Genomic DNA, 55,476 nt, shown 5'->3' with positions numbered 1-55,476 from the left:
CTCACCACCATGTTGAAGCGGAAGTCGTCGATCCCCGGGCCGCCGTACTCCTCCGGCACGTCGAAGCAGAGCAGGCCGGCCTCGCCCGCCTTGAGCCACAGCTCCCGCGGGACGATGCCGTCCCGGTCCCACTCGTCGTGGTGCGGCGTGACCTCCTTGGCGAAGAAGGTCCGCACGGTGTCGCGGAAGTCCTCGTGCTCGGGAAGGAAGAGCTCGCGCATGGTGGGGGAGTCCTGTCGTAGAGTGCGTCGTCGATTGCGACAGTGGTTTTGTTGCTCTACTGTGACAGTATCACTGTCACAATGCAACGGTCTGTCCGGAGAGTGGTGGGAGCAGCGTGTCGATCGAGACCGAACAGGAGACCTCGGCGGAGCTGACCGTCGACGCGCTGGCGGCCGAGGCAGGGATGACGGTGCGGACCGTGCGCTACTACGCAGGGCTCGGCCTGATCCCGCCACCCGTACGACGGGGGCGGATGGCCTTCTACTCCGACCTGCACGTGGCACGGCTCAAGCTGGTCCGGGCGCTGCAGGACCACGGGCTGAGCCTCACCGCGATCGAGGACTACCTGGCCCGGATCCCCGCGGACAGCAACGCCGACGAGCTCGCCGTGCAGCGGCTCGCCCTCAGCACCTGGTCGCCCCAGCCCGCCGAGCGGACGACCCGTGCGGACCTGGACCGGCGGGCCGGCCGGCCGATCGACGAGGCCACCCTCGGGGTCCTCGTCGCGATCGGCGTCATCGAGCAGGACGGCGACGAGCTGGAGCTGCTGCCCGGCTTCGACGCCGCGGTGAAGGTGCTCGCGCTCGACATCAGGCCCGACGGGATCGCTGCCGCCGGCGCCGCGATCAAGCGCCACACCTCCGCACTGGCCGAGGAGCTGACCGAGGTCTTCGCGCGGCAGGTGATCGGGCCCTACCGCTCCCAGGAGCACCACACCGCCGAAGAGGCGGCCGCGTTCCAGGAGGCGATCGTCCAGCTGCGCGAGCTGACCCTCGAGGCCGTCGTCACCGGCTTCCAGCGGGCCGCCAACGAGGTCATCAACCGATCGCTGCGCGGCTGACGGGCGCGGGCCGACGCAGGTCCGACCCGTCGGGCAGGACGCCGTCGAGCATCACGAGCTCACCGGGATCGAGTCGTAGCGAGCCGAGACCGCCGCTCGGGCAGCCGGGTCCCGGATGGCCTCCGGACCGAGCCGGCCGAGAGCGAAGAACATCTCCTCCAGGCCGCCCGGGACCATGAGGGTGAGGAACCGGCCACCGCCCTCGGCTGCCGAGATCATGTGCGCGGTCCCGCGGGGCACGAGGATGTACATCCCTGGGGTCGCTTCGATGGGCTCCTCTCCGACGGTGAACGTGAACATCCCGTCGAGGATGAAGAAGGACTCCTCGAAGCCGCGGTGCAGGTGCGGCACGGTCCAGGGGCCTTCGGCCGTTCCGGCGAACTCGGCGACGGTGAAGGCGCCTCCCGTCTCGCCGTCGCCGCCAGCCAGGACCCGCATGGACGCCACTCCCAGCTCGACCGAGCGGCCTGCGCCCGGAACGACCGTGTGTGCCGTGCCCGGTTGGAACATCGCCACCACCCCTTTCCTCCGGTTCAGGGTGTTCCGGTTCGCCATCCACGGCAATATCAGAATCTGAAATTGCCTCATGGCACGCTCGGCAGGACAGTGGAAGCGTGCGCGACTACGGACAGTTCTGCCCGATCGCCCGCAGCTCGGAGGTGCTGGCCGAGCGGTGGACGCCCATCATCGTGCGCAACCTGCTGAACGGCTGCCGCACCTTCAACGAGATCCGGCAAGGAGCGCCCGGCATCTCGACGGCGCTACTGGCCCAACGGCTCGAGGCCCTGGAACGCGCCGGCGTCCTCGTCCGCGTCGCGAAGCCCGGCCGGCGTGGTACGACGTACGAGCTGACCGAGATGGGGCAGGCGCTCAGGGCGGTGTGCGACGCACTCGGGCAGTGGGGCGCGCGCTGGCTCGAGATCGAGCCCCGCCACCTCGACCCGGCCTACGTCCTCTGGGCCACCCTCAAGCTCGTCGACCTCGACCGGATCCCCGAGGGAACCACGACCCTGCGGTTCCGGCTCCACGACCACCCCGCGGACGGCTACTGGATGCTGCTGCGAAGGCCGCTTCCCGAGCTCTGCAACCGCAGCTCCGGCTACGTCGAGGACCTCGTCTGCGAAACCGACGGCCAGACCCTCGTCGACCTGCACCTTCGACGGACGACCTACGCCGCGGCCCTCCGGACAGGTCGCCTGACCCTCCTCGGACCGCCTGGGCTGACCAGGAAGTTCCCCACCTGGTTCAAGACCAGCCCGTTCGCCGACTACCTGCCGTAGTGAGACCTTGGCTGCTCACCGGATGGGGCCGCGCGGGCGGGGTATCGCATGAGTAGCCGACCTGGTCTTCCATGGGGACGAGGCTCGGTCAGGCCCGCCGGTTGAGCACACAGCCCGGTGAGGCTGCTCGGGATTCGACCCCCGACCCGGGACACCGGGTCGGGGGTCGCCTCCCCCGGACGGGCGAGGCCCCCCGCCGAGAGCCAAGGGGCCTCATCCTCGGGAGCCGTCTACCGACCCTCCGAAGGAGCGCGACTGGCCGGGCTCTCGAGCGAGTCCGCCAGCTCACACCTGGGCGGAGCTCGACCAGAAAGGTGGGTCAGCGGCGGCGATCCAAGCCCACCGAACGGCAGGAGAGCCTTTCCGCCTCAGCGAGCAGGGAGCGCCCGAGCCGGGCCGTGGGACCGGTCCGCCTCCCGGCGCCAGGCCTGCCGGGCCTGGGGGAGCAGCCGCGCCGGGAGCGGCAACCGGCCGAACGTGTGCTGGATGCCGGCGCCGATCATGCGCAGCCGCCGCTCCTCGGCGGCGGTCCAGTCGAGGCCCATCCGGTCGCGCAGCTCCGGGGGGAGCGTGCCGCGGAGCACCCAGGCCATGGCGTCGAACTGCGTGTCGGACAGTGGGCGCCAGAGCACGTCGGGCAGGTACTTCGACGGTGACGGCCCGAAGATGCCCTTCTTGGTCCGGTTGAACGTCGACCGGGCGATCGCGTTGGGCACGAGCACCTTCGACACCATGTGGTCCCAGTAGTCGCGGAACTCGGCGTACGTCGTCGGCGTGCCGGTCGCGGAGACGCCGTAGAGGGAGTACCACTGGCGCGACTCCTGGAACAGCAGCTCCTTGGCGTCCTCGGACAGCGGCCTCCCGAAGAACTCCCGGAGCGCGATCTGCATCTCGAAGAACGTGGCGTGCGGCCAGTAGAAGACCTCCGGCGTGAGTGCGCTGTAGCGGCCCCCGTCGGGGAGGGTCCCGGTGAGGTGGCGGTGGTAGTCGCGGACCCGGGCCGCGGTCCCCGCGGCATCGGCGTCGTAGACGACCCCGAGGATCTGGGGGAGCGACCGGAGGATCCGCTTCATCGGACCCTGGAAGTACGTCGAGTCGTGGTCGCGGAGCGCCTGGTCGATCGCCGGGTGCATCGTCTGCAGCAGGCCGGCGCGCATGCCGACCAGCATCATCCGCTGGTCGCCGAACAGCCGCCACGTCAGGGACTCCGGGCCGAGCGGCTCGCCGGGCCGCACGACGTACACCGCGGAGACGGCGCTCACGACAGCGGCCGGAGGGTCACGGGGAAGTCGTCGGTCGGCACCACCAGGGACGTGTGGTCCCACTCGATCTCGTAGTCGGCGGGGACCTCGAGCTCGTAGCTGGTCAACATCGTGTGGAGGAGCGCCTTGACCTCGTTGGTGCCGAACGCCATGCCGATGCACTTGTGCGCGCCACCGCCGAACGGGACGTAACCGTAGCGGTGCGCCTTGTGCTCGTTGCGCGGCTCGGCGTGGCGGAGCGGGTCGAACGCGTTGACGTTGACCCAGTGGTCCCCGATCGTGTGGACCGCGCCCGGCGCGACCACCACGATCGTGCCCGCCGGCACGAAGCGGCCGCGGAGCTCGGTGTCCTCGGTGGCCCGCCGCACGAGCGCGGGGACGGGAGCGACCAGGCGCATGGCCTCCTTGAAGACCAGGTCCAGGGTGGTCAGGCTCTCGAGCTCGTCGATCGCCGGTGTCGCGGTCCCCAGCGCGAGCGACTCGGCGCGGGCCTTGTCCTGCCACTCCGGGAACTTCGCGAAGTAGTAGGCCATCGCGGTGGCGGTGATGGTGGAGGTGTCGTGCGCCGCCATCATCAGGAAGATCATGTGGCTGACGACGTCGTCGTCGGTGAACCTCATCCCGTCGTCGGTCTCGACGTGGCAGAGCGCGGCGAAGAGGTCGTCGTCGTCCGACGCCCGCTTGGCCGGGATCTGGGAGCGGAAGTAGGCGTCGAGCACCTTGCGGCCCTCCAGCCCCTTGTTCCACCGCGTCCTGAGCACGGGCACGGGAGTCCGGATCAGGCCGGTGCCGGCGCGGACCGCGTCGATGAACGCCTGGGTGAGCCCGTGGGCCTCGTCGTTCGGCTCGGTGCCCATGAAGATCTCGGTGGCCACGTCCAGCGACAGCGACTTCACCGCCGGGTACATCGGCATCGGCTCGTCGGTCGGCCAGGTCGGCACGACGCGGTTGATGATCCCCTGGATCCGGCCCTGGTAGGCCTCGAGCCGGGGGCGCGCGAAGGCCTCCTGCATGATCCGCCGGTGGAGCAGGTGCTCCTGGCCGTCGAGGAGCATGAGGCCGCGGGTGAAGAACGGCCCGATGAAGTACTCCCAGCCGGACTGGGAGTACACCTTCCCCTTGTTCTGCAGGACCTCCTGTACGGCGTCTGGCCCGATCGCCAGCGCGACCTTGGTGCCGAAGGCGCGGACCCAGAAGACGTCGCCGTACTTCTCGTGCATCTCGGGGGTGGAGTCCCAGCCCTCGCGGATCATCTCCAGGGTCTTGCCGAGGACGGGAAGACCGAGCTCGCCCATGATCGGCTGGAGGCCGCTGCCCGCGGGCGGCTCCGCCAGCGGCACCGGCGTCGTGCCCACCCGGTCCTGCACCGCGTCGAGGAGACGGTCGCCCGGGAAGTGGAGCAGGGAGGCCTTCATCGCTCGTCCTCCCGGCCGGTCGCCCGCGCCTCGTACGACGACCGCTCCGGCCGGTCGAGGGCGTCCATGAACACGTGGTCGGCCCCCATCCGCTTGCCGATCCACTGGCCGACGCCGAACGGGAGCATCCGGGTGACGTTGAGCAGCGGCCGGGCGGACCGGGGGACGTAGACCTCGAACCGGGGCTTCACCACGGCCGCGACGATCGCGTCGGCCACCGACTCGGGCGTGATCGCGCGGAAGGCCGGCATGTCCTCGACGCCGGCCGTCAGCTCGGTGCGCGTGATGCCGGGCATCACCACCGAGAAGTCGAGGCCCTTCGGGTGGAGCTCGGCGTACGCGCCCTCGGTGTACTGGACGACGGCCGCCTTCGAGGCGCAGTACGTCGCGCTGCCCGCGATGCCGGCCTTGCCCGCCGTCGACGCGACGTTGACGATGTGGCCGCGACCGCGCGGCAGCATCCGGCGCGCCGCCTCGCGGGTGCCGTGGATGACGGCGCGGGTGTTGATCGCGAAGATCCGGTCGATGGTCGCGTCGTCCTCGTCGAGCAGCGCCGACAGCGGCATCACGCCGGCATTGTTGATGTAGACGTCGATGGGGCCGAGGTTCGACTCGACGGTGTCGATGAAGTCGGTCACGCTGTCGGCCGACGTGACGTCGAGCGGGAGGGCGAGGGTGTCGCCCCCGATCCGCTCCGCGGTCGCCTTCGCGACGTCGAGGTCGATGTCGCCGATCGCGACGCGGGCGCCCTCCCGGGTGAGGGCCTCGGTCGTCGCGGCGCCGATGCCTCGGCCGGCGCCGGTGATCGCGACGACGCGGCCGGTGAGTCGCTTGGTCATGGGGGTGTCCTCCTGGGTGGCGGTCAGTAGACGAGGCGCGCGATGCGCTCTTTGACGGCGGTGTAGGGCGCCTTCGCGAGTGCCGGCTCGACGAAGAACGAGGGCCGGCGGAACACCGCCCGGCGGTGGCTGAACGTCTCGAACCCCCACTTGCCGTGGTAGGCCCCGTAGCCGCTCGCGCCGACGCCCCCGAAGGGGAGGCTGGGCGGGAAGACCTGCATCATCGTGTCGTTCACGCAGGCGCCGCCGGACGTGGTCTGCTCGAGGACCCGGTCGACGTTGTGCCGCGAGAAGACGTAGAGCGCCAGCGGATGCTCGCCCGCGTTGACGTGGGCGATCGGCTCGCTGATGTCGCCGAACCCGAGGACGGGGAGGACCGGCCCGAAGATCTCCTCGCCCATCAGGGCCGCGTCCGGCTTGACGCCGGTGAGGATCGTCGGTGCGACGTACCTGTCCGCGACGTCGACCGTGCCACCCGCGACGACCTCGTCGTAGCCACCGGCGTCGAGCAGCCCGCCGATCCGTGCGGCGTGCCGCTCGTTGACGATCCGGCCGAAGTCGGGGCTCTGGCGCGGGTCGTCGCCGTAGCGCGCGCGGACCTCGGTGGCGAGCCGGTCGACGAGCTCGTCGTGCACGTCGTGGTGGACCCACACGTGGTCGACGGCGATGCAGGTCTGCCCGGCGTTGGACCACTTCGCGAACGCGACCCGGCTGGCGGCCTGCTTGAGGTTGGCGTCGCGGTCGACGATCGCCGGGCTCTTGCCGCCGAGCTCCAGCGTGGTCGGGGTGAGGTGGCGCGCCGCCGCCTCGGCGACGATCCGGCCGACCGTCCCGTTGCCGGTGTAGAGGATGTGGTCGAAACGCTGCTCGAGCAGCGCGGTCGTGTCCTCGACGCCGCCCTCGACGAAGACGACGGCGGACGGGTCGAGGTACTCGCCGGCGAGCCGGGTGACCAGCGCCGAGGTGGCCGGCGCGAGCTCCGAGGGCTTGCAGACGACGGCGTTGCCGGCGGCGAGGGCGGCGGCGAGCGGCGTGGCCAGGAGGTAGACGGGGTAGTTCCACGGCGCGATGACGAGCACGACGCCCCGCGGCTCGTGGCGGATGCTCGCCCGGGCGGGCAGGAACGCCATCGGCATCCGCGCGGAGGAGTCCTTGGCCCAGCCGCCCAGGCGCTTGCGCAGGTGGTCGGCCTCGGCGGCGGAGGCGGCGATGTCGCCGGCCCACGCCTCGAACCGCGGCTTCCCGAGGTCCTCGGCCAGGGCGGCGAGGAGCGCCCCCTCGTTGTCTCTCAGCATCCGCGACAGCGAGCGGAGCTGGTCGCGACGCCAGTCCAGGTCGCGGGTCCGGCCGGACTCGAAGGTCGTGCGGAGCCTGCGGACGAGCTGCTCGGCGGACGTGAGCGCCATGGGGCCTCCACACTGCGGTGATAGAAAGTGCTTGGGAATCTATCACCGGAAGGCCGGCGCGGCTAGGGTCTGCGGCATGGACATCGACCCGGCGACCGTGCGGATCCTCGACGCCGCCTACGGGGTCCTCGCCGAGGGGGGCGTGCGTCGTACGACGATGAACCAGATCGCCGAGGCGGCCGGCCTCGGCGTCGCCACCGTCTACCGCCGGTTCCCGCGCAAGATGGAGCTCGTCCGGGCCCTGCTGCTGCGCGAGGCCGCCAAGGTGGTCGGCGTCGTGGACGCGGCGCTGGCGGAGGAGGCGACGGTCGAGGGCCAGGCGGCGGCGGGGTTCACGGCCTTCGCGCACGCCGTCGCCGACCGGCAGCTCCTGGTCCGGCTGCTCCGCGGCGACGGCGACGACGGCGAGGCCGTGCCGCCGGGCCAGCTGGCCGACCAGATCATGGTGATGGTCCGTGACTACATCGCCGGCTGGATCCGTGACCTGCAGGACGAGGGGCGCTACCTCGACGTGGATGCCGACCTCGTGGCCGAGATCCAGGCCCGGCTCGCGCTCAGCCTCGTGCTCGCGCCGGACGGCCGGATCCCGATGCACGACGACGAGGCCACCCGGGCCTTCGCGACGAAGTACCTCGTGCCGTTGCTCGGTGAGGAGCATCGGTAGAGTCCGCGCGTGACCCAACGCACCCTGGTCCTGATCAAGCCCGACGCCGTACGCCGCGGCCTGGTGGGCAACGTGCTCTCGCGGTTCGAGGCGAAGGGCCTCACCGTCGTCGCGATGGAGCAGCGCCACATCGATGCCGCCCAGGCCGACGCGCACTACCACGAGCACGTCCAGAAGGACTTCTACCCGCCGCTGCGCGACTTCGTGACCAGCGGCCCGCTCGTCGCACTCGTGCTCGAGGGCGACGAGGCGATCGAGGTCGTCCGGGCCATCAACGGCGCGACCGACGGTCGCAAGGCCGCTCCCGGCACCATCCGCGGCGACCTCTCGCTCTCCAATCGCGAGAACCTGGTCCACGGCTCCGACTCCCCCGAGTCCGCCGCGCGCGAGATCGCGCTCTGGTTCCCCCAGCTCTGACCTACCACAGACGTCACATCCGTCACACACGTATCGGCGTGCCTCCGTGGTGACAGGCTGAGCCTTACCTACCCTCGCAAGCGGAGGGTCCCGGATCGTGCGCCCGAGACCCACCCCGGCGCACCGCCTCCTCGGGGCGCACCGGCTTCCCCGTCGCGTACGGCCTGGGCCTGACCGACGGCGGTCGGACCCTCGGTGAGTCTGCGAGGCATGCGTTGAGGGCGAACAGCATCATCGGTCGCGACCTGGCCGTCGACCTCGGCACCGCCAACACCTTGGTCTACGTCCGGCGCCGCGGCGTCCTGCTCGACGAGCCGAGCGTGGTCGCGCTCAACGACTCGACCGGCGACGTCATCGCGGTCGGGCACGAGGCGAAGGCGATGATGGGCCGCACCCCCGACAACATCACCGCGCTGCGCCCGCTGCGCGACGGCGTGATCGCCGACTTCGAGGCGACCGAGCAGATGCTCCGCCACTTCATCGCGCGGGTCCACAAGCGCCGCTACTTCGCGAAGCCGCGAATGGTCATCTGCGTGCCGAGCGCCATCACCCCGGTCGAGCAGCGCGCGGTGAAGGAGGCCGGCTACCAGGCCGGCGCCCGGCGCGTGTACGTCGTCGAGGAGCCCGTGGCCGCCGCGATCGGCGCCGGCCTCCCCGTGCACGAGCCGACCGGCAACATGGTCGTCGACGTCGGCGGCGGTACGACGGAGGTCGCGGTGATCTCCCTCGGCGGGATCGTCACCAGCCTCAGCATCCGCACCGCCGGCGACGAGCTCGACGCCGCGATCGTCGCCTACATGAAGAAGGAGCACGGCCTCATGCTCGGCGAGCGCACCGCCGAGGAGGTCAAGCTGACCCTCGGGTCCGCGTTCCCCGCCCCGCGCGAGCCCGAGGGTGAGGTCCGCGGCCGCGACCTGGTCACCGGCCTGCCGCGGACGGTCACCGTCACGGCCGCCGACATCCGGCACGCCCTCGACGAGCCGCTGCACGCGATCGTGGACGCCGTACGCGTCACGCTCGACCAGACCCCGCCGGAGCTCGCCGGCGACATCATGGACCGCGGCATCGTGCTCACCGGTGGCGGTGCCCTGCTCCACGGCCTCGACGAGCGGATCCGCCACGAGACCGGGATGCCCGTCCACGTCGCCGAGGACCCGCTGGTCTCCGTCGCCCTGGGCGCCGGCCGGTGCGTGGAGGAGTTCGAGGCGCTCCAGCAGGTCCTGGTCACCAACCCGAGGCGATTCTGATGTCCCTCGACACCCGGCCACCGCGGCAGAGCCCGGTCCGGCAGGTCGCCACGGCCCGGGAGCGCCAGGAGCAGCGCGGCATGCCCTCGCGCTCGCTGCTGGTCGCGCTGGTCCTGGCGTGCGTCGCGCTGATGGTGGTCGACAGCACCAGCGGTGAGGAGTCGCCGGTCGCGCCGGTCCGCCGGGTCGCCGGCGAGGTGCTCGGCCCGGCCCAGGCGGGTGTCGCGACCGTCCTCGCACCGATCGTCGGGATCCCCGATGCCCTCCGCACCAACGCCGACCTCCGCGAGGCCCTGGCCGCGGCCGAGGCCGACAACAAGGACAAGGAGCTGGAGCTGCTCCGGGGTCCGTACGACGAGAACCGGCGCGACGAGCTCCTCGGTCTGTGCCGGATGACCGACCTCGGCTACGCGCTCGCGCCCGCTCGGGTCATCGGCTACGGCTCCGCGCAGTCGTTCTCGAGCACGGTCACGATTGACGCCGGCTCGGACGCCGGGCTGCGCCCCGACCTGACCGTCCTCAACGCCGACGGGCTGGTCGGCCGGATCCTCGAGGTCACCAGCCACACCGCCACCGTGCTGCTCATCGTCGATGCCGCGTCCAGCGTGGGCGGCCGGGTCGGCGACAACATGGAGAACGGCATGGTCGACGGCCGGGGCGGCCTCGCGGACGATGCTCCGCTCGACCTGCGGCTCCTCGACAACACCGTCGTGCCGGAGCGGGGACAGGCGGTCGTGACCTGGGGTAGCGAGGGGGGCGCGCCGTACGTCTCCGGCGTCCCGATCGGCGAGGTCTCGCGGGTCTACGAGGAGCTGCGCCTCGGCACCTACCGCGCCGTCCTCGAGCCGTACGTCGACTTCACCGCGCTCGACCTGGTCGGCGTCGTCGTCCCCTCGGGCGGCGAGCGCGTGATCGAGGCAGGCTGCACCGTCCAGGGCGGAGGGGTGTCATGAGAGGCACCCGGCGTCCGTTCACCGCGCTGCTCGCCGTCGTCATGGCGCTGCTGCTGCAGGTCACCGTCTTCCCGCACCTCGCCTGGGACGGCGTCGTGCCCGACCTGGTGCTGCTCTCCGTCGTCGGCGCGGCGCTGGTCACCGACCCCCGGTTCGCCACCCTGCTCGGGTTCGGCGCCGGCCTGCTGCTCGACGTGGCGCCCCCGGCCGACCACGCGGCGGGGCGGTGGGCGCTGGCGCTGATGGTCGTCGGGTACGTCGTCGGGCGGTTCGCGCACGACCACGACTCCGGGCAGTCCGGCGGGCGGCCGTCGTACCCGCTCATGCTGGCGGCCGGCGCGGGCGGCGCGTTCGTCGGCATCTCGGTGTTCGCCCTCTCCGGCCTGCTGCTGCGCGACCCCGCCGTCGACCTCGGCCAGCTGCTCGAGGTCGTCCTCGCCGCGGCCGTGTACGACGTCCTCGCCGCAGCCGTCGTCGTCCCGGCGACGGTGTGGCTCTTCACGCGCGAGCCGGGCGCCCGCCCGGCCCAGGTGACCCCGCGCACCCCACGGCGGACGCCTGTCTGATGGCCGCGACCTCCAGCAGCTCCTCGCACCGCAGCCGGCTACGGCTGATCGTGATCCAGGCCCTGGCGTTCTCGCTGCTCGCGACCCTCGCCGCCCGCCTCTACTACCTGCAGGTGGTGACGGGGGAGGAGTACCAGGGCAAGGCTGCCTCGCAGTCGGTGCGCGACGTGGTGGTCCAGCCCGAGCGCGGCCTGATCGTCGACGCGATGGGACGGCCACTGGTCACCAACCGGCTCACCTGGGTCGCGTCCGTCGACCGCACCCTGATCGGGCGGATGGAGCCGCGGACACGGCGTGCGCTCCTCGAGCGCGTCGGCCGGGTGCTCGACCTGGAGCCGCGCCAGATCGCCCGCAAGCTCGTGCTGTGCGGCACCGTGGGCGCGAAGGAGGGCGTGTGCTGGAACGGCTCGCCGTACCAGCCGGTCCCGGTCGCGCAGGACCTCGACGACGCCACCGCGCTGCGCATCAACGAGCAGCCGGAGGACTTCCCCGGCGTCGTGGTCGTGCAGCAGAGCGTGCGCGACTACCCGGAGCCCTACGGCATCAATGCCGCGCACCTGCTCGGCTACCTCAGCCCGATCACCAAGGAGGAGCTCGAGGCCGCCGAGCTGGGCGGCGACTCCTCGGTCAACGGCGCGTCCGTGGTCGGCCGGGCCGGCGTCGAGAAGGAGTACGACGCCTGGTTGCGCGGCCAGCCCGGCTTCCAGCAGGTGTTGGTCAACGCCAACGGCGAGGTCATCGGCGAGGAGGGCGACATCCAGGCCCAGCCCGGTGACACCCTCGTCACCTCGATCGACGCCAAGGTGCAGTCGGTCGTCGAGCGGCAGCTGCACGAGATGATCAGGATCGCGCGGTCCACCGTGGACACCGTGACCGGAAGGCCGTACGTCGCCGACGCCGGCGCCGCGGTCGTGATGGAGGTCGACACCGGCCGCATCGTGGCGATGGCCAGCCAGCCGACGTACGACCCCTCGGTGTGGGTCGGCGGCATCACCCAGAAGCAGCTGAAGCGGCTCTACTCCGAGGCCGCCGGCACGCCGCTGCTGGGGAGGGCGATGCAGGGCCAGTTCGCGCCGGGGTCGACCTGGAAGCCGTTCATGACGGCCGCTGCGCTGACCCACGGCTACAGCGCGGACACCCGGCTCAACTGCTCGTCGTCCTTCACCGTGGGCAACCGGGCCTGGAAGAACTACGAGTCCGGCGCCTACGGCTACATCTCGTTCGCCGACGCCCTCAAGGTCTCCTGCAACACCTTCTTCTACCGGGTCGGCTACGACTACTGGCAGCGGTTCGGCTCCGACGTCGCTGACGTCGACGCCAAGGACCCGCTGGTCGAGGAGGCGAAGACCTTCGGCTTCGGCAGGCCCACCGGCATCGACATCCCCGGCGAGGCGTCCGGCCGGATCGCCGACCGCAAGTGGAAGCTCGCCTACTACCGCTCCATGAAGGACTACTACTGCGGCATCGCCGACAAGCCGCAGGACGACAAGACCAGCGACTTCGTCTACAAGTTCGCCTACGAGTTCTGTGTCGAGGGCTACGCCTACCGCGCCGGTGACGCGGTGAACTTCGCGATCGGCCAGGGCGACACCATCGTCACCCCGCTCCAGCTCGCGCGGGGCTACGCGGCCATCGCCAACGGCGGCACGCTGTGGGAGCCGCGGGTCGGCAAGGCGATCGTCTCCCCGGACGGCGAGGTGATCCGCGAGATCGAGCCGTCGAAGGGCGGCGACGTCGACCTGCCGGACTCGGTCCTGACCTACATCGACGAGGCGCTCAAGACCGTCAGCCGCGAGGGCACCATGGCGTGGCGGCTCGGCGGCTTCCCGCTCGACCAGGTGCAGATCCGCTCGAAGACGGGGTCGGCCGAGGTCTACGGGAAGCAGTCGACGTCGTGGGTGGCGTCCTACACCGACGACTACGTGGTCGTGATGATGGTCAGCCAGGGCGGCACCGGCTCCGGCACCTCCGGACCCGGCATCCGCAAGATCTGGGAGGCGTTGTACGGCGTCCAGGGGGAGCGCGTGGTGCCGTCGAAGGCGGCGATCCCCGGCACCGTCCCGCCCGAGAAGCTGCCCGTGTTCGGCCGCGACGGATCGATCCTGCCGCCCGTCCGCGAGGAGGACTGATGGCCGCGACCCCCACCATCCGGACGTCCACCCGGTCCCGCCGCGTCGGCGGCTCCGGCTGGCTGGCCTGGCGCGACCTCGACCTGGCCCTCCTCGGCGCGGTCGTGCTGCTCGGCGCCCTGGGCTGCGTGCTGGTGTGGTCGGCGACGGTCAACCGTGACGACCTCACCGGCGGCGACCCGAAGGCGTTCCTCGCCAAGCAGATCGTCAACCTCGGGATCGGTCTCGGGCTGATGGTCGTCGTGGCCGCCACCGACCACCGCTGGGTCCGGATCCTCGCTCCGGTCGCCTACGGGCTGGCCGTCGTCGGGCTGGTCCTCGTCCTCGTCATGGGCACCACCATCAACGGCTCGCGCTCCTGGCTGATGCTCGGCGGGCTGTCGCTCCAGCCCTCGGAGCTGGCCAAGCTCGCTGTCGTGGTGGGGATGGCCCTGGTCGTGGCCGAGCGCAGTGAGGGCCGCTGGCGCGACCGGGTCGGCACTGTCGACGTACTCCTCATGCTGGCGGTCGCTGCGCTGCCCGCGGCGCTGATCCTCGCCCAGCCCGACCTCGGCACCATGCTCGTGCTCAGCGCCACCGTCTTCGGCGTGGTCGCCGCGTCCGGCGCCCACCGGCGCTGGCTGGCGGTGCTCGTCGGCTCCGGCGTGCTGGTGGCCGCGTTCGCCGTGGTCACCGGCTTCCTCGAGCAGTACCAGGTCGACCGGTTCCTCGCGTTCACCGACCCCGGTCGCGACCCGCGCGGTGCGGGCTACAACGTGGAGCAGGCGCGGATCGCGGTCGGCAACGGAGGTTTGTTCGGCCAGGGCCTCTTCGACGGATCGCAGACCGGCTCCGGCTTCGTGCCCGAGCAGCACACCGACTTCGTCTTCACCGTGGCCGGCGAGGAGCTCGGCCTGGTCGGCGCCGGCCTGTTGATCTGCCTGCTCGGTGTCGTCATCTGGCGCGCGCTGGTCATCGCCTCCCGCACCGACGACGTCTTCGGCCGGATCGCCGCCGCCGGCATCGCCTGCTGGTTCGGCTTCCAGGCGTTCCAGAACATCGGGATGTGCGTCGGCATCATGCCGGTCACCGGGGTTCCGCTGCCCTTCGTGTCGTACGGCGGCTCCTCGATGTTCGCCGGCATGCTCGCCATCGGCCTGCTGCAGAACATCCACCTGCGGACGCTCGCTGCGCCCGCGTCCCGGATGCAGCCGGCCAAGCGGGTCCTCGTCCGCGGCTGACCCGGCCGCGGTCGGGGTCAGCCCTGCTGACTGCGCGTCGCGGCCCAGCTGGCGAGGAGGGCGAGCTTCTCGGCGGTCTCCGAGCCTTCCTCGGCGGTATAGGTGGTGACCGAGAGGCCGGGCTCGCCGGGCAGCGCGAAGACGTCGTAGGTGACCTCGACCTCGCCGACCTCGGGGTGCCGGTAGCGCTTGGTTCCGGTGCGGTGCTCGTGGACGTCCTGGTCGGCCCAGTCCTTGCGGAACCGAGAGGCAACTGGGAGGTCCTGCCAGACCTCCCCAGCGCCGCGGGCACGGCGCTGTCTCACATGACGCGGGCGTTCGTCTCCCGGATGACCGTGCGGACCTCTTCGGCCACGGCGTTGGGGCTGCCCTCCTCCGGTGTGTACCGCGCCAGCACCTCGAGGAGCTCGTCGAACCGCTCGTCACCGGGATAGTCCTCCCGCGCAACGCCCGCCAGGTCTTTCGCCGCCTGGACCGACTCATCCCCGTCGAGGACTCGTTGTGCGGCCGCGAGGAATCGCTCGTAGCTCATGGCCATACCGTAGGGATTGCCCAGCCAGGTCGCACGTGCATCGGCACGGGTCGGCGGTCCGGGTCTGACCCTGCGCATGCCGGTGGCCCCGCCCTGTGGCGGGGTCGGGGCGTGGTGGCTACTGGTCGGGTGGGTCGGTGGCGTGGAGGTCGTGGGTGCCGGTGGGGTCGACCAGCCATTGTCCGGAGGGCCCGGTCCAGTGGTAGGTGCCGGGGGTGAGGCTCCGGTAGGTCATCCGGCCGGCGGTCTTCAACCGGTGGTGGCCGCGGCACAGGGGCGCCAGATTGCAGGGACAGGTAGACGCGCCCTCGCGGTGCGGCACAACATGGTCGAGATCGCAGGACTCCGCTGGCTTCGTGCAGTGGGGGAAGGCGCAGTGGTGGTCGCGGAGGGTGACCTGGCGGCGGATGCGGTCGGGGATCTCGTAGGAGTCGACGGGTTGGTGGCCGGCCAGGTCGAGGACCGGGCGGATGATCACGGTGGTGCCGGGGGTGCGGATCCAGGTCTTGATCTGCTCGGGGGCGATCGGGGTGCGGGTGTTGCCGATGCGGCCGACCGTCTGGTCGGCCGCTGAGACGTGGAGGACGAGCTCGACCTTGCGGCCCGGCACGGTGCGGGTGGTCTCCCCGGTGGCGGGGTCGGCGATGTCGAGGTCCAACGAGAGGTCGTGGCGGGCGAGCTCACCGGCCGCGATCGAGCGGCGGACGTCGAGGGTCTCCTCGCAGCCGAGCTGGCCGAGGACCTTGGCGCGGCGGCTAATGGCGTGTTCGAGGTCGAGGGCGTCGGCGGCATCGAGGACACCGCTCACGTGGGCGGTGCCGTGGTAGCCGGTCTGCTGAAGGTCGATGTCGAAGTGCCGGTGGTCCTGCGCCACGCGGCGCTTCTCCTCAGCAGCCGCGGGGTCGAACCGGACCAGGGCTTCCTCGACGAGCCGGTCGACCTGGGCCCACGTGATGCCGTGGGCGAAAGGGGCGAGGTGGCGGTCCACGAATCCGGCGGCGTCGAACGGCAGCGTGCGGGTGGCGTCGGCGACCCGCAGTGCCTTCCAGACCGGCGCCCGGCCCTCCAGGACCCGTGCCCAGGTCTTGGGGAGCCGGTAGGCCAGCTCGACCACCTGCCCGATGTAGGAGCGGCCGGAGTCCAAGGATCGGCCGAGGAGTGCGGTGAGCTCCATGACGGCGAAGTCCGAGACCAGCGGCGCACCGGGTCCGGCGACCGGCAGGCCGGTGTCCAGGCCGCGCTCGGTCAGGGTGGCGGCGTCACCGGACTCCTCGCTAACGACGTGCTCAGCAGCCCATTCCGCGATCTGCCGGACCTCGTTGATCTGGCAGTCCAACAGCATGGTCCGGTTAGCGCGGATCTCGGCGAGCAGCTCCTGCGACCGCGAGACCGGCGCGCCCTCAGCGGCCTCGTCCGCCGGCGCGGCGGTGAGGTCGAAGATCGGTGCGGTCCCGAGATCCATGCCACCTATTCAACCGTCGAGCACCGACATCACCATGCGCCCGGAACCCGCCTGTGGACAGGCCATTCGACGATCATGGCCGGTGGACGGCAGGTGGTCTTCAGGTGGTGGTTTCGAGGCTCGGCGCTGGCGCGCCTCGCACCTCAACCACCGGTTCGGACAAGTGGCAGTCGCCGTGGTTTCGAGGCTCGGCGCTGGCGCCTCGCACCTCAACCACCGGTTCGACTCCGTTTCCGTGACCACGCGAGCACCTCAGGCCTCCGCAGCCCGGGCAGGTGCGCGACCGAGTGCCGCAACCACCGACGCCGCGCAACCACCGTTCTTCAAAAATCCAGAACCGTCACCCGACCGCGGCGGTCGCGCCTGCCGGACACCGACCCCGTCGTCGACGCCCGGTGGTTTCGAGGCTCGGCGCTGGCGCGCCTCGCGGCTCAACCACCGGGGTGGGTCAGCTGGCCTTCTTGGCGGCAGGCTTCTTCTTGGCGGCGGTCTTCTTCGCCGGCGCCTTCTTCGCAGCCTTCTTGGCGGGCGCCTTCTTCTTCGGCGGCTCCTCCCCGGCGGCGGGCTCCTCGCCCCGGGACGTCTTGGCGGCCTCGACCGAGCGCTGCAGCGCGGCGAGCAGGTCGACGACCTCGCCCCCGGTCTTCGTCGAGGTGGGGGTACGACGGATCTCGCCGCCCTCGATCTTCGCCTTGACCACGGCCTCCACCGCGGCGGCGTAGTCGTCCTCGAACTCCTCCGGCTCGAAGTCGCCGGCGAGGGTGTCGACGAGCATCCGGGCCATCTTGACCTCGGCGTCCTTGACCTCGCCGGTCTCGATCTTGAAGTCGGGCGTCCGGATCTCGTCGGGCCACATCATCGTCTGCATCACGATCACGTCGCCGCGCACGCGCAGCACGGCGGTGGTCGTGCGCTGCCGGAGCGCGACGGTCACGACCGCCATCCGGTCGGCCTCGAGCAGCGCCTGGCGCAGCAGGGCGTAGGGCTTGGCGCCGGTCGACTCGGGCTCGAGGTAGTAGGACTTCTCGAAGAGCATCGGGTCGATCTGCTCGGTCGGGACGAACTTCTCGACCGCGATCTCGCGCGACGACGTCGACGGCAGCTCGGCCAGGTCGTCGTCGGTGAGCACGACCATCTCGCCGTCCTCGGTCTCGTAGCCCTTCGCGATGTCGGCGTACGGCACCTCTTCGCCGTCGATCGAGCAGATGCGTTGGTACTTGATCCGCCCGCCGTCCTTCGCGTGGACCTGCCGGAAGGACACGTCGTGGCTCTCGGTGGCGGAGTAGAGCTTCACGGGGACGCTCACGAGGCCGAACGAGACGGCGCCCTTCCAGATCGCACGCATGGACCCAGGGTACGGCCCGGCACCGACCTGGGACCATGGTCGCGTGCCGGAGCAGACCGTGGGCGTCGTCGGGGGCGGGATCATCGGGCTCGCCGTCGCTCGTGAGATCACCCGCCAGCGGCCGGGCACCCGGGTGGTCGTCTTCGAGAAGGAGGACCATCTCGCGGCGCACCAGACCGGCCACAACTCCGGGGTCGTGCACGCGGGCATCTACTACCGGCCGGGCAGCCTCAAGGCCGAGCTCTGCGCGCGCGGACGCACGCTGATCCGCGACTACTGCCTCGAGCACGACCTGCCCTACGACGAGTGCGGGAAGCTCGTCGTCGCCGTCGACCCCTCGGAGATGGGTCGGTTCGACGCGCTGGAGCAGACCGCGCGCACGAACGGTGTGCCCGGCCTGCGCCGGATCGGGCCGGACGAGATCGGGGAGATCGAGCCGCACGCGACCGGCTTGGCCGCGCTGCACTCGCCCCACACCGCGATCACCGACTACCGGGTGATCGCGCGGCACCTCGCGGGCGAGGTCGCGAAGGCCGGCGGCGTCGTACACCTCTCCACGGCGGTCACCGGCGCCTCCCGTGATCGCGGACGGATCGTCGTCGCCACCGCGGAGCGGCCGCACCCGGTCGACCACCTGGTGCTGTGCGCAGGCCTCCAGGCCGACCGGCTCGGCCGGGTGGTGGACGGGCAGCGGGAGCCACGGATCGTGCCGTTCCGCGGGGAGTACCTCACGGTCCCCGGGCCGAAGCGCGACCTCGTGCGCGGCATGGTCTACCCGGTCCCGGACCCGCGCTACCCGTTCCTCGGCGTCCACTTCACCCGGCGCGTGGACACTTCGACAGGCTCAGTACAACGCGGCAGCCTCGAGATCGGGCCGAACGCGGTGCTCGCCCTCCACCGGGAGGGGTACGCCGTCCGCCCCGGCCTCCGCATCGCCGACGCCGCGGGGACGCTGGGGCATCCCGGCTTCTGGCGGATGGCGCGCACGCACTGGCGCACCGGGGCGCGGGAGGTGCGCGGCTCGGTGTCGAAGCGCGCCTACCTGCGGGCGGCGCAGCGCTACGTGCCCGGCATCGGTCCCGAGGACGTGGTGCGCGCCGGCGCGGGCGTGCGGGCGCAGGCGATCGCACGGGACGGCTCGCTCCTCGACGACTTCGCGATCGTCAGCGGCAACGGCGTGACGAGCGTGCGCAACGCGCCGTCACCGGCCGCGACGTCGAGCCTCGCCATCGCGGCGTACGTCGTGGACCGCATGGGTTTCGAGGCTCGCTAGCGCTCGCACCTCAACCACCGCCCACGTCATGATTGGCCGGTGCCGATACTTCTGCCGATGCTCGCCACCGCCGGCGCGCACGTGCCGAGCGGCGACGACTGGTGCCACGAGGTGAAGTGGGACGGCGTCCGCGCCCTCGCGACCGTCGGTTCCTCCACGGTGCGGCTGACCAGTCGCAACGGCAACGACATCACGGGCGCCTGGCCTGAGCTGGCCACGCCGCCCGACCACCCCGACCTGGTCGTCGACGGCGAGATCATCGCCCTCAACGAGCGCGGCCTGCCGGACTTCCGGGTGCTCGCCGAGCGGATCCACGTCCGCAAGACCGCGACCGTCGCCCGGCTCGCCGAGCGGACCCCTGCCACGTTCATGGTCTTCGACCTGCTCCGCCACGACGGCGACGACCTCACCCGGCTCCCGCTCGACGAGCGCCGCGCCCGGCTGGAGGCGCTCGACCTGGGCGGCTCCGGCTGGCAGGTGCCGAGCACGTACGACGACGGCAGCATGCTGTTCGACGCCACCCGGGGGCAGGGGCTCGAGGGCATCGTCAGCAAGCGGCGCGACTCGCGCTACCGGCCGGGGGAGCGCACCCAGCACTGGCTGAAGTTCGCGCACCGCCACCGGGCGTCGTACGTCGTGGGCGGGTGGCGGCCGCAGACCGGCGGCACCCACCTGGCCTCCCTGCTGGTCGGCGAGCCCACCCCGCAGGGCCTGCTCTACCGTGGGCGGGTGGGCAGCGGGATCGGGCCCAAGCAGTCCCGGGTCCTGGCCGAGGTGGTGGCACCGCTGGGCCGCGCCACCAGCCCGTTCGCCGACGAGGTGCCGCGCGTCGACGCGCAGGGGACGGTCTGGCTGGAGCCGGTGCTGGTCGTGGACGTCGACACCCATGGCGCCGGCTACGACCGGCTCCGGCAGCCGTCGTACCAAGGGCTGCGGAGCGATCTGACACCCGAAGACCTGGGGGCACCGTGAGCGAGGTCCACGTCGACGTCGAGGGACGCACCCTCAAGCTGAGCAACCTGGAGAAGGTGCTCTACCCGGCGACCGGCACCACGAAGGGCGAGGTGCTCGACTACTACGCCCGGATCGCGCCGGTGCTGCTGCCGCACCTCGCCGGCCGGCCGGTCACCCGGATCCGGTGGCCGCACGGCGTGCAGACGATGAGCTTCTTCGAGAAGAACGCACCTGCCGGCACGCCCTCCTGGGTGCGCACGGCCGAGGTGCCGACCACCGGCTCGCGCGGCCCGAGCCGCCACGGCGACACCCTGGTGTTCCCGATCGTCGAGGACCTCGCCACGCTGATGTGGATGGTCAACCTGGCGGCACTCGAGCTGCACGTGCACCAGTGGACCGTCGACGACTCCGGCGAGCCGCTCGGTGCCGACCGGCTCGTCGTCGACCTCGACCCGGGGGAGCCGGCCGGGCTCCACGAGTGCTGCCAGGTGGCGCTCCACGCGCGGAAGGCGCTCTCGGCCCGCGGGCTCGACGCCCGGCCGGTGACGAGCGGGAGCAAGGGGCTCCACCTCTACGCCGACCTGTCGTCGTACCTCCCGTCCGACGAGGTGAGCGGCGTGGCGAAGGAGGTCGCCGAGGAGCTCGCCTCGACCCACCCGGCGCTGATCACCGCGACCATGACGAAGGCACGCCGGCGCGGCAAGGTCTTCATCGACTGGTCCCAGAACGCCGGCTCGAAGACCACCATCTCGCCGTACTCCCTCCGCGGCCGCGACCGTCCCACCGTGGCGACGCCGCTGACCTGGGAGGAGGTCGAGGCCGGCGCCGAGGACGAGCTCGGGCTCGAGCAGTTCTCGATGGGCGAGGTGCTCCAGCGCGTGGAGGACCACGGCGACCTGTTCGCCGCCGAGTGACCGGTCAGGTCAGCTGCCGGCGCATCCCGTAGACGTCGAACTCGTTGACGGCGCCGGAGTCGGCCTCGCTGAGGGAGCCGCCGTCGACCTCGTCGAGGGTGGCGTCGATGAGCAGCTGGAACTCGGGGGAGGGGGCGGTCACCCGGATCGGCGTGGTGTCGATCCGCCACCCCTCGCGGCCGAACTCGTTGAGCACGCCGATGAGCGTGGTGTTCTTCTCGGCGACGATGCCCTCGAACCCGTCGGCGGCCTCGAGCAGGAAGACCGGGCGTGCGACGGAGAGCGTGGTGTTGTCGTAGAGCGGCACCCAGAGGCGTGCGTACTCGTACGACGATGTGGTCATGCCTCCAGTCTAGGACCGGCAGGGGACAGTCGCGACATACTTTCAGGCCGACCGCAGCCGGCGGACGGCTGTCGGGTCGACCACGTTGGCCAGGTCGGCCCCGGCGCCGAGCACTGAGCCGGTGCCGACGACCGCGGGCTCGTCGACGACGTCGGCGACGATCGCGGTGACGTTGTCGTGGGAGCCGCCGTCGAGCGCAGCCTGGACGAGGTTGCGCGTCGCGAGCCGGAGCGAGGGCACGGAGAGCACCGCTGCGATGGCGGCCTCGGACAGGACGTCGCTGAGGCCGTCGCTGCACAGCAGCAGCCGGTCGCCGGGGCGCAGGTCGAGCCACAGCAGGTCGGGGGTCGGTGTGCTGGTCGCGTCGATGGCCTGGAGCACGACGTTGCGGAGCTGAGAGGCAGCGGCCTCGGCCGGCGTCAGCCGGCCGGCGTCGACCATCGCCTGCACCAGCGTGTGGTCGTGGGTGAGCTGGGTGAACCCGCCGTCCCGCAGGAGGTACGCGCGCGAGTCGCCGACGTGGGCGAGCGCGGTCTGCACGCCGTTGGTGAGGATGGCGGTCAGCGTGGTCGCCATCCCGATCCGCCGGGTGTCGGCGTCGACCCCGAGGGCGAGCTGCTGGTGCGCCTCCTCGGCTGCGGCCGCGAGCAGCCGCAGCGGGTCGTGGCCGGGACTCGCGAGCGCGCGGGCGCTGACGACGTACGACGTCGTGGCGGACGCCACCTCACCGGCAGCAGCACCACCCACGCCGTCGGCGACGCACAGCAGGTAGGGACCGGCGAAGCCGGCGTCCTCGTTGTTGTCGCGGTGGCGACCCGTGTCGCTCTCGGCGTCGAAGCGGAACTGCAGCATGTCCCTCACCTTCCCCGGGCAACACTGCCCGCGCTTCCTGAGGAACGGCTGGGAGCGGCCGATGAGTTCCCTACGAGCCGATCAGCTGCGGAAGCCCACCTGGCCGGCGACGCTGCGCCCGATGTGGACGTAGGCGAGCTTGTCGGCGGGCACGACGGTGCGCTGGCCCTTGTGGTCGGTGAGGACGAGCACACCGCCGGAGCCGATCGCCTCGGTCACGAGCTTCTCGATCGCGTCGGTGGACTCGTCGGTCTCGACGGTCAGCTCCCGGGAGGCGTTCTGCACGCCGATCTTGACCTCCACGGCCCTCTCCTTCTGTCGTCCGGGCGTCCAGGACGCCATCGCTCTCGAGACTAGTCGGTCAGCGGATAGCCCCGGATGCCGCGCCATGCCAGGCCCGACACGAGGGCGACCGCCTGCTCCCGCTCGAGCCCGCCGGAGTCGGTCAGCCAGAAGCGGGCGCTCACCTGGGCCATGCCGACCAGGGAGACGGCCAGCAGCCGCGACGCGGACGTCGGCAGGTTGGTGTCCTCGCGGATCACCTCGGTGATCATGTCGGCGCACTCGGTGGTGACCCGGTCCACGTGGTCGCGGACGGCAGGCTCGCTGGTGAGGTCGGACTCGAAGACCAGTCGGAACGCCCCGGCGTCGTGTGCGACGTAGCCGAAGAACGCCTCCATCGTCGCGGCGACGCGCTGCTTGTTGTCGGTGGTGGACTCCAGCGCCGCCCGGCAGTTGGCGATGATCGTGTCGCACGCCTCGTCGAGCAGCGCGAGGTAGAGCTCGAGCTTGCCGGGGAAGTGCTGGTAGAGCACCGGTTTCGAGACGCCCGCGCGCTCGGCGATGTCGTCCATCGCGGCGGCGTGGTAGCCCTGGGCGACGAAGACCTCGAGCGCGGAGGAGAGGAGCTGGGCGCGGCGCTCACGGCGCGGCAACCGGACCCCGCGGGGGCGGCGGGGGTCCTCGACGTCGTACGACCTGCTGACCACGCGCCGAGCCTACTCCCGAGTAGGACGGCGTCGGGGAGGGGCCGGGTCCGGATGACGGGACGTGTCGGGGTCGGTCGGGGCGGGGGAGGGACCATGGAAGGCCGGGAACACGAGCACCGACATCGATGTTGTTCCCTGACGGCCGCCGACCGCGGCCACCCCGAGAATCCCACGAGGAGCACCACCGTGAGCTATCCGCCGCTGGTCGAGCCGGCCGCCGAGCTGACCATCGACGAGGTCCGTCGCTACAGCCGCCACCTGATCATCCCCGACGTGGGCATGGCCGGGCAGAAGCGGCTCAAGAACGCCAAGGTGCTGGTGATCGGGGCCGGGGGCCTTGGCAGCCCGGCGCTGATGTACCTCGCCGCGGCGGGCGTCGGCACGCTCGGCATCGTCGAGTTCGACGAGGTCGACGAGTCCAACCTGCAGCGCCAGATCATCCACGGCCAGTCCGACATCGGCCGCCCGAAGGCGGACTCGGCCAAGGACTCCGTCGCGGAGATCAACCCCTACGTCAACGTGATCGTCCACCCCGAGCGGCTCGACAACGACAACGTGTTCGAGATCTTCAAGGGCTACGACCTCATCGTCGACGGCACCGACAACTTCGCGACGCGCTACCTGGTCAACGACGCGGCGTACTTCCTCGGGATCCCCTACGTCTGGGGCTCGATCTACCGCTTCGACGGCCAAGCATCGGTCTTCGCCCCGCGGCTCCGCCGCAAGGAGGACGCCGGTTTTGATTCGGTCGCTGACGCTCCCTGCTACCGCTGCCTCTACCCCGAGCCCCCGCCGCCCGGCATGGTGCCGAGCTGCGCCGAGGGCGGCGTGCTCGGCGTGCTGTGCGCCAGCATCGGCTCGATCCAGGTCAACGAGGCGATCAAGATGCTGACCGGCGTCGGCGATCCGCTCGTCGGCAAGCTGATGATCTACGACGCCCTCGAGATGGAGTACCGCAAGCTGAAGGTCCGCAAGGACCCCAGCTGCGCGCTCTGCGGCGAGAACCCGACCGTCACCGAGCTCATCGACTACGACTACTTCTGCGGCGCGATCTCGGAGGAGGCCGCGGACGCGGCCGCCGACTCGACGATCACCGTCGGTCAGCTCGAGCACATGCTCAAGGAGCGCGAGGAGGGCACCCGCGACTTCGTGCTCGTCGACGTGCGCGAGCCGGTCGAGTACGAGATCAACAAGATCCCCGGCTCGGTGCTGATCCCCAAGGCCGAGTTCCTGAACGGGTCCGCCCTGGAGAAGCTCCCGCTGGTCGACTCGGGCAAGCAGATCGTGATGCACTGCAAGACCGGCGTGCGCTCGGCGGAGACGCTCGCGATCGTCAAGGGCGCCGGGTACTCCGACGCCGTCCACGTGGGTGGCGGGGTCGTGGCCTGGGTCAACCAGATCGACCCCAGCCAGCCGGCGTACTGATCCTCCGCGGTCGTAACCCGCGTCCCGTCTCGGTCGTTGATCCGGGCAGCAAGGGCCCGGGTCACCTCCGGGCCGAGCCATGGTTCTTTGGAGCGTTTCACCGCACCGAGGGAGCACCTGAGGGCCCCGTCGCCAGCGACGGGGTCCTCGGCGTTTCCTGGTGCAGGATGACCGGGTGGATCCCGCCAAGGAGGAGTACGTCGAGCGGGTGCTGTCGTGCGTCGAGCAGATCCCGCCCGGCCGCGTCACGACGTACGGCGCCATCGCCGCCGTCGTCGGCGGTGGCCCGCGCCAGGTCGGGTCGGTGATGGCGCACCACGGCGGCCCGGTGCCGTGGTGGCGCGTGGTGCGGGCCGACGGCTCGCTGCCGCCGAGCCACGACGGCGAGGCCCGGGAGCGCTACGCGGCGGAGGGCACCCCGTGCAGCAGCACGGGCCGGGTCCAGATGCGCGAAGCGTTCTGGGACCCGGCCCGGCCGGAGGATGAGGTGGAGCGGATCAGCTGAGGGCTGCGACGGCCGCGTCGTAGTCGGCCTCGGTGGCGATCTCGGGGACCAGCTGGGTGTGGACGACATTGCCGTCCTCGTCGATGACGACGATCGAGCGGGCCAGCAGGCCGGCCCACTTGCCGTCGACCAGCGTCACGCCGTAGTCGTCGCCGAAGCTCGACCGGAAGCCCGACGCGGTCGTCACGTTGTCGATCCCCTCGGCGCCGCAGAACGCGTCGAGCGCGAACGGCAGGTCGTTCGAGACGCAGATGACGGTGGTGTTGTCCAGGCCGGCCGCGAGCTCGTTGAACTTCCGGACACTGCCCGAGCAGATGCCGGTCGCGATGCTCGGGAAGATGTTGAGGACGGTCCGGGTGCCGCCGGGCAGCTTCACGGCGCTGAAGTCGTTGCCGACCAGCTCGAACGAAGGGGCGGGGGAGCCGACCGCCGGCAGCTCGCCGACGGTGGTGATGGGGTTGCCCCCGAGTGCAGTGGTAGCCATGCGCCCATTCCTAGCAGGTCGCCCGATCGTCACCGGAGGCGCCCGATCGCACCGACCGCGTTGCGGACGTCGAGCAGTCGGCGCTCCCAGGTGATGCCGACCGTCGTCAGCAGCGCACCGGCCAGACCGATCCAGACCCACTGCGGGACATCGGCGGCGTAGGGGCCCATCTCGCGGAGCACGACGACCGAGCCGACGATCGAGCCGACCAGCAGCGGCGCGCTCCACCGCAGCGCGGCGCCCGCGATGGTCAGGACGAGGCACGCCGCCCCCAGGGCCAGGGCCCGCAGCGACACCGGGTCGCCGAGCACCCAGACGAGCGACGGCAGGGTGCCGAGCAGGAGGCCGGGGAGCAGCGCGACCTCGGTGCCCGCGTCGGGGTGGCGCCGCAGGTGCAGCAGGCCGAGGAGGACCAGGGCCGCGGCGATCGGCAGCGTGTAGGGCTCCGGCGCGGTGACGCCCTTGTCGCCGAACCACACCCACGACGCCAGAGCGAACACCGGCACGGCGACCCACACCAGCATGCGGCGGGACTCGTGGACCAGGGCGGTCGCCGACAGCACGGCGCCCAGGACGACCAGGTGCAGGGCGAGCGAGCCCCCGGCGTCGTCGCCGGCGAAGATCGCCGGCGGCACCGCGGCCACGGCGACCAGGACCGCCGGCACCTCGACCTCGAGCCGCGGCCGGGCGATCGCCAGCAGGCCGAGCAGCGCGAGCAGCGGCATGCCGAGCCACGCGGCGTCGACATCGTTGGCGAGACCGGCGGTCCAGACGAGGACCGCGAGCGCGGGGGACAGCGTGACGGCCGCGACGCCACGCAGCTCGGTCGTGCGGCCGAGGAAGTGCCCGATCAGGGCGATGCCCAGCAGCATGCCGGACGCCACCGCGACGACCGGGGTGCTCGGCAGTGCAAGCAGGATGCCCACCGCGCCGATGCCGAGCCCGACCAGCCCGAGGGCGGTCTGCCGGCCGTCGTGGCGTTGTCCTGAGCCTGTCGAAGGGGCCACGAGGCCGAGCACCATGCTGCCGACGGCCACCAGGCCGACGCAGCCGACGACGACCGCGAGCGGCACGTCGTACGACGCCAGCGTGATCACCGTCGCGAGACCACCGATGACGGCGCCGGCCTGCCACCACGGAGCGCCGGTGCGCCCGTCGCGCCTCGGCTGCAGGAAGGCGAGGAAGGCGAGCGGCACCAGGACCGACGGGACCGTCAGCAGGGGCTCGGTGACGGGGTCGGGCCCCCGCAGCACGACCTCGAACGAGCTGCCGGCGCCGATGCCGGCGATGCGGACCAGCGCCACCACGGAGGTGACCGCGACGAAGGCGAGGAGGGCGAGGGAGCCGATCGCGGCCGGAGCCAGCGCGACCATCCGGAGCGTCGCCGGGAGGAGCCGGTACGCCGCGACCCAGGCCGCGGTGACCGCGAGGGTCACGGCACCGGCGATCCGGGCCGACTCGTCGACCGCCGGGGCGACCAGCGCGATCGTGACCAGCACGGCCCCGACCGAGGCGCCACCGATGAGCAGGTCGCGCTTCCTGAGGACCAGGCCGGGGGCCAGCGTCGTCGCCGCCGACGCGAGGAGCGACCAGCCGGAGCCGCCGATCCACAGCCCGCCGAGGTCCGGCTCGGCGAAGGCCAGCACCACGCCGTACGCCGCGGTGGCGCTCCACACCACGGCGGTGGCGATCCCGACGCTCCAGGCGCGGACCGGCAGTGCGGTGCGCGACAGCCACGTGATGCCGGCCCCGAGGGCGACCAGCGCGTGGCCGGCGATCAGCTCGTGGTCCAGGGCGGCGACGAGGCCGGCCCAGCCCACGACGTACCCGATGCCGACGAAGACCTGCGGCGCGACCAGCCGTGGCCCGTCACCGAACCGCGGAAGGGCCATGCCGGTGCCGCCGAGCGCCATCACCGCGCCGCCCGCGGCCACGGCCCAGCCGGCCGACGAGTCGCCGAACCAGCCGGCGGAGTGCCCGCCGATCACGTCGAGCAGCATCATGCCGAGCGCGACGACGCTCATGGACTCGCCGGCGATCCGCAGGCCGGCCTTGTTGAGCAGCAGCGAACCGCCGGTGGCGGCGGCGGTCAGGGTCAGCAGGACCGCCGTACGGCCGCCGACGCCGATGACGGACCACGCGACCGCGAGGAACCCGATCGCCGCCGCGAGGAGGCAGAACGCGCCGAGGCCGAGCAGGATCTTCGGGATGACCGCCGTGCCGACGCCGGCGCGGGGCGGCGCGGGTGGTGGCGGGTACGACGCCGCCGGGCCGGCCCCGGGCGGCGGAGGAGGCACCGGGCCGGCCACGCGGGGGGCGGCGGGGGGAGCAGTGGCCTGGGTCGCCACCGACCGGAGCTGTGCGACCAGCGAGTCGGCGCGGGTCAGCGTCGCGAAGAGCTCGACGGCGAGCGGGTGCCGGACCGGCAGGGCGCAGGTCGCACAGGCGGCGGAGCCGCGGGGGAGGTCCGAGCGGCAGTCGGGACACAGGTCCGGGTCGGCATAGCGCATGTCATCCATCTCCCCACGAATCGCCCGAGCCGCACATCGCGGCGCTACTCGACCGGGCTGAGTACGGGTACTCAACGTGGTCGGACCGCCCGAGCGGGTCCGCTCATCATCCACAGACGTACTCACAGTCTGGGGATGAAGCGCCGGTGGCCTGTGGACACGATTCGGGGTACCTGTGGACGACACGCCGGAAACTCGAAACTGCCGGAGATTCCTGCTCGGAACCCCTTGCGCCGGCCCTCCATGGAGGCATAGAACTTCTCCCACGTCCTCCTCCGGGAGGACGGGATCAGCCGGAAGGCGAGGATCCAATCGGCAGACGATCCCTCACGGGAACGCGCGCCGCACGAGTCGGGTGACGAGGCTCGTGGGAACCTTCGCGGTCCGGCCGGATCGATCGGGAGCGTCACCAGTACCGGTCAACCGAAGGGCCCTTTGCGACTCATACTCGCGAAGGGCCCTTCACCCATTTCAACGGCGCGAGCGTGTCGCAGACGGTGCTCGCCGCCAGCGCGTGGACCCCGATTCGGCCGACCCGCCGGTAACCCCTAGCGTCACAGCGTGCTCTACCAGGCGCTGCACACCGTCGTCCCGCCGGCCGCGAAGGCCGTGTGGCGGCCGACCGTGCGCGGCCTCCACCACGTGCCCCCGCAGGGCCCGGTGATCCTCGCGAGCAACCACCTCAGCTTCGCCGACTCGATGGTGATCCCGATCGTGGTGCCGCGGAAGGTGGTCTTCCTCGCGAAGTCGGACTACTTCAACGGCACCGGTCTCAAGGGCGCGCTGTCGAAGGCGTGGTTCGAGGGGCTCGGCATGCTGCCCGTCGACCGCGAGGACTCCGCCGCGGCGATGGGCTCGCTCCAGACCGCGCTCGACGTGCTCGGCCGGGGCGAGGCGTTCGGGATCTACCCGGAGGGCACGCGGTCCCGCGACGGCCGGCTCTACCGCGGCCGCACGGGCGTCGCGCACCTGGCGCTCACCTCCGGCGCACCGGTCGTGCCGGTGGGCCTCACCGGCACCGACCGGCTCCAGCCGATCGGCTCGCGCCTGCCCCGACTTGCGCGGGTGACGGTGGCCTTCGGCCAACCGATCGAGGTCGGCGACGAGTACGCCGGGATCGCTCCCGGCAAGGCGCGGCGCGACCTCACCGACCGGATCATGACGGCGATCGGCAGCCTCACCGGGCAGGTCGCGGCAGGCATCTACAACGACCGGCCGGTCCTCGACGCCTGATCGCTCGTCGTACCCCTTGTGGACGGTGGGGCACCGGCGCACGATGGAAGGTGCAACCAGCGCACATCGAGCCGATGAGGTGAGGTCGATGGGGAGCACCGAGGTTTTGAACCGGTCCGTCCAGCGCTCGCACGACGCGCTGGCCGAGGAGCTGGAGGTGCTGCGCACGCAGTTCGGCTCGCCCGGCGAGCACGCGGAGCTGGACGGCCCGCACCGCGGCTACCAGCCGATCGACACGTTCGTGACGACAGCCAGCCGTCACCTCCACGCCGTCAACGAGGTCCTGGTGCCGTCCGCGCGCAAGGAGCTCCCGGACGGGAGGCAGCTCGCCCACGGGTACGTCGACTCGATGCAGGTGCTCGAGGTGGTGCTGTCCCACGTGAAGGCCCACGAGTACGGCTCGGTCTACGAGAAGCGGATCGCCTGGCCGGCGGTCTGGTCGGAGGTGGGTACGGCGCTCGAGGCGCTGCGGGCGCGCGAGGAGGAGCTCGCCGACCAGCTCACCGACACCCTCGACGACAGCGAGGTCGACGAGCTGGCCGAGCGGCTCGACGAGGTCGAGCCCGGTGAGCCGTCGCGACCGCACCCCTACCTCCCGCACAAGGGGCTGATGGGGTCGGTGGCGCGCGGGATCGTGAAGCGCACCGACCGGGCCTGGGACCACGCGGAGGGTCGGCCGCTGTCGTGGCCCAGCCGGGGCGACAAGAAGCGGCCGGGGCTGCTGGGGCAGTACCTCATGGCCGATCCGCGCTTCGACCCGGACGAGCCGCCCCCGAGCAAGCAGTCCTGAGGGCTGCGGCAGGATCGGGCACATGCGCCCGCCCCTCGCCGACGCCCTCGACCTCGCGCCGCACCGCGAAGGGGGCTGGTACCGCCAGACCTGGGTCTCACCGGAGACGGTCGAGCTGCCCGACGGGCGGGTGCGGCCGACCGCGACGCTGATCTACTTCCTGCTGGCCGCCGGGGAGTCGTCGGCGTGGCACCGGGTCGCGTCCGACGAGGTCTGGCTCGCCCACCTCGGCGCGGTGACGGTCGAGCTCGGCGGGTCGGGCCGGGCGCCCGCCGACGACGTCACCCGGATCGTGGTCGACGCCGCCACGCCCCAGGGGCTGGTCCCGGCGGGCGTGTGGCAGCGCACCGTGCCGTCCGACGCGGACGCCCTGGTGAGCTGCCTGGTCTCGCCCGGGTTCGACTTCGCCGACTTCGAGCTCGCCGCTGACTGACGTGTGCCCCGAGAGCCGGGGCGTCCTTCGATATCTGTCGGGCGTCGGTGGTTGGCTTGGGGGGACATGACCACCACGCCGACGTACCGTCTCGCTCCGCCTCCGCCGCCCGCGCCGGCTCCGGTGCTCGACGAGCACCAGCAACGGGTGGTCGACCACGACGGCGGGCCGCTGCTCGTGCTGGCCGGGCCCGGGACGGGCAAGACGACGACGATGGTCGAGGCGATCGTCGACCGGATCGAGCGGCGAGGAGCCGACCCCGACTCGGTGCTGGCGCTGACGTTCTCGCGCAAGGCGGCCGAGCAGCTGCGCGACCGGGTCACCGCGCGGCTGGGCCGCACGATGTCGAGCGGCCTGTCCTCGACGTTCCACTCCTTCGCCTACGGCCTGGTCCGGCGCTACGCGCCGGCGGAGCTCTACGCCGCTCCGCTGCGGCTGCTCTCGGCCGCCGAGCAGGACGTGGTGCTCCAAGAGCTGCTGACCGACACCCCCGAGTCGATCCGCTGGCCCGACCAGCTGCGCGCGGCGGTCGGCACACGTGGGTTCGCGCGCGAGGTGCACGCCGTGATCGCGCGGGCCCGCGAGCGTGGGCTCGACCCCGGCGAGCTGGTCGACCTCGGCCGGCGCGAGCGGGTCCCGGAGTTCGAGGCGGCTGGGCTGTTCCTGGAGCAGTACCTCGACGTCCTCGGCGACCAGTCCGCGATCGACTACCCCGACCTGATCACCCGGGGCGTGATCGAGGCGCGGGTCCACCAGGCCGAGCTGCGAGCGGCCTACTCCTGCGTGTTCGTGGACGAGTACCAGGACACCGACCCCAGCCAGGTCGCGCTGCTGCGGGCGCTGGCGGGCGACGGCCGGGACCTGGTGGCGGTGGGCGACCCCGACCAGTCGATCTACGGCTTCCGCGGTGCCGACGTGCGCGGGATCCTCGAGTTCCCCCGCCAGTTCCCGACCGCGTCCGGAGGTCCGGCGCCGGTCGTCGCGCTCGGCACGACGCGGCGGTTCGGGTCCCGGCTGCTGCGCGCCTCGCGCTCGATCGCGGCGGGGATCGCGATGCGCGGGGCGATCCCCTCGGACGTGCACGACGCCTTCCGCAACCCGGAGCCGGCAGTGTCCGAGCTCGGGCCGGGCTCGGTCGAGGTGCTGACCTTCGACACCGCCCGGGCCGAGGTCGAGCACGTCGCCGACCTGCTCCGGCGCGCCCACCTCGAGGACGGCATCGGCTGGAGCGACATGGCGGTGCTCGTCCGCTCGGGGCGCACCTCGATCCCGGGGCTGCGACGCGCCCTGACCGCCGCCGGCGTGCCGGTCGAGGTGGCCGGTGACGAGACGCCGCTGGTGCGGGAGCCGGCGGTCGCCGTGCTCCTGTCGGCCCTCGAGCTGCTCGTCACCGACGATCTGACCGACGTCCCGCGGGACCGGATCGAGGAGCTGCTCATCTCCCCGCTCGGCGGACTGGACGCGACCGAGGTGCGGGCCCTGACGCGCGCGCTGCGTGCGGTGCACCCCGACGTCGGTCCGCGCGAGCTGGTCCGCCGGGCGGTGCTCGAGCCCGACCTGCTCGCCGGCGTGGAGGGCCAGCCGGCCGCGCGGGCGCGTGCCCTCGCCCGGCTGCTCGAGCGGGCCCGCACCGAGCTCGCCGACGGCGCGTCGGCCGAGCAGGTGCTGTGGACCCTGTGGAGCGGGACGCCGTGGGGCGACCGGCTGCGTGCCGCCAGCCTGGGCGGCGGACAGGGGGCGCGGCTCGCACACCGTGACCTCGACGCGCTGTGCGCGCTGTTCGAGACCGCCGCGCGGGCGGAGGAGCAGCGCGACCACACCAGCGTGGCGACGTTCCTCGCCACCTTGAGCGCGCAGGAGATCCCCGCCGACACGCTCGCCGAGCGCGGTGTCCGCGGCGACTCGGTGCGCCTGCTCACCGCTCACCGGGCCAAGGGCCTGGAGTGGCGGCTCGTGGTCGTGGCGCGCGTGCAGGAGGGCAGCTGGCCCGACCTGCGCCGCCGTGACTCGCTGCTCGGCGCCGACCGGATCGGTCCGGCCGGATACGACGGGCTGCTGCCGCCCCTGACCCGGGCCGCGATGCTCGCCGAGGAGCGGCGGCTGTTCTACGTCGCGGTCACCCGGCCCCGCCAGCGGCTGGTGGTGACGGCGGTGCAGTCACCCGACGACGACGGGGAGCAGCCGTCGCGGTTCATCGCCGAGCTCGGCCACGAGGTGCAGCACCGGATCGGCCGGCCCCGCCGGCCGCTGTCGATGCCCGGGCTGGTGGCCGAGCTGCGGCGTACGGTCGCCGACCCGGAGCGGCCGCAGCCGCTGCGCGAGGCCGCTGCTGCCCGGCTCCGGCTGCTCGCCACGACCGAGGTGCACGGACGCCGGGTCGCGCCGTACGCCGACCCGGCGACCTGGTGGGGTCTCCGCAGCCCGTCGCGGTCGTTGAGCCCGGTCCGTCCCGAGGACCGCCCGGTGACGCTCTCGGCGAGCGCGCTGGAAGGGCTGCTCACCTGCCCGGCCCAGTGGTTCCTGACCCGGGAGGCCGGCGGCAACGTCATCTCCACCGCCAGCCAGGGCTTCGGCAAGGTCGTGCACGCGATCGCCGAGCGGGTCGCCAAGGGCGAGCTCGAAGCCACGACGGCTGCCGACCTGATGCCCCACGTCGACGAGGTGTGGGACCGGATGGAGTTCCGCACGCCGTGGTCCCGCGAGCGCGAGCGGGAGGCCGTGGAGCAGGTGCTGGCCCGGTTCCTCGCCTGGCACCACCGGCCCGGCGCCCGCACCGTGGTGGCGCTCGAGCCGCAGCTGCGGGCGGAGGTCACGCTGGGTGACGGCCAGGTCGTCGTGCTGCGCGGCTTCGCCGACCGGCTCGAGCTCGACGAGGACGGCGCCGTCGTCGTGGTCGACCTCAAGACCGGGAAGTACCCGCCGACCGACAAGTCGCTGCCCGAGAACGCTCAGCTCGGCCTCTACCAGCTGGCGGTCGACCACGGGGCCGCCGACGAGCTCGTGGGCCGCCCCGTCACCGCCGGTGGTGCCGAGCTCGTGCAGCTCCGGCTGGGAGACACCCAACCGAAGGTGCAGCAGCAGCCGCCCTCGCCACCGCACATCGACGGGCAGCTGCAGACCGCTGTCGCCGCCGTCCGCAGCGAGGTCTTCGTCGCGCGGCCCGGCACCCACTGCGACCGCTGCGCCTTCCACCCGCTCTGCCCCGCCCACGCGTCCGGGTCGGTGCTGTCATGAAGGTCGACACCCCCGAGGCCCTGGCCGCGCTGATGGGCCACGACTGGCTCTACAGCGAGGAGCAGTTCGCTGCGATCACGGCCGAGCTCGAGCCGGCAGTCGTCATCGCCGGCGCCGGCTCGGGCAAGACCGCGGTGATGGCCGCGCGGGTGGTCTGGCTGGTCGCGACCGGCCGCGTCGAGCCCGGTGAGGTGCTGGGCCTCACCTTCACGACCAAGGCCACCGCCGAGCTGCAGACGCGGATCCGCTCGAGCCTGCTCCAGGCCGGTCTGCTGCCCGAGCGCGGGCCACGGCGGGTCGCCCCCGACGGCACCGACGCGGAGGGCGGGATCGAGGACGAGGCGGAGGAGCCGACCGTCGCGACCTACCACGCCTACGCAGCGGCGTTGCTCTCCGAGCACGGGCTCCGGATCGGCCACGAGCCCGACACCCGGTTGATCGCCGACGCGTCGCGCTACCAGCTGGCCGCGCGCGCGATCCAGCGGCACAAGGCGCCGATCGGGCTGCTGACCGACAGCCCCACCCACGCGGTGCGCTACCTGCTGGCGCTCGACGCCGAGATGGCCGAGCACCTGGTCGCTGCTGACGCGGTCCGGGCCTACGACGCCGCCGAGCGGGGCCGGTTCGCCGCCGAGCTCGCGCTGCTGGAGGAGCAGCTCGCCGAGGGCAAGCGCGTCAAGGGCAAGGCCGACCTGGTCCGCGACGCGATCGAGGCGATCGACAAGCGGTCCGAGCTGCTCGGCCTGGTCGAGGACTACCGGGCGCTCAAGAGCGCGCTCGGGCTGATGGACTTCTCCGACCAGATCGCCCTCGCCGCACGGCTGGCCCGCGAGTGTCCCGAGGTCGGCGACATCGAGCGGGGGAAGTTCAAGGTCGTCCTCCTCGACGAGTACCAGGACACCTCGGTCGCCCAGGCCACGATGCTGTCGCGGATCTTCGGTGACGGCCACCCGGTGACGGCGGTCGGCGACCCCAACCAGGCGATCTACGGGTGGCGCGGCGCGTCGGTCTCCAACATCCTCGAGTTCGGCCGGGACTTTCCGGCCTCGGGAGGGGGCCGTCCGTCGTACTCCCTGACGGTCAACCGGCGGTCCGACGCCCGGATCCTCGCCACCGCCAACCACCTCGCGCGCGACCTCTACGCCGGCCGGGAGGAGGATCGGCTGCAGCCCGAGGACGGCGCTGCGGACGGGGTGGTGGACGTCGTGGTGCACGAGACCTCCGACGACGAGCTTGCGTGGCTCGCCGACCAGGTGATCGCCGCGCACGAGCGGGTGCCGTGGAAGGAGATCGGCGTCCTGACCCGTGACAACGCCTCGGCCGCCCTGGTGTTCGACGCACTCACCGATCGCGAGATCCCTGTCGAGATCGTCGGTCTCAAGGGTCTGCTCCGGCTGCCCGAGGTGGCCGAGGTGGTCGCGACGCTCGAGCTCGTGCAGGACGTCACCGCCAACCCGGCGCTGCTGACGCTGCTCGCCGGGCCGCGCTGGGCGATCGGCCCGCGGGACCTCGCCCTGCTCGGCCGGCGCAGCGGGGAGCTCGCCGGGCAGCAGGGCCAGCAGAGCTTCGCCGACCTCGAGGCTCAGCTCGCGGCCGCGGTCGAGGGCGCGGACCCGTTGGAGATCCCGTCGCTGTGCGACGCGCTGGAGGACCCCGGCGACCTCGACTACTCGCCCGAGGCGCGGGAGCGGTTCGCGCTGCTGGCCGAGGAGTTGCGCCTCCTGCGACGGTCGGTCGGCGAGCCGATCCTCGACCTGGTGCGCCGGATCATCGACGTCACGGGCATCGACGTCGAGCTCGCCTCCTCGGTGTCGCCCGCCGCCACCGCCCGCCGCGAGAACCTCGACCTCTTCGTCCAGGCGGTCGCGGACTTCCAGGCGATCGACGGCCAGGTGACGCTGCCCGCGCTGCTGGCCTGGCTCGACGCCGAGGACGAGTTCGGCCAAGGCCTCGACATCGCGACTCCGTCCGAGGCCGACTCGGTCAAGCTGCTGACCGTCCACCGTTCCAAGGGCCTGGAGTGGGACGTGGTCTTCCTCGTCGGCGTCGTCAAGGACAAGTTCCCGGCCAACCGGGGCCGCTCGACGTGGCTGAAGAGCCCGGAGGTGATGCCGGCGGCGCTGCGCGGCGACGCGCGCGACCTGCCGCAGCTGGCCGGCCACACCGCCGAGGCGATCACGGACCTCAAGGAGCGGCGCAAGCAGCACGAGAAGGTGGAGGAGCTGCGGCTCGCCTACGTCGCCTGGACCCGCCCGCGCCACCGGCTCGCGGTGTCGTGCTGGCGCTTCGCGCCCCACCTCAAGAACGGCCTCGGCCCGTCGCCGTACGTCGTCGACACCCGCGACGCGATCGCCGGCTGGGGTGGCGAGCCGCTGCGCTGGGCCGACGTCGTCGAGCGCGGCGAGCCCAACCCCTACGCCACCCGCTCGGTCGACCTGCCCTGGCCGATCTCCCACCAGACCGCCGAGGTCGAGCGGCGTCGGGCGGCGGCAGAGCTGGTGCGGACCGCCGACGACCCGATGCTCGACGACGTGCTGCTGCTCCAGCAGGTCCACGAGTGGGACGACGAGATCGCCCGGCTGCTCGAGGAGGCGGCGCGCGAGCGGGCGCCCGAGACGGTGGTGGCGATGCCGTCGAGCCTCTCGGCGACCGCGCTGACCCGGTTGCGGGACGACCCGGCGGGGTTCGCCGCCGACCGGGCCCGGCCGATGCCGCGACAGCCGTTGCAGGCCGCCCGGTTCGGCACCCGGTTCCACGCCTGGGTCGAGGCCAGGTTCGGCCAGCAGGAGCTGTTCGACCCCGACGACCTGCCCGGCCGGGGCGACTCCGGCATCGAGGACGACGCGGACCTCAAGGAGGTGATCGCCGCCTTCGAGGCCGGCCCGTTCGCGAGCCGCGTGCCCCACGCCGTCGAGGCGCCGTTCGCCCTCGTGCTGGCGGGGCAGGTGGTCCGCGGCCGGATCGACGCGGTCTACGAGGAGCCCGACACCGGCTCAGGGCCGGCGTTCCTGGTGGTCGACTGGAAGACCAACGCCCGCCAGACCGCCGACCCGCTCCAGCTCGCGCTCTACCGCCTCGCCTGGGCGGAGCTGCACGGCCTGCCCCTCGAGCAGGTCCGTGCCGCGTTCTACTACGTGCGGTCCGGCGACCTGGTCGAGCCCGCGGACCTGCCCGGTCGGGTGGAGATCGAGCAGCTCTTCAGGCCCGCACGATCCTGAACACAGCCGGCGTGGCGAGGGTCTGGCTGACCACGCAGTAGCGCTCGGTGGCCTTCGCCAGCCGCTCGAGGGCGGCGTCGTCGGCGTCGGTGTCGAGGGTCAGCGTGAGCACGATGTCCTGGACGCCGACCGGCGCCGACCGGTCGACCCCGAGGGTGCCGCGGGCGTCCCACCAGCCGTCGGCGGCGAGGGAGGCAGCGCGGAGCTCGACCCCCATCGCGGTGGCGACCGCCCGCAGGGTGACCCCGGCGCAGGCCAGCAGCGCCTCGAGCAGCAGGTCTGCCGAGCAGGCGTCCTGGCCGTCGCCACCGGCGGCCGGGTGGAGACCGGCGCGCACCGGCCCGGCGAAGCCGTCGACCGTCGCCGTGACACCGGAGTCCCGGTAGTCGCCGCGGGCGGACGTGGGAGTGCGCGCCGCAGCGGGATCGGTCCGGTACTTCTCCTTGACCGGGCCCTGTGCGGCCCGCAGCGCGGCAGCGTCCATCCACCCATCATGGCCCGTGGGACCGGGTCCTAGGCTCCGTGTCGTGGACTTCGCGCACCTTGCCCTCGCCCGCGACCCGCACGACCGCCTCGGCCTCCACCGCACCGACGACGCCTGGCTCGACGAGCGGTGGAAGGACCCGGACGGGCGGGTCCTGGTCGTGTCCGGGACGCGCGTCCGGCCGCGGGACGGTGCTCTCGAGTGGCTGCCGACGACTGAGGCGCCGGACGGCGTACGCGTGCTGCTCGGCGACCGCGACGGCACGACGTGGTGGGCGGTGATCGTCGACGCCTCGCTCGCCCAGGAGGAGCAGGGGCAGTGGTTCCCGCTACGCGGGCTGCTCCCGTTCCTCAGCGGCGACGCGATCAGCGAGGCGCCGCTGGTGTTCCACGCTCTCGGCCTCGCGGAATGGCTCTGGGTCACGCGCTTCTGCCCCCGCTGCGGTGGCGGCCTGGTGCCGCGCGCGGCCGGTCACGAGCTCACGTGTGAGGAGTGCGGGAAGCCGCAGTTCCCGCGCACGGACCCGGCCGTGATCATGCTCGTCGCCGCGGGGGAGCCGGGCAGCGAGGACGAGCGCTGCCTGCTGGGGCGCGGGCCGCAGTGGCCGGAGGGGCGGTTCTCCACGCTGGCCGGCTTCTGCGAGCCGGGGGAGACGCTCGAGGACGCCGTCCGGCGCGAGGTCCTGGAGGAGACCGGCGTCGTGGTCGGCGAGGTCACCTACTTCGGCAACCAGCCGTGGCCGTTGCCGAGCAGCCTGATGGTCGGGTTCATCGGTCGTGCCCTGACCGAGGAGATCCGGCTCGAGGACGCCGACGTCGTCGAGGCGCGCTGGCTCACCCGCGGTCAGATGCGCGAGGAGGCCGAGGCGGGCACGCTCGTGCTGCCCGGCGGCGTGTCGATCAGCCGGTCACTCGTCGAGCACTGGTACGGCGGCCCGCTGCCCGGCAGCTGGTGAGGCTCAGCCGGCCAGCGCGGCCAGCTTCTCCTTGACCTGGCGGAGGGACGGGTTGGTCATCGCCGTACCGTCGGGGTAGACCAGGGTCGGCACCGTCTGGTTGCCGTTGTTGGCCGACTCGACGATCGCGGCCGCCTCCGGGTGCTGCTCGATGTCGACGAGCTCGTAGGTGATGCCTTCCCGGTCGAGCTGTCCCTTGAGGCGGTGGCAGTAGCCGCACCAGGGGGTGGTGTACATCGTGAACGAGCTCATCGGGAAGTGTCGCCTCCGCGGTCTAGGGTCGCAGGGCACGTCGGGACCATCCGGGCACGTGCCGTCTCACGTCCGCCAACCTCGAGCAGCAAGGAGTTGTTCCGCATCGTGACGAATCACGGGTCACAGGCAGAGGCCCTGCTGAGCGCGCTCGACCCCGAGCAGCGGCAGGTCGCGGAGGCGCTGCGCGGTCCGGTGCGGGTGCTCGCGGGTGCCGGCACCGGCAAGACCCGGGCGATCACCCACCGGATCGCCCACGGCGTGCACACCGGCGTCTACGCGCCGACCGAGGTGCTCGCTGTGACCTTCACGACGCGGGCTGCCGGCGAGCTGCGCCAGCGGCTGCGCCAGCTCGGCGCGCCCGGGGTGCAGGCCCGCACCTTCCACAGCGCGGCGCTCCGGCAGCTGCGCTACTTCTGGCCTCACGTCCACGGGACCGAGCTGCCGAGCCTGACGGAGTCGAAGCTCGCGATGCTCGCCCTCGCCACGCGGCGGCTCGGGCTGCGGGCCGACCAGGCGCTGCTGCGTGACCTGGCGTCGGAGATCGAGTGGGCCAAGGTCAGCAACGTCGGCCCCGACGACTACCCCCTGATCGCCGGTCGGCAGGGCCGCGCCGTGTCCGACCAGCCGCCCGAGACGGTCGCGAAGGTCTTCAGCTCCTACGAGGACGTCAAGCGCGAGCAGCACCGGATGGACATGGAGGACGTGCTCCTCTTCACCGCCGGGGTGCTCGCCTCCGACGAGCGGGTCGCCGCGCAGGTACGGCGCCAGTACAAGTGGTTCGTCGTCGACGAGTTCCAGGACGTCTCCCCGCTGCAGTCGGCGCTGCTCGACCTCTGGCTCGGCGGCCGCGACGAGCTGTGCGTGGTGGGCGACCCGGCACAGACGATCTACTCCTTCGCGGGCGCGGACGCGTCGTACCTCCTCGACTTCCCGAAGCGCTACCCCGGCACGCAGTCGATCGAGCTGGTTCGCAACTACCGCTCCACACCGCAGATTGTCTCGTCCGCCAATGCTCTGCTCGCGGGCGTGGGAGGCAGTCGGAGCGCCGGTGTCGAGCTGCGCTCGCAGCAGCCGGCGGGCCAGGCGGTGCGGTTCGTCGGTCACCCCGACGAGGTCGCGGAGGCGTCCTACGTCGCCGACCAGGTCGCCGCGCTCCAGCGAAAAGGCACCTCACCCGGCCAGATCGCCGTGCTGTTCCGGATCAACGCCCAGTCCGAGCACTTCGAGGACGCGCTGAGCGACCGCGGCATCCCCTACGTCGTCCGCGGCGCGGCCCGCTTCTTCGAGCGGCCCGAGGTGCGCGAGGCCGTCGTCCGGCTCCGAGGCGCGGCGCGGTCGGGCGAGGTGTCCGACCTGCCGTGGCTCGAGGCCGTGCGCGGGGTCCTCGGCGGGATGGGCTGGACCGCCGAGCCGCCGACCGGCCGCGGGCAGGTCCGCGACCGGTGGGAGTCCTGGCAGGCGCTCGCGACCCAGGCCGAGGAGTTCGCCACCGAGCACGACGACGCCGACCTGGCGGCGTTCGTCGACGACCTCGACCGGCGGGCCGCCGAGCAGCACGCGCCGGCAGCCGACGGCGTCACCCTGGCGACGTTCCACGCGGCGAAGGGCCTGGAGTGGGACGCGGTCTTCTGCGCCGGGGTGCAGGACGGCACGGTGCCGATCACCTACGCCGACCGGGACGCGACCGTCGAGGAGGAGCGACGCCTGCTCTACGTCGGGATGACCCGCGCCCGCCGCGACCTCACCGTCACCTGGTCAGCCGCCCGCAACCCCGGCCAGGCCGCCCGCCGCCAGCCGTCGCGCTTCCTGACGCCGCTCCTGCCCGAGCGCGAGCAGCCGCAGCCCGGCGGCCGCGCCCGCAGCAAGGTCGCCCGGTGCCGTGAGTGCAGCCAGCCGCTCGGCACCGCGGCGGAGAAGAAGCGGGGGAGGTGCTCCCACCACCCGGTGCGTTACGACGAGGGGCTGTTCGAGCGCCTGAAGGCCTGGCGGCTGGAGCGCGCCCGCGACGACGAGGTGCCGGCGTACGTCGTCTTCACCGATGCCACGCTCGAGCTGATCGCCGAGCACAAGCCGGGCGACGAGCGGGCGTTGCGCGCCATCAACGGCGTGGGACCCAGCAAGATCGAGCGCTACGGCGAGGACGTCCTCGCCGTTGTCAGCGCGGATACCTGAGGGCTTTCGGCAGTGGTCCAGACCATCAGGGAAGAAAACCCTGGAAATAGTCATTAAATAGTTTGCTCCTTACATGGGAGCGCCGCTAGCGTATCTCCCACGTACTGAACGACCTGCGCATCCGGCCCTGGCAAGGCTCGCGCCCAACGCACCTGAGGAGGTGGACACAGTGGAGAACATGACGACCAACATCGCCGTACAGCCGAAGTCTGTGCTCACGCTCCTGTGCGCCACCCCGGCCACCGATCTCCGGACGCTCGACGTCCGGAGCGACGTGCGTTTCGGCACCGCGCAGGGTGCTGCCGCTCAGGCCATTGGGGCCAAGCGCGTGCGCATGACCGCAACGACCACCGGCATGGGACACGTCGGCACTGAGCACATCGTGTTTGCCGCCGGCTACGTCCCGGGTTCATTGACCTGGAGCCCACCGACCTGATTCCACAAGACTCAGCTCGGCAGCCTCCAGGCCGCGGAACCCGAACCCCGGGATCCGCGGCCTTTGTGTTTCCCAGAGAACCTCTGGGATTCGCAAAGCCGCAGACCCGGATCGATGAAACGACCAACGCGATCAGGTCAGAGACGAGGAGGTGAATGATGACGACCAGTGTTCTCGAGCCGAAGCTGAGCAAGCTGCACGACGAGGCAGAGCTCTTCGCCGCACAGGTGGACGCCGACCGGCTGCCGTGCCGGGTCAACGACCCGGAGCTGTGGTTCGCGGAGTCTCCCAGCGACGTGGAGTTCGCCAAGGCCTTGTGCAAGGACTGCCCGGTCCAGCAGATGTGCCTCACCGGCGCGCTCGACAGGCGTGAGCCCTGGGGTGTCTGGGGCGGTGAGCTCTTCCTGCAGGGAGTGGTGATCCCCCGCAAGCGGCCCCGTGGCCGGCCCCGCAAGGACGCCACCGCGGCGTGACATCCAACCTCTGAAGCCAAACCCCGATGACCATTTTCTTGAACTGGAGCAACGACATGAATCTCATGAACGAAGACCTGGCACGCGCGCATATGGCCGCGCGCCTGGGAGAGGCGCAGCAGCTGCGCGAGGCCAAGTTGGCCCGCGCCCGTCGCGTCAGCCGCAAGGCTGAGCGCGCAGCGCAGCAGGCTCGCCTCGCCCTTGCTCGCGCTCTCTGAGAGAGGCAGACCTCGGAGGACCTCCTCCGAGCACCTGATCGCGGGTGACAAAGAAGGGGCCGGAGTACGACGCAACCCGTCGTGCTCCGGCCCCGTTGTTTTTCTGACTAGCCTGGGTGGCGTGCCGGTCACCTGTGACTTCTGCGGCCGCGTCGCCCCGGGCGACGCCGTGCCCCTGACCTGGAGCACGTCAGTCGAGCGCGGCCGCACCCGCCGCTACTGCGAGACCTGCTCGCGGGAGAACCTCCGGTCGATGGAGGGAAAGCTCGACAGCGACTACTGGTGACTACTGGTGTCTACTGGTGACGGGCCGCGCGTCCTCGAGAGGTGAGCGCGACCGGCACGGCCACCAGGCAGAGGGCCGCGGTGACGGCGACCGAGGGGCCGAACGACCCGCCGGCCGCGATCACGCCGACTGCCAGGGACCCGAGGCCGGTGCCGGTGTCGAAGCCGATGTTCCACGCGGCGCTCGCGGCGTTGCTCTGCCGCTCCGGCACGGCGGCGAACGCCGCGACCAGGGTCACGTTCTGCAGCCCGCCGTAGCTGATGCCGACGAGCGCCATCGCCAGCGGCAGCAGGACCTCGCGCGGAGCGCCGGGGTCGCTGATCGCCCAGGCGATGACGCCCAGCCCGACGCCGGCGAGGAGGAGCAGCGGCGCGAAGAAGGGTTGGGGGCCGAACCGGTCGGCGAAGCCGCCGAGCCGCCACCGGGCGACGGCCGCCGCGCCGGTGAGGCTGAGCAGGCTGAGCAGCGACGTGGTCGGGTCGATCCCGAACTGCGGCGTGAACGTGATGAGCGCGCCACCGGCGGTCGTGATGACCAGCAGCACGACGATGGCGCTCATCAGCGGCCAGGTCACCGCGGCCAGCGGCTTCGGGTGCGGCGTGTCGTCTGCGTGGGCGGGCGCCGGCCGGTCGTCGAGCAGGCGTCCGAGCCGGGACGCCGGCAGCAGCGCCAGCAGCGGACAGGCCGCGGCTGCCAGGACCGGGCCGAACCCGACGTGCTCGGCCAGCCAGGGCCCGAGCGGCACCAGGACCAGCTGGGGCGCTGCGATCGCCAGGCCGTAGGCGCCGATGGCCCGGCCGCGCAGCTCCGGCGCGGCCAGCCGTGCGACGGCGGCGGCGCCGCAGACCGTGAGGACGCCGAAGCCGACTCCGCGCACGCCGGACAGCACCAGCACCGTGGTCAGGTCGTCGCTCAGCGGGTGCAGCAGCGCGGGTGCACCGAGCAGCGCCATGCCGACCAGCAGGGTGGGCCGCCAGCCGATGCGGTGCAGGGCCCGGGGGACCGCTGTCTGGGTGACGACGGTGACGAGCATGAGGACCGCGTTGACCAGCCCGACGCCGGCCTCGCTCGCTCCGCCGTGTGCCGCCCACAGCGGAGCCGTCGGCAGCAGCAGGCCGAACCCGGCGAAGCCGAGTCCGGTCATCATGATCAGCAGCCGGAAGTGGGGGTCGGCCCACACGCCGGGCTCCCGGGCGGGAGGCGGCGTCCGCCGGGTCAACAGCTGGCTGGTCACCGCGAAACGGTATACCAAAACAGGCTCGCCGCGTTATTCGACGGAGGCGATCTCAGGCGTCCTGGGACCGGGTGTAGCCGTGCCCGAGGTGGGCTTCGACCAGCCCGTCGACCCGCTCGGCGTCCCGGTCGGCGATGGCGTCGTAGAGCGCCTCGTGCTCACGCGCGATGCCGATCAGGTCGTCGTGCTGGGCGAGCAGCCAGCGCATCCGGCTGCGGAGAGTGCCCTGGAGCTCGGTGAGCAGCTCGTTGGCGGCCAGCGACGTGACCACCTCGTGGAAGTCGGCTGCAGCCCGGCGCGCGGCGACGCCGTCTCCGGCCTCCGCGGCCCGCAGCTCGTCGTCCAGAGCGGCGCGCAGCCGCTGCAGCCCCTCCCGGGTACGACGCTCGACGGCCAGCCGGAAGGCCAACCGCTCGAACGCGGCGCGCACCTCGTGGAGGTCGGCCACGTCTGCCGCGGTGAACTCGCGGACGACCGCCCAGCTGCGCGGCCGCGGGGTGACCAGCCCCTCTGCCACGAGCTGCCGCAGCGCGTCGCGGACCGGGATCCGGCTCACCCCGAGCTCAGCCGCGAGCTCCCGCTCGACCAGGCGGCTCCCCGGGACCCGGGCACCGTCGACGATGTCGTCGCGCAGTCGTCGCGCGACCCGGGCCGACTCCGGCTCGAAGCGCTGCGGATCCGTCACGCTCTCTCCTCAGGGCTCCAGGCGGGCGTTCCGGTATACCAGCATTGCAGGTCGTCCACCGGGCTCACGGCAGGTCGGACAGGAGGTCCCACGAGCAGCCGCAGTGCGGGTGCCGCAACCGGCGCTGGACCCGGGGTACGTCCCCGGGGCCGATGTCCACCGTCGTCGACCAGGTGCTCGGCTCGTCGCCCTCGAGGTAGCGGCAGAGGTCGCGCACGGCCCAGGACAGCGCGAGCCGGTCGAGCAGCGGGTCGAGCGGTGGCGGGGTGGCGCCGCCGGTGATCGCCGCCTGCTCGACCAGGAACGGCCGGCGCGGGTCGGCCTCGGCCTCGTGGGCGTCGACGCATCGCAGGCACGCCGTGCGACCCGGCTCGACGAACGGGCCCACCCGGCGGCCGCCGGCGTCGCCGCTCACGACGAGGTGGGGCGTGCCGGTCCGCAGCAGCGGGTCGATGCTCTCGCGCGCCACGGGCCCGGCGGCGACGACCAGCCACACCGACGGCGCCGCGTCGTCGACGACCAGCCCGGCGGTGGCTACCAGGTCGCGCACGACCGGTTGCGACCAGGCGTCGGCGCGGAGCCCGATGGCGTGCGTCCGGCGATGGGCGAGGCGTCGTACGGCGTCGGCGCCGAACTGCGCACGCGTCGCCGCCAGTTGTGCGTCCCCCGGCTCGGGCACGCCGGGGAACGCGAGGCCGGCGGCCAGGAGACGATCGAGTGCCTCCTCAGCTGCCGGCGTCAGCCCGTCCGGGACCGCTCCCTCGCGGAGCCCGTCGAGCAGGGCACGCACCTCCGGCAGGTCGGGAAGGCGTACGGCGAGCGGCGGGTGGAGCCCGACCTGGAGCGTCGTAGCGTCGCGTCGCAGCACGGGTGCTCCGGGCCGGAGCAGGAGCCGGGCGGGAGGAGCGGAGACGGACATGGGAGCAGGCTGGCACGAGCCGGCCGCGGCCCGCCGGCGTCATCCACAGCCGAAAAAACGCACGGGCGGCGCCACCGTGAGGTGGGCCGCCCGGTGCGGTTGTCCGGGGTGCTCAGGCCTTGCCGAGGATCCGGTTCAGGTTGGTCGAGCACACGGGGCACTGGGCCTTGGCCATGCGCGTGCCCTTGTCGTTGACCCTGACCTCACCGGTCGCCTCGCGCTTCTCCTTGCACTTCACGCAGTAGAACTCACCGCTCCACGTCTCCGCCATGACGGCCTCCTTGCTCATCTTCTTCTTCGGTCGTCGCGACGGGAGGGACAGGGGAAGCCCGCCGGGGTCCGCGGCACGCGACCGGGAACCTCCCTGACCCTACGGCACGCCCCTGAGCGGGCGCAGTAGCGTGCCCGGTATGTCTGAAATCAGTGGGTTGACCCATCTCCGGCTCGAACGGCCCGCTGCCGGCGTCGCGATGCTCGTCCTGGACCTCCCCGAGATGCGCAACGCGATGAGCGACGAGATGACGGCCTCCTGGGTGCGCGCGGTCGACCACCTCGCCGAGGACCCGACGGTCCGCGCCGTCGTGGTGACGGGGGAGGGCAGCGCGTTCTGCTCGGGCGGCAACACGTCGTGGCTCGCGAGCGAGCCCGAAGCGACCGTCGACCGCCTGCGGTCGCGGATGCTCCCGTTCTACCGAGCCTGGCTGTCGATCCGCCGGCTCGAGGTGCCGACCATCGCGGCGATCAACGGCCCGGCGATCGGCGCCGGCCTTGCGGTGGCGCTCGCCTGCGACATCCGCTACGCCGCCCGCGGTGCGCGGATGGGCGTGCCGTTCCTGCGGCTCGGGATCCACCCGGGGATGGCGACGACGTACCTGCTGCCGGACGTCGTCGGCCCGGCGGCCGCCCGCGACCTGCTCCTCACCGGGCGTCTCGTCGACGCCGACGAGGCGCTCGGGCTCGGGCTGGTGTCGCGGGTGATCGACGCCGACGGATTCCGGGACCAGGTCCTCGCGACCGCGGCCGAGGTCGCCGCCACCGCGCCGATCGCGAGCCGGCTGACGAAGACCGCCCTGCAGCGCGGGCACGCGAGCATCGAGGCCGGGCTGGACTGGGAGGCGCTCGCGCAGCCGGTCACGCTCGCGACCGCGGACCTGCAGGAGGGCATCCGGGCGGCGCAGGAGAAGCGCGCGCCGGCGTTCGAGGGACGCTGAGGACCGTCGGTCCGATCGGCAAAAATGAGGAGACCCCCGGTGCGCTTCCCGCCGTTTGCCTTCCCCTTGCGAACGGCGGTGGCGACCCGGGGGCCCCATCTGCAGGCAACGCTAGGCAGCACCCGGAAGTCGGGTCAATGCACGGGGCACCTGCCCTGTGGACAACGCTGTGGACGAGGATGTGGACGATGCGCAATGGCCGTGGACAGCGGTGGGAAACAGTCCCCAGGGCTGTGGACGAGGTGGGGAAATCTGGGCTGCCCGCCACGGTGCACCCCCGCATGACCAGCGACAACGCCGGCCACGGCTCCTCCACCGGCTGTGGACAAGAAATAGTCGCGGTGTCCGGGGCCGTCCGATGACCGCCGGCACGCCGTACGACGGCAGCCCGGTCGCCGCGCTGCGCCGGATCGCGTTCCTGCTCGAGCGCGGACGGGCGGACACCTACAAGGTGCAGGCCTACCGGAAGGCCGCCGCGGCGATCCTGCCGTTGCCCCACGACGAGGTCGCTCGGCGGGCGGCGGAGGGCACGCTGACCGAGCTCGCGGGCGTCGGCAGCAGCACGGCGCGGGTGATCGCCGAGGCGGTTGCCGGACGGCTGCCGACCCGCCTCGCCGAGGCCGAGGAGCAGTACGGCGCCCTCCCGGCTGCCGGCGGCGAGGTCCTCCGAGCGGCGCTCCGCGGCGACCTGCACTCCCACTCCAACTGGTCCGACGGCGGCTCGCCCATCGAGGAGATGGCGATGACCGCGATGGAGCTCGGGCACGACTACCTGGTGCTCACCGACCACTCGCCCCGGCTGACGATCGCGCGCGGCCTCAGCGCGGAGCGGCTGGCCCGGCAGCTCGAGGTGGTCGAGGCGGTCAATGCGCACCTGGGCGCGTTGGTCTCGACAGGCTCGACCAGCAAGCAGTTCCGCCTCCTCAAGGGGATCGAGGTCGACATCCTCGACGACGGCGGGCTCGACCAGACCGAGGAGATGCTGAGCCGGCTGGAGGTGCGCGTGGCCAGCGTGCACTCGAAGCTGAAGATGGACCCGGAGCCGATGACGCGACGGATGGTGGCCGCGATCCGCAACCCGTGGATGAACGTGCTCGGCCACTGCACGGGGCGGCTGGTCACGGGCAACCGCGGCACCCGGGCGCAGTCGCGCTTCGACGCGCGGGCGGTCTTCGAGGCGGCCGCCGAGCACGACGTGGCGATCGAGATCAACTCGCGACCCGAGCGTCGCGACCCTCCGACCGAGCTGATGGAGCTGGCGCGCGACATCGGCTGCCTGTTCTCGATCGACAGCGACGCGCACGCGCCCGGCCAGCTCGACTTCCTCACCTACGGCTGCGAGCGGGCCGAGAAGGCCGGGATCGACCCCGACCGGATCGTCAACACGTGGCCTGTCGAGAAGCTGTTGTCGTGGGCCGGCGGTAACGTCACTACATGAGCGAGCCGGCGCCGCGCGTCGAGGTCCGCCGTTCGGGGCGACGGCGCCGGACGGTGTCGGCCTACGTCGAGGACGACCGGATCGTCGTGCTCGTGCCGGACAACCTGTCCAAGGCCGAGGAGCGCGACTGGGTCCGCAAGATGGTTGCCCGGCTGCAGCGCCGCGAGCAGCGGGACCGACGTACCGACGACGGGCTGATGGCGCGGGCTCGGGAGCTCAGCGACCGGTATCTCGGCGGGCTCGCCGAGCCGGTGTCGGTGACCTGGGTGGCCAACCAGCGGTCGCGGTGGGGCTCGTGCAGCCCGGGGGACCGAACCATCCGGTTGAGCGAGCGGCTGCAGAAGATGCCCGACTGGGTCGTCGACTACGTGCTGATCCACGAGCTCGCCCACCTGATCGAACCCGGTCACAACGCGGCCTTCTGGGGCTGGGTCGGGCACTACCCGCACACGGAGAAGGCGAAGGGCTACCTGCTCGGCTGGTCGGAGGCCGCGCGGCTCGACCCGCCGCCGGGCGACGACGTTGATGAGGGGGTCGGAGACGTGGACTAGCGCCGGCTAGACCAGCGACCGGGCGATACCGACCAGGTCGACCATGCCCGGTTCGAGCTCCGGCAGCGCGTCGACCGGCCACCAGCGCACGTCCAGCGACTCCTCGCTGGTGATCTCCCGGGCGCTCGGGGGCGCGACCGCGACGTACCGCACGTCGAGGTGCATCACCTCGCCCCGCGGGTCGCAGAACGGCACCGGGTGCACGTCCAGCTGCGCCGGCACCGGCAGCAGCCGCAGGTCCGCGATGCCGGACTCCTCGCGCGCCTCGCGGTCCGCGACCCCGGCCAGCGTCGTGTCGACCGGCTCGGCATGACCGCCGAACGCGAACCACCGCTTGGCCTTGCCGTGCAGGTTGAGCAGCACCCGCTCGCCCCTGGCGTCGATCACGAGCGCGCCGGCCGTGATGTGGTCGGGGTACGACGAGCGCCACATGCCGTCCGCAGCGACCTCCAGGTGCGCCACGAACCGCGCGCGCAGGGCTTCCTGCGCCGGGTCGGGCGCGGCCCAGTCGCGCAGCGTCGCCAGCGCGTCGGAGTGGAGGCTCACTCCTGGTCCGGGCCGGCCGTGCCCTCTGCGTCTTCAGAGCCGTCAGCGCTCTCGGGGCCGCCTTCGGACCTCTCGCCCTCGAGCAGCTTGCGCAGCTCCTCGTCGAACTTCTCCTCGGTGAGATCCTCCGGCGCCGTGGCATCGGCGCGGAACGACAGCGGGTCGTCGAGGTCGGTCGCGGTCGGTAGCAGGTCGGGGTGCATCCACACGCCGTCCCTGGCCTCGGCGCCCGACCGGGCGCGCAGCCCGCCCCAGAGGGTGGACGCGTCCCGCAGCCGGCGCGGCCGCAGCTCCAGCCCGACGAGCGCGGCGAACGTCTGCTCGGCCGGACCGCCGGCGGCGCGCCGGCGGCGTACGGCCTCGCGGAGCTTGGTCGCCGCGGGCATCCGCTCCGCGGTCGCCTGGCTGACGACCTCGTCCACCCAGCCCTCGACCAGCGCCAGCGCGATCTCGAGCCGCGACAGCGCCGCCGCCTGCTGGGGTGAGACCGGCGCCTCGAACATGCCGCCCTCGAGCAGCCCCTGCATCGACTGGGGGTCCATCGGGTTGATGCCGCGGATCTGCTCCTCGATGCGCTCCTGCATCTGCTGCACGTTGAGCTCGAGACCCTGCGCGTAGTCGGTCACCGCGGAGACGAGGTGCTCGCGCAGCCACGGGACGTGCGCGAACAGCCGCTGGTGGGCGGCCTCGCGGAGCGCGAGGTAGAGGAGGACGTCGTCCTCGGTCACGTCGAGGCCCTCGGCGAACTCCTTGACGTTGCTCGTCACGAGCGCCGCCTTGCCGGGCGCGCCGAGCGGCACGCCGATGTCGGAGGCCGTCAGCACCTCGCCGGCGAGCTCGCCGAGCCCCTGGCCGATCTGGGAGGCGAGCATGCCGCCCACCGCCTGGCCGATGATGCCGAGCAGGGGGCCGGCCGTCGCCTGCATCTCCTGAGGCAGCGCGCTGCCGAGGCCGCTGACGGACTTTGTCGCGACGGGCTCGACGAGGACCTTCCACACCGGTCGGGTCTCCACCACCCACTCGGCGCGGCTCCACGCCGCGGTCGAGGTGACGCCGGAGGGGAACTCCGTCGCGACGTCGAGCCAGTGGTCGGCCAGCTGCACGGCATCGGCGACCCGGTCGTGGTCGCGGCGCCCGGGAGAGGGATCCGGCCGCTGGGAGACCGCCGACCGGGCGACGTCGTCGACGACCTTCCAGTTCAGCGGCCCCTCGTGGGGCTGCATCATCGCCTTGAACTGGCTGAGGATCTGGTTGATGTCCATCCCGCCCGCGCCGCCGAGCCCGGCCATCCCGCCGAGTGGGCCACCTGCGGCGAAGAACTGCTCGAACGGCGTGCCCTTGAACGGGTTGGGCTCCTCGGGCTCGGGGTCGTTGGCCATGGCACCAAAGTACTCTGCGGGTGTGAGCAACCCTGCCGTGCGCCTGGTCGCGATCCAGGACACCCCGCTGTCGGTCGACGACGTGCTGAAGAGCCTCGACGACGACGCGTCGGGCGGCCTGGTCGTGTTCGTCGGACGGGTCCGTGACCACGACCACGGCAAGGGTGTCACCGGGCTGTCCTACTCCGCACACCCCTCGGCGCTCGACCGGCTGAAGGACGTGTGCACCCGGGTCGCGGAGGAGTACGACGTCACCGGGGTCGCCGCCGTGCACCGGGTCGGCGACCTGGCGATCGGCGACCTGGCGGTCGTCGTCGCCACGACGGCCGGCCACCGCGGCAGCTCGTTCGAGGCGAGCCGGGCGCTCATCGACACGCTCAAGGCCGAGGTCCCGATCTGGAAGCACCAGCTGTTCGCCGACGGGACCGACGAGTGGGTCGGCGCGCCGTAGTCGAGGGTGCTGCGCTCCGCCGTACTCTCGAACGGTGGAGATCCTCTTCTGGCTTGTGCCCGCCGGCGTCGTCACGCTCGTGACGATGCTGTGGGTCGCCTGGTGGGGACGCGAGGGCCGCGGCGAGGTCGACCGCGAGACGGCAGCGCGCCGGCTGGGCGAGGCGCTGGGCCGCGAGCACAAGAAGCGGCCCGGCTACGCCGTGGTGCGTCGTACGCCGGACCGCAGCACCGGTGTCGCGCTCCGGCCGTCGCGACTCCGCCCGACGGTGCTGCCTCCGCTGGGGGAGCAGGCCGCCGCTCCCGGCGACGAGAACGCCCCGCGCCGCGCCTCCTGACATCCGGATCCGGTCCCGTCCGTCTTGGCGCCGGGTGAGAAGGTAACGCCATGACCCAGCGCTGGATCGCGTTCGCCTTCGCGGCACCGCTGGCCGTCGTGCTCCTGGTGCTGGCGGCGCTCGTCCCGCTGCCCTATTCCGTCTACAGCCCCGGCCCGACCTTCGACGTGCTGGCCAAGGACGCCAACGAGGCCGAGCTGATCCAGGTCGATGGGCACGAGACCTACCGCGACGAGGGCGAGATCCGGTTCACGACCGTGCAGACGTCGGCGATCGGCGACAAGATGACGCTGGTCGAGGCCCTCACGGCGTGGGCTGACCCGGACCGGGCCGTGGTGCCCTACGACATCGCGCACCCGCCGGACCAGACCGCCGAGGACGAGAAGATCCTGGGCGAGGTCTCGATGATCGACTCGCAGGACAAGGCGGTCGCCAACGCGCTGCGCGAGCTGGGCTACGAGGTGCCGTCCGCGATCCAGGTCGCGTACGTCGACGAGAAGGGCGCCGCGTTCAAGGAGCTGCGGGTGCGCGACAAGTTCGTCGAGGTCGACGGCGAGCCGATCAAGGACCCGGAGCAGATCATCGAGGCCGTCGAGAGCCACGGCCCCGGCGACCCGGTCGAGCTGCTGATCGAGCGGGGCGACAAGCGGCTCACGGTCGAGATCGAGCCGGAGAAGAACGAGGACGGTGACATGCGCATCGGCGTCCAGCTCGGCACCGGCTACGACTTCCCGTTCGACGTGAAGATCAGCGTCGACCAGGCGATCGGCGGGCCGAGCGCCGGTCTGATGTTCGCGCTTGCGGTCTACGACACGCTCACCCCCGGCTCGCTCACCGACGGCGAGATCATCGCCGGCACCGGTGAGCTCGAGGACGACGGGAAGGTCGGGCCGATCGGTGGCATCGAGCAGAAGATCGCCGGCGCGGAGGAGGCGGGCGCGGAGCTGTTCTTCGTGCCCGAGCTCAACTGCGGCGACGTCTCGGAGCTCGACCCGGACCTCACCCTGGTCAAGGCGACGACGATGCACGAAGCGGTCGAGTCCCTCCAGGCCTGGGCCGACGACCGCGACGCCGACCTGCCGAGCTGCTGACCGGGAGCGCTGATGGACTTCGAGCTCGAGATCGACCCGGCCCTGGCGGCCGCGGTGCTGGAGATCGAGAAGCACCAGGCCGCGGGCGGCTGGGACCAACCGGCGCGGCTCTACGCGCTCGTCGACACCGCCGAGCTGGTTGCGCACGAGCCGGCGCTGGCGTCGATGCTCGGCCTCGACGAGTCGCGGGAGCGGGGGTCGCTGACCCCGATCGAGCAGGAGGAGCTGGGGGTCGAGCAGGAGCTGGAGGAGCTCCTGCCGACGATCAGCTGGCCGCAGCAGGTGGCCGGGTGCGCCGCGGTCGTGGAACGGCTGGTGCTGCCCCCGGCCGCGGACGGGCAGATCCCGGAGGACCCGGCTGCGGCGGCGGAGTTCGCCCGCGAGCACCCGGACCGGCAGGAGGTGCGGATCGTCGCGGGAGTGACCCGCCACGGCGCGTCGTACTGCGCCGTCCGGCTGCGACAGCACGACGAGGACGCCTCGGTGATGGGGGGCGCGGACCTGGTGCCGAGCCTCCTCGCACTGTTGCGCGCCACACTGGACGACGAGTCTGACGAGTCTGAGGAGACACCGTGAGCGACCTGTTCGACGACGAGCCCGGCGACGTCGAGACCCGGCGGCCCGGGAGCCGCGCCCGCGCGCTGGTCATCACGGGCGTCGTCCTGATCGTCGGCTTCTTCCTGCTGACCACCTTCGCGTCGATCTACACCGACCGGCTCTGGTACCAGGAGGTCGGCTACGGCCAGGTCTTCACGACGATGCTCTGGACACGGATCGGCCTCTTCCTGGTGTTCGGCGTCTTCATGGGCGCCGCCGTCGCGGTCAACATGTACCTCGCCTACCGGTTCCGGCCGCTGTTCCGGATGCCGGGCGGTGACGGCAGCGTCGACCGCTACCGCGACGCGGTCACCCCGATCCGCACCTGGCTCCTCGCCGGGGTCGCGGTCGTCATCGGAATCTTCGCCGGCACGTCCGCCCTCGGGAACTGGCGCACCTTCCTGCTGTGGCGGCACGCCCAGCCGTTCGACCAGAAGGACGCCTACTTCGACAAGGACATCAGCTTCTACGTCTTCAGCCTGCCGTGGTGGCACTACGTCGTCGACTTCGTGATGGCCGCGGCGATCGTCGCGGTGCTCGCGACCGCCGTCGTCCACTACCTGTACGGCGGGATCCGGCTCCAGGTGCCGCACGACCGCCTGTCTGGCGCGGCGCAGGTGCAGTTCTCGGTCCTGCTCGGCATCTTCGTGCTCGCGAAGGGCGTCGACTACTACCTCGACCGCTTCGACCTGGTCACCGACGACAACCGGCTCATCACCGGCATGACCTACACCGGCGAGAACGCGTTGCTGCCCGCGCGCAACATCCTGATGGGCGTCGCGCTGATCTGCGCGGTGCTCTTCTTCCTCAACGTCTGGCGCCGCACGTGGCAGCTGCCGTCGGTCGGGCTGGCGCTGCTCGTGCTCTCGGCCATCCTGCTCGGCATGATCTGGCCGGCGATCGTCCAGAACTTCCAGGTCAAGCCGACCGAGGCCGACAAGGAGAGGTCCTACATCCAGGAGAACATCAACGCCACGAGAGACGCCTACGGCATCGCCGACGTCGACCCGAAGGACGTCGCCGGCACGCCGACCGACGACGAGCCGAACCCCCTCGCCGTTGCCACCCAGCTCGACTCGGTTCCGCTGGTCGACCCGCAGCAGGTGTTCCAGACGTTCGAGCAGCTCCAGCAGCCGCGGGACTACTACTCCGTGTCGCCCGTGCTCGACGTGGACCGCTACCCGACGGTGGACCCCGAGACGGGCCGGACGGTCGAGACACCGCTGGTGCTCGGCGTGCGCGAGCTCGACCAGTCCGGCATCGACGACTCCGACCGCAACTGGTCGAACCTCCACACGGTCTACACGCACGGCGAGGGCGTGATCGCGGCGTACGCCAACCGGATCTCGGCCGACCAGGAGACCGGCCGGATGGTGTGGGCCGAGGGCATCCAAGACTCCGAGAACGCCCTCGACGACGTCGAGAGCCGCATCTACTTCGGCGAGCAGAGCCCCGACTACTCCGTCGTCGGCAAGTCCTCGGAGGACGCCGAGGACGTCGAGCTCGGGCTCGTCCTCGAGGATACGGAGACCGAGGACACCGCCGACGCCGAGGAGGTGGCGGAGTCGGCGACGACGTACGACGGCGAGGGCGGGGTGGACGTCGGCAGCACCTTCAGCCAGCTGATGTACGCCGTGAAGTTCGGCGAGCCGAACTTCCTGCTCTCCGGGCGGGTCAACGGCAACTCCCGGGTGCTCTACAACCGCGACCCGGTGACCAGGGTGGAGATGGTGGCCCCCTGGCTGACCGTCGACAGCGACCCCTATCCAGCGATCGTCGACGGACGGATCCAGTGGATCATCGACGGCTACACGACCACTGACCGCTACCCGAACGCGCAGCGGGAGTCGTTCGAGTCCATGATCGACGACTCGCTGCAGGAGGACACCGGCCTGCAGACGATCCCGACCGACGAGATCAACTACATGCGGTCCGCGGTCAAGGCCACCGTCGACGCCTACGACGGCACGGTCACGCTCTACGAGTGGGACGAGGAGGACCCGATCCTCCAGACCTGGATGAGCGCGTTCCCCGACACGGTCGAGCCGAAGTCCGAGATCCCTGCGGCGCTGCTGGCGCACCTGCGCTACCCCGAGGACATCTTCAAGGTGCAGCGGTACCAGCTGGCGCGCTACCACGTGACCGACGCCGCCGAGTTCTACCGCGGCGACGACCGCTGGGAGGTGCCGGCGGACCCGGAGGTCGACACCAGCCAGCAGCCGCCGTACCGGATCTTCGCGCGCACCACCGGTGACACCAGCGCCTGGTCGCTGACCTCGGTCTTCGTGCCCCGGGGCCGCGGCAACCTGGCGTCGTTCATCTCCGTCAACTCCGACGCACGGTCGAAGGAGTTCGGCGAGATCGAGCTGCTCGAGATGACCGACGAGGGAGCGGAGGGTCCCGGCATCGCGGCCAACGAGATGCAGCAGGACGAGGGCGTCACGCGAGCCCTGACGCAGTTCCGCGTGCAGGGCGCGACTCCACCAGTGTTCGGCAACCTGCTCACGGTGCCGCTCGACGAGGGCCTCATCTACGTGCAGCCGGTGTACGCCGTCCGTCCCGGCGCGACGTCGAGCTTCCCCATCCTCCAGTTCGTCATCGTCCGCTACGGCTCGTCGGTCGGCATCGGCCGTGACATCGACGACGCCCTCGGCGAAGCGCTCGGCGTGGAGGTCGGCGACGGCGATGGGAACGGCGACGGCGATGGGAACGGCGAGGGAAACGGCGACGGCACTGGGAACGGGGCCGGCGACGGCGGGGGGCCGCTCACGCTCGACCAGATGATCGTGCAGGAGCTGCGC

57 protein-coding genes (1 of these 57 only partly in view) are annotated in these 55,476 nt (G+C 72.0%); 33 read left to right on the top strand and 24 right to left on the bottom strand.

Annotation, left to right across the window (positions count from 1 at the left end):
* Positions 1 to 221, bottom strand: the start of a protein-coding gene (locus tag F0U47_RS11675; RefSeq protein ID WP_149750658.1) for an acyl-CoA dehydrogenase family protein. The gene continues 919 nt to the left of window position 1, outside the view; only the first 221 of its 1,140 coding nucleotides appear in the window; its start codon is at positions 219 to 221; its stop codon lies beyond the left edge, outside the window.
* A gap of 116 nt (positions 222 to 337) precedes the next feature.
* Here F0U47_RS11675 and F0U47_RS11670 point away from each other — a divergent pair, with 116 nt between their 5' ends.
* Entirely contained in the window at positions 338 to 1,063 is a 726-nt protein-coding gene (locus F0U47_RS11670; RefSeq protein ID WP_149750657.1) for a MerR family transcriptional regulator, read from the top strand.
* Positions 1,064 to 1,114: 51 nt separating this feature from the next.
* Here F0U47_RS11670 and F0U47_RS11665 read toward each other — a convergent pair whose 3' ends face one another.
* The gene (locus F0U47_RS11665) at positions 1,115 to 1,618 is read right to left on the bottom strand and encodes a cupin domain-containing protein (protein WP_188111307.1); all 504 of its coding nucleotides are present in this window, start codon (positions 1,616 to 1,618) and stop codon (positions 1,115 to 1,117) included.
* Positions 1,619 to 1,677: 59 nt separating this feature from the next.
* On the opposite strand from F0U47_RS11665, the gene F0U47_RS11660 reads away from it, so the two are divergent.
* Positions 1,678 to 2,343: a winged helix-turn-helix transcriptional regulator gene (locus F0U47_RS11660; RefSeq protein ID WP_188111306.1), complete on the top strand. Its 666-nt coding sequence runs from the start codon at positions 1,678 to 1,680 to the stop codon at positions 2,341 to 2,343.
* A gap of 368 nt (positions 2,344 to 2,711) precedes the next feature.
* Here F0U47_RS11660 and F0U47_RS11655 read toward each other — a convergent pair whose 3' ends face one another.
* The 4 genes from F0U47_RS11655 to F0U47_RS11640 are packed head-to-tail and all read right to left on the bottom strand — an operon-like array spanning position 2,712 to position 7,265.
* A complete protein-coding gene (locus tag F0U47_RS11655; protein WP_149750654.1) occupies positions 2,712 to 3,605 on the bottom strand; it encodes an oxygenase MpaB family protein in 894 nt (297 codons plus the stop codon).
* Positions 3,602 to 5,020, bottom strand: a complete 1,419-nt coding sequence (locus F0U47_RS11650; RefSeq protein ID WP_149750653.1) for a cytochrome P450 — start codon at positions 5,018 to 5,020, stop codon at positions 3,602 to 3,604. The genes F0U47_RS11655 and F0U47_RS11650 overlap by 4 nt, the downstream gene beginning before the upstream one ends.
* Positions 5,017 to 5,859 (bottom strand): SDR family oxidoreductase, encoded by an 843-nt coding sequence (locus F0U47_RS11645; protein WP_149750652.1) that lies wholly within the window; start codon positions 5,857 to 5,859, stop codon positions 5,017 to 5,019. The genes F0U47_RS11650 and F0U47_RS11645 overlap by 4 nt, the downstream gene beginning before the upstream one ends.
* Before the next feature lie 23 nt (positions 5,860 to 5,882).
* On the bottom strand, positions 5,883 to 7,265 hold the full coding sequence (locus F0U47_RS11640) for an aldehyde dehydrogenase family protein (RefSeq protein WP_149750651.1): 1,383 nt from the start codon (positions 7,263 to 7,265) through the stop codon (positions 5,883 to 5,885).
* A gap of 76 nt (positions 7,266 to 7,341) precedes the next feature.
* Here F0U47_RS11640 and F0U47_RS11635 point away from each other — a divergent pair, with 76 nt between their 5' ends.
* The 7 genes from F0U47_RS11635 (at position 7,342) to rodA (ending at position 14,461) form a co-directional block, all read left to right on the top strand.
* Positions 7,342 to 7,929 (top strand): TetR/AcrR family transcriptional regulator, encoded by a 588-nt coding sequence (locus F0U47_RS11635; RefSeq protein ID WP_188111305.1) that lies wholly within the window; start codon positions 7,342 to 7,344, stop codon positions 7,927 to 7,929.
* Between the two features lie 9 nt (positions 7,930 to 7,938).
* The gene (gene ndk / locus F0U47_RS11630) at positions 7,939 to 8,346 is read left to right on the top strand and encodes a nucleoside-diphosphate kinase (protein WP_149750649.1); all 408 of its coding nucleotides are present in this window, start codon (positions 7,939 to 7,941) and stop codon (positions 8,344 to 8,346) included.
* Positions 8,347 to 8,561: 215 nt separating this feature from the next.
* On the top strand, positions 8,562 to 9,593 hold the full coding sequence (locus F0U47_RS11625) for a rod shape-determining protein (RefSeq protein ID WP_281290983.1): 1,032 nt from the start codon (positions 8,562 to 8,564) through the stop codon (positions 9,591 to 9,593).
* On the top strand, positions 9,593 to 10,546 hold the full coding sequence (gene mreC / locus F0U47_RS11620; protein ID WP_246159579.1) for a rod shape-determining protein MreC: 954 nt from the start codon (positions 9,593 to 9,595) through the stop codon (positions 10,544 to 10,546). Before F0U47_RS11625 ends, mreC begins: the two co-directional genes overlap by 1 nt.
* Positions 10,543 to 11,112, top strand: a complete 570-nt coding sequence (gene mreD / locus F0U47_RS11615; protein ID WP_149750648.1) for a rod shape-determining protein MreD — start codon at positions 10,543 to 10,545, stop codon at positions 11,110 to 11,112. Before mreC ends, mreD begins: the two co-directional genes overlap by 4 nt.
* Positions 11,112 to 13,241: a penicillin-binding protein 2 gene (gene mrdA / locus F0U47_RS11610; RefSeq protein WP_149750647.1), complete on the top strand. Its 2,130-nt coding sequence runs from the start codon at positions 11,112 to 11,114 to the stop codon at positions 13,239 to 13,241. The genes mreD and mrdA overlap by 1 nt, the downstream gene beginning before the upstream one ends.
* A complete protein-coding gene (gene rodA, locus F0U47_RS11605) occupies positions 13,241 to 14,461 on the top strand; it encodes a rod shape-determining protein RodA (RefSeq protein WP_149750646.1) in 1,221 nt (406 codons plus the stop codon). The genes mrdA and rodA overlap by 1 nt, the downstream gene beginning before the upstream one ends.
* A gap of 17 nt (positions 14,462 to 14,478) precedes the next feature.
* Here the strand turns inward: rodA and F0U47_RS11600 are convergent, their stop codons facing one another.
* The 4 genes from F0U47_RS11600 to ku form a co-directional block, all read right to left on the bottom strand.
* Entirely contained in the window at positions 14,479 to 14,766 is a 288-nt protein-coding gene (locus tag F0U47_RS11600; RefSeq protein WP_188111304.1) for an MmyB family transcriptional regulator, read from the bottom strand.
* Positions 14,763 to 14,993 (bottom strand): hypothetical protein, encoded by a 231-nt coding sequence (locus F0U47_RS11595; protein WP_149750645.1) that lies wholly within the window; start codon positions 14,991 to 14,993, stop codon positions 14,763 to 14,765. Before F0U47_RS11595 ends, F0U47_RS11600 begins: the two co-directional genes overlap by 4 nt.
* Before the next feature lie 118 nt (positions 14,994 to 15,111).
* On the bottom strand, positions 15,112 to 16,455 hold the full coding sequence (locus tag F0U47_RS11590) for an HNH endonuclease signature motif containing protein (protein WP_149750644.1): 1,344 nt from the start codon (positions 16,453 to 16,455) through the stop codon (positions 15,112 to 15,114).
* 448 nt (positions 16,456 to 16,903) lie between these two features.
* Positions 16,904 to 17,800 (bottom strand): non-homologous end joining protein Ku, encoded by an 897-nt coding sequence (gene ku, locus F0U47_RS11585; protein WP_149750643.1) that lies wholly within the window; start codon positions 17,798 to 17,800, stop codon positions 16,904 to 16,906.
* Between the two features lie 43 nt (positions 17,801 to 17,843).
* Here ku and lhgD point away from each other — a divergent pair, with 43 nt between their 5' ends.
* From lhgD to ligD (F0U47_RS11570), 3 genes are read left to right on the top strand one after another with little or no spacing between them, the layout of a single operon-like run.
* Positions 17,844 to 19,073 carry an L-2-hydroxyglutarate dehydrogenase gene (lhgD, locus tag F0U47_RS11580; RefSeq protein ID WP_149750642.1) on the top strand — a complete coding sequence of 410 codons (1,230 nt, stop codon included), beginning with the start codon at positions 17,844 to 17,846 and terminating at the stop codon, positions 19,071 to 19,073.
* 39 nt (positions 19,074 to 19,112) lie between these two features.
* Positions 19,113 to 20,045: a non-homologous end-joining DNA ligase gene (gene ligD, locus F0U47_RS11575; RefSeq protein ID WP_149750641.1), complete on the top strand. Its 933-nt coding sequence runs from the start codon at positions 19,113 to 19,115 to the stop codon at positions 20,043 to 20,045.
* Positions 20,042 to 20,941, top strand: a complete 900-nt coding sequence (gene ligD / locus F0U47_RS11570) for a non-homologous end-joining DNA ligase (RefSeq protein ID WP_149750640.1) — start codon at positions 20,042 to 20,044, stop codon at positions 20,939 to 20,941. Before ligD (F0U47_RS11575) ends, ligD (F0U47_RS11570) begins: the two co-directional genes overlap by 4 nt.
* Positions 20,942 to 20,945: 4 nt before the next feature.
* Here the strand turns inward: ligD (F0U47_RS11570) and F0U47_RS11565 are convergent, their stop codons facing one another.
* The 4 genes from F0U47_RS11565 to F0U47_RS11550 all read right to left on the bottom strand — a co-directional run bounded on the left by F0U47_RS11565 (position 20,946) and on the right by F0U47_RS11550 (position 23,125).
* The gene (locus tag F0U47_RS11565; protein ID WP_149750639.1) at positions 20,946 to 21,284 is read right to left on the bottom strand and encodes a hypothetical protein; all 339 of its coding nucleotides are present in this window, start codon (positions 21,282 to 21,284) and stop codon (positions 20,946 to 20,948) included.
* Positions 21,285 to 21,326: 42 nt separating this feature from the next.
* Complete coding sequence (locus F0U47_RS11560) at positions 21,327 to 22,136, bottom strand: PP2C family protein-serine/threonine phosphatase (RefSeq protein ID WP_149750638.1); 810 nt, start codon at positions 22,134 to 22,136, stop codon at positions 21,327 to 21,329.
* A gap of 81 nt (positions 22,137 to 22,217) precedes the next feature.
* The gene (locus tag F0U47_RS11555) at positions 22,218 to 22,439 is read right to left on the bottom strand and encodes a DUF3107 domain-containing protein (protein WP_149750637.1); all 222 of its coding nucleotides are present in this window, start codon (positions 22,437 to 22,439) and stop codon (positions 22,218 to 22,220) included.
* 50 nt (positions 22,440 to 22,489) lie between these two features.
* Positions 22,490 to 23,125 carry a TetR/AcrR family transcriptional regulator gene (locus tag F0U47_RS11550; protein WP_149750636.1) on the bottom strand — a complete coding sequence of 212 codons (636 nt, stop codon included), beginning with the start codon at positions 23,123 to 23,125 and terminating at the stop codon, positions 22,490 to 22,492.
* 186 nt (positions 23,126 to 23,311) lie between these two features.
* Here F0U47_RS11550 and moeZ point away from each other — a divergent pair, with 186 nt between their 5' ends.
* Positions 23,312 to 24,550, top strand: a complete 1,239-nt coding sequence (moeZ, locus tag F0U47_RS11545; protein ID WP_149750635.1) for an adenylyltransferase/sulfurtransferase MoeZ — start codon at positions 23,312 to 23,314, stop codon at positions 24,548 to 24,550.
* A 175-nt stretch (positions 24,551 to 24,725) separates the two neighbouring features.
* A complete protein-coding gene (locus tag F0U47_RS11540) occupies positions 24,726 to 25,055 on the top strand; it encodes an MGMT family protein (RefSeq protein WP_246159578.1) in 330 nt (109 codons plus the stop codon).
* Here the strand turns inward: F0U47_RS11540 and tpx are convergent.
* Together tpx and F0U47_RS11530 are read right to left on the bottom strand one after the other, a co-directional pair.
* On the bottom strand, positions 25,048 to 25,539 hold the full coding sequence (gene tpx / locus F0U47_RS11535; protein ID WP_149750633.1) for a thiol peroxidase: 492 nt from the start codon (positions 25,537 to 25,539) through the stop codon (positions 25,048 to 25,050). The genes F0U47_RS11540 and tpx overlap by 8 nt on opposite strands.
* A gap of 29 nt (positions 25,540 to 25,568) precedes the next feature.
* On the bottom strand, positions 25,569 to 28,049 hold the full coding sequence (locus F0U47_RS11530) for an SCO7613 C-terminal domain-containing membrane protein (protein WP_149750632.1): 2,481 nt from the start codon (positions 28,047 to 28,049) through the stop codon (positions 25,569 to 25,571).
* A 561-nt stretch (positions 28,050 to 28,610) separates the two neighbouring features.
* Between F0U47_RS11530 and F0U47_RS11525 the strand changes: the two genes are divergently transcribed.
* The 5 genes from F0U47_RS11525 to F0U47_RS11505 all read left to right on the top strand — a co-directional run bounded on the left by F0U47_RS11525 (position 28,611) and on the right by F0U47_RS11505 (position 36,957).
* Positions 28,611 to 29,282 (top strand): lysophospholipid acyltransferase family protein, encoded by a 672-nt coding sequence (locus F0U47_RS11525; RefSeq protein ID WP_149750631.1) that lies wholly within the window; start codon positions 28,611 to 28,613, stop codon positions 29,280 to 29,282.
* Positions 29,283 to 29,370: 88 nt separating this feature from the next.
* Positions 29,371 to 30,072 carry a hypothetical protein gene (locus F0U47_RS11520; RefSeq protein WP_149750630.1) on the top strand — a complete coding sequence of 234 codons (702 nt, stop codon included), beginning with the start codon at positions 29,371 to 29,373 and terminating at the stop codon, positions 30,070 to 30,072.
* A 22-nt stretch (positions 30,073 to 30,094) separates the two neighbouring features.
* A complete protein-coding gene (locus tag F0U47_RS11515; RefSeq protein WP_149750629.1) occupies positions 30,095 to 30,505 on the top strand; it encodes a cupin domain-containing protein in 411 nt (136 codons plus the stop codon).
* A 66-nt stretch (positions 30,506 to 30,571) separates the two neighbouring features.
* A complete protein-coding gene (locus tag F0U47_RS11510; protein WP_149750628.1) occupies positions 30,572 to 33,739 on the top strand; it encodes an ATP-dependent helicase in 3,168 nt (1,055 codons plus the stop codon).
* Positions 33,736 to 36,957 carry an ATP-dependent helicase gene (locus tag F0U47_RS11505; RefSeq protein WP_149750627.1) on the top strand — a complete coding sequence of 1,074 codons (3,222 nt, stop codon included), beginning with the start codon at positions 33,736 to 33,738 and terminating at the stop codon, positions 36,955 to 36,957. The genes F0U47_RS11510 and F0U47_RS11505 overlap by 4 nt, the downstream gene beginning before the upstream one ends.
* Here the strand turns inward: F0U47_RS11505 and F0U47_RS11500 are convergent.
* Positions 36,938 to 37,441, bottom strand: coding sequence for an OsmC family protein (locus tag F0U47_RS11500; protein ID WP_149750626.1), 504 nt, complete (start codon positions 37,439 to 37,441; stop codon positions 36,938 to 36,940). The two genes, F0U47_RS11505 and F0U47_RS11500, sit on opposite strands and share 20 nt — an antisense overlap.
* Before the next feature lie 43 nt (positions 37,442 to 37,484).
* On the opposite strand from F0U47_RS11500, the gene nudC reads away from it, so the two are divergent.
* Entirely contained in the window at positions 37,485 to 38,396 is a 912-nt protein-coding gene (gene nudC / locus F0U47_RS11495; RefSeq protein ID WP_149750625.1) for an NAD(+) diphosphatase, read from the top strand.
* A 3-nt stretch (positions 38,397 to 38,399) separates the two neighbouring features.
* Here the strand turns inward: nudC and F0U47_RS11490 are convergent, their stop codons facing one another.
* Entirely contained in the window at positions 38,400 to 38,648 is a 249-nt protein-coding gene (locus tag F0U47_RS11490; protein ID WP_149750624.1) for a mycoredoxin, read from the bottom strand.
* 108 nt (positions 38,649 to 38,756) lie between these two features.
* Between F0U47_RS11490 and F0U47_RS11485 the strand changes: the two genes are divergently transcribed.
* The 5 genes from F0U47_RS11485 to F0U47_RS21165 all read left to right on the top strand — a co-directional run bounded on the left by F0U47_RS11485 (position 38,757) and on the right by F0U47_RS21165 (position 42,236).
* The gene (locus tag F0U47_RS11485) at positions 38,757 to 40,823 is read left to right on the top strand and encodes an ATP-dependent helicase (protein WP_149750623.1); all 2,067 of its coding nucleotides are present in this window, start codon (positions 38,757 to 38,759) and stop codon (positions 40,821 to 40,823) included.
* A 178-nt stretch (positions 40,824 to 41,001) separates the two neighbouring features.
* Positions 41,002 to 41,259, top strand: a complete 258-nt coding sequence (locus F0U47_RS11480) for a hypothetical protein (protein ID WP_149750622.1) — start codon at positions 41,002 to 41,004, stop codon at positions 41,257 to 41,259.
* A gap of 158 nt (positions 41,260 to 41,417) precedes the next feature.
* Positions 41,418 to 41,732 carry a WhiB family transcriptional regulator gene (locus F0U47_RS11475; RefSeq protein WP_188111303.1) on the top strand — a complete coding sequence of 105 codons (315 nt, stop codon included), beginning with the start codon at positions 41,418 to 41,420 and terminating at the stop codon, positions 41,730 to 41,732.
* 26 nt (positions 41,733 to 41,758) lie between these two features.
* Complete coding sequence (locus F0U47_RS11470) at positions 41,759 to 41,950, top strand: putative WhiB-interacting protein (protein ID WP_149750620.1); 192 nt, start codon at positions 41,759 to 41,761, stop codon at positions 41,948 to 41,950.
* A gap of 121 nt (positions 41,951 to 42,071) precedes the next feature.
* Positions 42,072 to 42,236, top strand: a complete 165-nt coding sequence (locus F0U47_RS21165; protein WP_188111302.1) for a hypothetical protein — start codon at positions 42,072 to 42,074, stop codon at positions 42,234 to 42,236.
* A 10-nt stretch (positions 42,237 to 42,246) separates the two neighbouring features.
* Here the strand turns inward: F0U47_RS21165 and F0U47_RS11465 are convergent, their stop codons facing one another.
* The 4 genes from F0U47_RS11465 to F0U47_RS21160 form a co-directional block, all read right to left on the bottom strand.
* A complete protein-coding gene (locus tag F0U47_RS11465; RefSeq protein ID WP_223162744.1) occupies positions 42,247 to 43,470 on the bottom strand; it encodes an MFS transporter in 1,224 nt (407 codons plus the stop codon).
* A gap of 52 nt (positions 43,471 to 43,522) precedes the next feature.
* A complete protein-coding gene (locus tag F0U47_RS11460; protein WP_149750619.1) occupies positions 43,523 to 44,155 on the bottom strand; it encodes a GntR family transcriptional regulator in 633 nt (210 codons plus the stop codon).
* Positions 44,156 to 44,219: 64 nt separating this feature from the next.
* Entirely contained in the window at positions 44,220 to 45,074 is an 855-nt protein-coding gene (locus tag F0U47_RS11455) for a hypothetical protein (protein WP_149750618.1), read from the bottom strand.
* Positions 45,075 to 45,186: 112 nt separating this feature from the next.
* Complete coding sequence (locus F0U47_RS21160; RefSeq protein ID WP_223162750.1) at positions 45,187 to 45,345, bottom strand: DUF5679 domain-containing protein; 159 nt, start codon at positions 45,343 to 45,345, stop codon at positions 45,187 to 45,189.
* A 139-nt stretch (positions 45,346 to 45,484) separates the two neighbouring features.
* Between F0U47_RS21160 and F0U47_RS11450 the strand changes: the two genes are divergently transcribed.
* From F0U47_RS11450 to F0U47_RS11440, 3 genes are all read left to right on the top strand, one after another.
* A complete protein-coding gene (locus F0U47_RS11450; protein WP_149750617.1) occupies positions 45,485 to 46,285 on the top strand; it encodes an enoyl-CoA hydratase/isomerase family protein in 801 nt (266 codons plus the stop codon).
* Positions 46,286 to 46,643: 358 nt separating this feature from the next.
* Complete coding sequence (locus F0U47_RS11445) at positions 46,644 to 47,723, top strand: PHP domain-containing protein (protein ID WP_149750616.1); 1,080 nt, start codon at positions 46,644 to 46,646, stop codon at positions 47,721 to 47,723.
* Positions 47,720 to 48,274, top strand: coding sequence for a M48 metallopeptidase family protein (locus F0U47_RS11440; protein WP_149750615.1), 555 nt, complete (start codon positions 47,720 to 47,722; stop codon positions 48,272 to 48,274). The genes F0U47_RS11445 and F0U47_RS11440 overlap by 4 nt, the downstream gene beginning before the upstream one ends.
* Before the next feature lie 6 nt (positions 48,275 to 48,280).
* On the opposite strand, the gene F0U47_RS11435 is transcribed toward F0U47_RS11440, so the two are convergent.
* Both F0U47_RS11435 and F0U47_RS11430 read right to left on the bottom strand, forming a co-directional pair.
* Complete coding sequence (locus F0U47_RS11435) at positions 48,281 to 48,820, bottom strand: NUDIX hydrolase (protein WP_149750614.1); 540 nt, start codon at positions 48,818 to 48,820, stop codon at positions 48,281 to 48,283.
* Entirely contained in the window at positions 48,817 to 50,199 is a 1,383-nt protein-coding gene (locus F0U47_RS11430) for a zinc-dependent metalloprotease (protein WP_149750613.1), read from the bottom strand. Before F0U47_RS11430 ends, F0U47_RS11435 begins: the two co-directional genes overlap by 4 nt.
* Positions 50,200 to 50,221: 22 nt before the next feature.
* On the opposite strand from F0U47_RS11430, the gene F0U47_RS11425 reads away from it, so the two are divergent.
* From F0U47_RS11425 to F0U47_RS11405, 5 genes are all read left to right on the top strand, one after another.
* A complete protein-coding gene (locus tag F0U47_RS11425; RefSeq protein ID WP_246159577.1) occupies positions 50,222 to 50,650 on the top strand; it encodes a molybdenum cofactor biosynthesis protein MoaE in 429 nt (142 codons plus the stop codon).
* A 34-nt stretch (positions 50,651 to 50,684) separates the two neighbouring features.
* Positions 50,685 to 50,987: a hypothetical protein gene (locus F0U47_RS11420; RefSeq protein ID WP_149750611.1), complete on the top strand. Its 303-nt coding sequence runs from the start codon at positions 50,685 to 50,687 to the stop codon at positions 50,985 to 50,987.
* A gap of 50 nt (positions 50,988 to 51,037) precedes the next feature.
* On the top strand, positions 51,038 to 52,078 hold the full coding sequence (locus F0U47_RS11415) for a YlbL family protein (RefSeq protein ID WP_149750610.1): 1,041 nt from the start codon (positions 51,038 to 51,040) through the stop codon (positions 52,076 to 52,078).
* Positions 52,079 to 52,090: 12 nt separating this feature from the next.
* Positions 52,091 to 52,654 carry a PPA1309 family protein gene (locus F0U47_RS11410; RefSeq protein WP_149750609.1) on the top strand — a complete coding sequence of 188 codons (564 nt, stop codon included), beginning with the start codon at positions 52,091 to 52,093 and terminating at the stop codon, positions 52,652 to 52,654.
* A partial coding sequence (locus F0U47_RS11405) for a UPF0182 family membrane protein (protein ID WP_149750608.1) occupies positions 52,651 to 55,476 on the top strand: 2,826 nt, incomplete at its 3' end. The genes F0U47_RS11410 and F0U47_RS11405, both read left to right, overlap by 4 nt.

It is taken from the genome of Nocardioides antri (genome assembly GCF_008373765.1).
GTDB lineage: Bacteria > Actinomycetota > Actinomycetes > Propionibacteriales > Nocardioidaceae > Nocardioides > Nocardioides antri.
Note: the sequence above shows the minus strand (reverse complement) of the source record. Positions and strands in the feature narration are given on the sequence as shown.

Excerpts from the sequence above, each read along its gene's own strand:
- F0U47_RS11445 (WP_149750616.1), top strand. The coding sequence starts at position 46,644 with ATGACCGCCGGCACGCCGTACGACGGCAGCCCGGTCGCCGCGCTGCGC.
- F0U47_RS11480 (WP_149750622.1), top strand. The coding sequence starts at position 41,002 with ATGACGACCAACATCGCCGTACAGCCGAAGTCTGTGCTCACGCTCCTG.
- F0U47_RS11500 (WP_149750626.1), bottom strand. The coding sequence starts at position 37,441 with ATGGACGCTGCCGCGCTGCGGGCCGCACAGGGCCCGGTCAAGGAGAAG.
- F0U47_RS11635 (WP_188111305.1), top strand. The coding sequence starts at position 7,342 with ATGGACATCGACCCGGCGACCGTGCGGATCCTCGACGCCGCCTACGGG.
- F0U47_RS11455 (WP_149750618.1), bottom strand. The coding sequence starts at position 45,074 with ATGTCCGTCTCCGCTCCTCCCGCCCGGCTCCTGCTCCGGCCCGGAGCA.
- F0U47_RS11640 (WP_149750651.1), bottom strand. The coding sequence starts at position 7,265 with ATGGCGCTCACGTCCGCCGAGCAGCTCGTCCGCAGGCTCCGCACGACC.
- F0U47_RS11430 (WP_149750613.1), bottom strand. The coding sequence starts at position 50,199 with ATGGCCAACGACCCCGAGCCCGAGGAGCCCAACCCGTTCAAGGGCACG.
- mreD (WP_149750648.1), top strand. The coding sequence starts at position 10,543 with ATGAGAGGCACCCGGCGTCCGTTCACCGCGCTGCTCGCCGTCGTCATG.
- F0U47_RS11560 (WP_149750638.1), bottom strand. The coding sequence starts at position 22,136 with ATGCTGCAGTTCCGCTTCGACGCCGAGAGCGACACGGGTCGCCACCGC.
- F0U47_RS11505 (WP_149750627.1), top strand. The coding sequence starts at position 33,736 with ATGAAGGTCGACACCCCCGAGGCCCTGGCCGCGCTGATGGGCCACGAC.
- F0U47_RS11490 (WP_149750624.1), bottom strand. The coding sequence starts at position 38,648 with ATGAGCTCGTTCACGATGTACACCACCCCCTGGTGCGGCTACTGCCAC.
- F0U47_RS11470 (WP_149750620.1), top strand. The coding sequence starts at position 41,759 with ATGACCATTTTCTTGAACTGGAGCAACGACATGAATCTCATGAACGAA.
- F0U47_RS11515 (WP_149750629.1), top strand. The coding sequence starts at position 30,095 with ATGCGCCCGCCCCTCGCCGACGCCCTCGACCTCGCGCCGCACCGCGAA.
- F0U47_RS11650 (WP_149750653.1), bottom strand. The coding sequence starts at position 5,020 with ATGAAGGCCTCCCTGCTCCACTTCCCGGGCGACCGTCTCCTCGACGCG.
- F0U47_RS11665 (WP_188111307.1), bottom strand. The coding sequence starts at position 1,618 with ATGGCGAACCGGAACACCCTGAACCGGAGGAAAGGGGTGGTGGCGATG.
- F0U47_RS11410 (WP_149750609.1), top strand. The coding sequence starts at position 52,091 with ATGGACTTCGAGCTCGAGATCGACCCGGCCCTGGCGGCCGCGGTGCTG.
- F0U47_RS11415 (WP_149750610.1), top strand. The coding sequence starts at position 51,038 with ATGACCCAGCGCTGGATCGCGTTCGCCTTCGCGGCACCGCTGGCCGTC.
- mreC (WP_246159579.1), top strand. The coding sequence starts at position 9,593 with ATGTCCCTCGACACCCGGCCACCGCGGCAGAGCCCGGTCCGGCAGGTC.
- F0U47_RS11530 (WP_149750632.1), bottom strand. The coding sequence starts at position 28,049 with ATGCGCTATGCCGACCCGGACCTGTGTCCCGACTGCCGCTCGGACCTC.
- F0U47_RS11520 (WP_149750630.1), top strand. The coding sequence starts at position 29,371 with ATGGGGAGCACCGAGGTTTTGAACCGGTCCGTCCAGCGCTCGCACGAC.
- F0U47_RS11590 (WP_149750644.1), bottom strand. The coding sequence starts at position 16,455 with ATGGATCTCGGGACCGCACCGATCTTCGACCTCACCGCCGCGCCGGCG.
- F0U47_RS11450 (WP_149750617.1), top strand. The coding sequence starts at position 45,485 with ATGTCTGAAATCAGTGGGTTGACCCATCTCCGGCTCGAACGGCCCGCT.
- F0U47_RS11565 (WP_149750639.1), bottom strand. The coding sequence starts at position 21,284 with ATGACCACATCGTCGTACGAGTACGCACGCCTCTGGGTGCCGCTCTAC.
- F0U47_RS21160 (WP_223162750.1), bottom strand. The coding sequence starts at position 45,345 with ATGGCGGAGACGTGGAGCGGTGAGTTCTACTGCGTGAAGTGCAAGGAG.
- ku (WP_149750643.1), bottom strand. The coding sequence starts at position 17,800 with ATGCGTGCGATCTGGAAGGGCGCCGTCTCGTTCGGCCTCGTGAGCGTC.
- tpx (WP_149750633.1), bottom strand. The coding sequence starts at position 25,539 with ATGGCTACCACTGCACTCGGGGGCAACCCCATCACCACCGTCGGCGAG.
- F0U47_RS11510 (WP_149750628.1), top strand. The coding sequence starts at position 30,572 with ATGACCACCACGCCGACGTACCGTCTCGCTCCGCCTCCGCCGCCCGCG.
- F0U47_RS11475 (WP_188111303.1), top strand. The coding sequence starts at position 41,418 with ATGACGACCAGTGTTCTCGAGCCGAAGCTGAGCAAGCTGCACGACGAG.
- F0U47_RS11595 (WP_149750645.1), bottom strand. The coding sequence starts at position 14,993 with ATGAGCTACGAGCGATTCCTCGCGGCCGCACAACGAGTCCTCGACGGG.
- rodA (WP_149750646.1), top strand. The coding sequence starts at position 13,241 with ATGGCCGCGACCCCCACCATCCGGACGTCCACCCGGTCCCGCCGCGTC.
- mrdA (WP_149750647.1), top strand. The coding sequence starts at position 11,112 with ATGGCCGCGACCTCCAGCAGCTCCTCGCACCGCAGCCGGCTACGGCTG.
- F0U47_RS11645 (WP_149750652.1), bottom strand. The coding sequence starts at position 5,859 with ATGACCAAGCGACTCACCGGCCGCGTCGTCGCGATCACCGGCGCCGGC.
- F0U47_RS11440 (WP_149750615.1), top strand. The coding sequence starts at position 47,720 with ATGAGCGAGCCGGCGCCGCGCGTCGAGGTCCGCCGTTCGGGGCGACGG.